Origin of the sequence: Paenibacillus oryzisoli, from assembly GCF_050467285.1 — a bacterium.
Classification (GTDB): Bacteria; Bacillota; Bacilli; order Paenibacillales; family NBRC-103111; genus Paenibacillus_E; species Paenibacillus_E oryzisoli_A.
This window is the reverse complement of record NZ_JBCMUN010000006.1, coordinates 1-57671: the sequence shown is the minus strand read 5'-3', so window position 1 is coordinate 57671 and position 57671 is coordinate 1. Positions and strand designations below refer to the sequence as shown.

Below are 57671 nucleotides of genomic sequence, written 5' to 3'. Positions count from 1 at the left end.
GCAGCCCCACTTTGTACACGTAGGTGCTGATAACCTCCGCTTTCTGCAGAACGGTAGGATTTTGCAAATTGTAAACTTGATCAAATCCAACCTCCATCAGGCGGCCCATGCCAAGAATCAGCAGCAGGATAATCGTAGGACGAATGCCTGGCAGGGTGATATGCCAAATCTGCCTCAGCTTGCCTGCGCCGTCCATCCCCGCAGATTCGTACAGGCTGGGGTCAATGCCAGAGAGCGCGGCGAGATAGATAATCGCGCTGAAGCCCATCTCCTTCCACATGCCGGAGCCAATAAAAATGGCGGTCCATGAGTTTGCACGATACAAGAAAGGCACCGGCTCCATCCCCCACTGCCCCAACAACTTGTTGATCGTACCGCCGTCGATGGCGAACAGGGTCAGGATAATGCCTGCAACGATAACCCAGGACAAAAAATGAGGCAAATAAATAATGGTTTGAATCCAGCGTTTCAGCCAACTCTTCCGGACCTCATTCAAGGCAATCGCGATAATAATCGGCGCAGGGAACCCGAAGATCAGGCTCAGTACGCTCAGGGTAAGCGTATTCCAGATAATTTCCAGCGTGACATGGGAATGGAATAAAACCCCGAAATATTTCCACCCCACCCACGGACTTGACCATATGCCATCATGAAAATTGTAGTTCTTAAAAGCGATCACAAGACCACCCATCGGCATGTAGCGGAATATCAGATAATAGAGCAATCCCGGAATAAGCATGATCAATAGTGGGATATTCTGCCGGAACCGTTTCGTCTGATAAAAAGCTTCTTTGGCTGCCGGTGGTCGATCCTTTCCTGCGGCGGCATGCGTTGTTTTCATGGTTCCCCTTCTTTCTTGCTGAATATTAGTGTCGGATGTGATGCTTATACTGTACCGCGTTTCGTCTACCTTGAGCCTTAAAAATCTTTAGGTCTTTCTGTACGATTTTTGTTTCTCCTTCAAACCAGCAGGAACCTCTCGGAAAAAAGGTCCCCCCTCATTCGGAATCCGGCTTTACGAACCGGCAAAAAACCTGCGGCAGAAGCCGCAGGCCTGAAAAGGGACGTCATCCGTTGTATCCAAATAACGGATCATCTGTCTGGCTGAGCCATGCTGTAAAGCGCGCGAGCATGGTGGCTGCTTCCGCCCGGGAGACAACACTGCCAGGCTCCAATAGGTCCCCTGGTTTGCCAATAAGAATACCTGCGGATACACCCCAAGCGATGGCCTCATTTGCCCAGAGGGACACTTCTCCGCTGTCCGCAAAGCTCTTGACATTGTTTCCTGCAGCAGGCTGATCTGCGTAACGGTGCAGGACAGTAATCAGTTGTTCCCGGGTAACGTCAGCTTCAGGGGCACTGCCATCGCTGATCCCGGAAGCGTTAGCCCAGTCTTTCGCCTTGCTGTACCAATATTCTCCGCCTTCCGTCTCAATGCCATGCACACGGGCCAGCACGGTAAATAGCATGGCACGACTCATGGATACGTCGGGAGCGTAGATCCCCTGTTCCGTTCCGAGCAGCCATTCGCGGCTAGCTATGAAGGCAATCGCCTCCGCAGCCCAATGTCCGCTCGGCACATCCTGGAAAACAACCTTATTGTCGATCAGTTTCACCGTCTTATTGCCTCTGGCTGTAAAGCTCAATCCGGCTTCGGTGACAACCGTGCCGATCACTTCCTTGGTTCCATTTTCCCGAATCGCAAAGGCCACCGTGGAAACAGAAGCATTCTTGAACGGAATTGTGACCCGCGCTTGCGCTACGCCTTCGGGCAGATGGACAGCGGCCGTCACTCCTCCCAGAGAAGTCGTGTCGGTCTCAACCTTGACTCCCTGCGTATCCGTGGTGATTGAGCGGCTGCTTCCATCCGGCTTGCTCACGGTCTCGCGTTTGCTTCCATTGTGCTTGGTGACAACCTCGGTAATGGTACCATTGCGTTCTTTCGTTATCACTTTACGGTCGCCATTCGGCCACACCGTAATCTCCATCACCGTACCGGTTGTCTGGTCGGTTGTGCTGGTGGTGGAGCTGCCATCCCCGTTTTTGACCCCAGTAGAAGGTGTAGCTGGGACGACGGGATGATTATCGTCATCACTTTGAGGCTGCTGCGTATAGGCCGCAATGGTCAACGCCACATGAGGACTGGCTTTATGGGTATCTGTTTCAGAGTAACGAACCCAGTAAGTCCCGGGTGAAAGATTTGCGAGGATATCCCCTTCGACTCGCAACCAGGTATTCCCATGATCGGAGGACCATTCCATGAAGGGAGTGACCCCAGTGATGCGTCCATTCTTCGCCCCAACCGCTGTTTCATTCGTGCTGTTGAGTCCGCTCGGCGCAGCCTTCGGTCCTCCAGTAACCATCACTTTGAAATCGTCAAAGTCGATGGAGGCGTTGGCATAACCGTCGATGCCGAACCGCTGGCCAGTCAGCTTGTCGCCGCCTGTGTGACGGAAGGTGTAGTCCGTGGCCACCTCAACATCGTCGATGTAGACGGTATACGTCTTGGCCTCCCAGTTTGCCACCATTTTAATGTTATACCATGTATTGTATTGATGGTCTTGAACTTTAACCTTTGTGGAAGGTCCATTCTGGACGACAATTTTACCCGTATCAAAAGCCGTGACCATGGAATAATTGCCTGTGCCGCTGTCATTTCGCACCATGGCGCCATTGGCGTATTGGAAGCTGGTGTTGAGTCTGGCGCGGTATTCGATGATGATGCGCTCATCCCCCTCAGCCTTTACCTCACCTGCGTAGGGCAGGAACAGGTTGGCTTTGCCCGAAGCAACAGTAGTGGTTAACCGGAGGAATTGATTCCCGGCCTCTTCCTGCACCGTGGCGGCAGCGCCATTGGTCAGATCTTCGGTGGTAATACCGTAAGGGTACTTGCCAACCGTATCGCCCGAGAAATCCCGATAAGCGTTATAGATGACCCCGTCCTGAACGCTGATCAGTGAACCTAATAAATCTGCTTCCGCTTTAGCAAGGTTATCCACTTCTACATCAAACTGTTCTCTGCTCAGATCGGCGTTTGCTGCCATCTCCTCCGCCTTATTCACTTCGGCCACGAAGACCTCATACTTCGCTTGGCTATAATTGCCCAGCCCGTCGCCTAAGGGGTAGGAGAAGTTAGCCAACTTATTACGGAGTTGGTTCACGATCTCATCTAGTCCCCATCCGGGAATAACATTTACCGTGATGACGGAGGGTAGATCACGGCCGTCCAACTTCAAAGTGACAGGTACCTGAACAGTGCCAAGGGAGCTAAAATCAATTCCCTCCGGCTCCCAGCTAATAACCTCTGCCTTCTGCGCCAGGCTGTTGTAGACAACATCAACAACACTGGGCAGCTTGGGGGCCACTCCAGATGGCGTCTTCACTACGGAAGCAACTTGAACCGCATCAGCAGCTGCAATCACGGTCAAGCTGAGCGATGCTTTCTTCCCGTTGAATTCGGCTGTAATCAGCGTATTTCCAGGTGTAACCGCATATACCGATTGGGCAACAGCATCCGAATCAACCCTAGCCACCCCTGGATCGCTGCTGGTGTACTGGGCCGCCGCTGTCACATTCTGAAATTCATTGGTATTATAGCGTGCCGTTACCTTCAAAGGCCCACTAGCCTGCCCGTCGGTCAGGATGCTGGGCAATCCGCCAATGGCAACGGACTGGACAGCTTTAGGCTCCATTGCAACGGTAACTGTGGCTGTGGCCGTTTTCCCGTTATATGTGGCTGTGATTGTGGCACTGCCCGCACTTACTGCCTTAATCCTAACCCCTCCATCAATAACGGCGATCTTCGGATCGGAAGAACTGAAGATTGCTCCCGTGTCAACAGCGGTATAGGTCGTGCCTGTTACGGTATACAGGGGCAAGCTGCGGGTTTCTCCTAACCCCAGCGTATACCCCGGGGCACCAAATAACATTTCTGATCCATCCAGCTTAAATAAATCCAGGCTGTCGATCTCGGCGAAGTTGTTCCCCTTCGTGAAGCGGAGGGTATTGTCGCCTTCCCTAAGGAAGATTTTCGCCGTAGACAGTCCCCAACGATTCGCGCCGGAATAGACGATGTTCAAGTTGGCGCCGGAGCTCTCGTTAACCGACAAGATATGAGAGGCATCGGCCGCATTGGGCGAACCGTTGGCATTGCGAACGGAGAGCATATAAAATCCCGCTTCCGGCACATTGACGGAAAACTGGGCATAATCTTTCGCGTTCTTGATGTTGGCGATCTTCATCCCGCCGGAAGCGGTGCTTTCCAGCCGGACAGCAGGAGAAGTTTCACCGCTCGGATCCTTCACCAGCAGCGCGTTTTCCGCTTCATAGCGCTTTCGCACCGGCTCGCCCGAAGGCGTGGCAATCGGTATGTTCGGATCGGCAGGCGCTCCTAGGTTCGGCGTATTGTCCGCATTCCAAGTGAATTTCTGTGTGTGAACTTTGCGGGTCCACCCTGATCCCGGCCAGCGGGCGGCATGGTAGATGATCCAGTCCTCTGTGCCGTCTGGGGACGTGACGATACTGTGATGACCCGGCCCGTAAACGCCATTGGCGCTGGAGAAAATCGGTGTGTCTTTTTTCACCCAGGAGTCGGGATTCATCAAATCATCGCCGATCTTGGCCGTGATCAGTCCTAGACAATAGCTATCTGTCCAGCTTCCATTTGCGGAATAGATCAAATTGATCGTGTCGCCCTTTATCGTGACTTCGGGGCCTTCATTGATCCTGCCTGGGGACGACTCCCACTCATGGTCAGGCGTCGAAAGCAATACCCGTTCCGAGCTGATCGTCCATGGATTGCTCATCTCGGCAATATATAAATTCTGGAAGCTTCCGTCTGTTTCTTCCCAGCCGGACCAGATGAAATAATGTTTCTCATTGACAGTCAGCACAGTGCCGTCAATCGCCCAGCGGTCAGTAGCATCGGTAATTTTCCCTTTGAATATCCAGGTGCCGGTCAACGGATTTTCACTGGCGTTCTCCAGCACGTACATGCGGTGGTTTGCGTTGGTTCCGTTATCAGCCGCAAAGTAGATATACCATTTGAATTGGCCGTCGGTATCCTTAAGATAGTGCATTTCCGGCGCCCAAACATTAGAGCTGTACATCGTGCCCTTTACCGGCGCCCAAGCCAGGCTCCTCTCCCCCGCCTCTATGCCCGTGATGGTTTTCGCTCTGCGGATCATGACGCCGCTGGCGTTTGCAAAGGCATTGTAATAATAGCCATCCGTGTGCTTATACACCCAGGGATCGGCTCCAGTTTGCATAATAACATTGTAGAAATCCGACACATTCTTCCCCTCCTGCACGGATGCCGAATCCGGCTTAGTTGGCATCGACTCTGTCGCCCCTGCCACTCCGCTCCATTGCGGCAGCATTAGCAGCACTGCGAGACAAAGCAGCAGATGTCTAAATTTTCTTTTGACCATGTGCAATCCTCCTTGGCATACGATAATCCTTCACTGCTATTGCCTGTTGCGCAGCATGTTCAGTAATACTCTAATCGCCTCGGCTCTCGTTGCTTGATCGCCGGGAGCGAATTGGTTTCCTTCTTTCCCTTCCATAATGCCGCGCATACGCAAGCTCGCCACAGCATCCTTCGCCCAGTCTGGAACAGCTGTATCATCCGCAAACCCTGAGGTAGGAGCCTTGTCATCTGAAAAGCCCAGCGCGCTTGCGATCATCTTGGCCATCTCGCTGCGGGTCATCTCGGCATCCGGGCGGAAGGAACCGTCCTCGTAACCGGAAATGATACCTGCTTGCACCGCTTGGGCCACGGCATTCAGCGCCCAATCCCCGATCTTCTCCTTATCGGTGAACGTTAGCGGCGCGTTGTATAGGTTAGTCTCTTGCGGCTTAAGCGCATGGATGAGCATGGCGGCGAATTCGGCGCGTGTTACGGCTCGATCCGGCTTGAACGTGCCGTCCGGATAACCCCTGACAATGCCTAATTCAATCGCTTGCTTGACATCGGACTCCGCCCAGTGTGCCGCCAGGTCACTCAAGTTGACCTCCGGTTTCGGAGCTGTTGGGCTAGCCGCCTGATCGACGCCGAATACGGCAAACTTGGCAACGCTGTTCACTTTCACGGTAATAGATGTGCCCTCATTCACTTGCCCGCCTAATTCTCTCCAGTTTTTTTGCGCTTCGACATAGGTGAATACCGCCGACTTCTGACCCTTCTTTATTTTGTCAGGATCGAAAGTAAGCGTCAGAATGATCTCCTTGTCAAATTCCCCTTGGAAATCCTTCAGAATCTCGAATACAGGACTGGCTAGAGCAGCTTTGCCCGTAAGTAGTTCTTTTGTGTCTGTTAATTTGCTGATGATAAGTTGGAATTCCTTTTGTGAGGCGCCGGCAGGAATCTGGATCTTAATCTCATTCTCGATGCCAAATTCGCCACTCCTATCTGCTGGAATCGTAAATTGATGGTTATTCTCCGGAATAACTCCATGGCTCGTTGGTGTTGACGGCGAACTTCCATCGGATGAATCCTCCTCATACGAACCTCCTCCGGAAGAACCACCGGAATTTGTAACCGTCCATCGGGCATAAAGGGTTAAATTCGCCCCGCCCATTGTGATGACCTGGCCTTCCGCGTAGCTGGTTCCGCTGCCATCGGCCCGTTCATTCCAGCCGGCAAAGCGATAGCCCGGCTTCTTGAGATTACCGGTATTTCCATAGACCGATACCGTGACGCCCTGCTCATAGCTGCTGTCATCTATCGGCGCGAAACCGCTTGCTGCACCGTTGCCGTTATAGGTCACGCTGTAGGACGGCGTTCCGAATATTGCCGTGATCGCCACCGCCTCATCTGGCATGGTAAAGGTATTCCCAGTCACACTCAGGTTGCTGGGACTATTCACCTTCCAGCCCTTGAAGATCTGACCCGGATCTGGCGTGGCGGATACGGTGACCACCGTATCCTTGACAGCCGACGTTACATTGGCGCTGGCAGTGCCATGTCCCTCGGTTGCCACCGTAATACGATGACTGGTTAAAGCAAAGCTGTCCACCACATTGACGCTGAGCACAGCCGAATTACCCTGATTAAACAGGATAGAGAAATCCGCTGTATCGCCGCTCTGTAGCCCCAGCGCAGCCATCGTCTCGCGCTTGATGGTCAACATATCTCCACTAACGGTATAACCCTCGGTTCCCAATGTGCCATTGTATACGGCACCTGATACTGTAGCTGCGTATACCACACCGGTCACGGACTTGGCTTCATTCCATATGATACTGGCGCTTACATCCCCAGGAACATAGAGATCATAGGTGGCCTTTTCAGGGCTAACATCCGCGTCTTTCTTGGAGACGTTAATGGTAAAGTCCTTGGCGTAGCTCACGCCGAGCTCGCTTCCTTCTTCAATCGTAGCGGTGACAATGACGGTTCCCGCTCTTGTGGCGGACAGCACATTCCCATCTAGGGCAGCTTTTGTTTGCCCGGCATCCTTGATGCTCCAGGTGATGCTTTTGCGCGTGGCCCAATCCGGTGAAACTGTGCCGAAGAGCGTCAGTTCCTGTCCTGCCTGCACTGCCGCTGGGACAGCTGTAACATCTGACACCGCATGGAACGTATTGTCATAAAGGTTGCGTGGCTCAATCTTAAACCGCTGGTTGTCTTTTCCTTCATCATCGGCTAACCGTATAACAGCGTTGTTACTTTTGGACGCCTCATTGACTGTAATCACTTTTCCATTGCTTTTGTTGATGATTTTATAATCGTCGCCCTCCTTCTCTAGTCGCCACTGTTCGGTATCGGAGGGAATGGGAGCATCTTCAATCGTCTGATTTAGAATAAGCTCCTGGATAGCTGAATCAGGCTTGATATCGAGGAAACGTGCACCACGCATAACTAGAATCCGGTAATAGCCTGTTCCCAGATCTATGAATCGCATCAATTGACTATTGGTTTCGCCATTGGAAAATTGGATAACGGCTGCTCCCTGATTGTACTTCTCACCAGCCACACTCAGCGCCTTACCGCTGTGCTTCGGTTGGATCTTCACCATCTTCTCGGGGGTCAGCACCTTGGCCGTCGTGCTCATGAATCCACCGCTGAATTTATCCAGGATCAGGCTGTCTATGTTGAGCTGTCCGGTATCCCCTTCCTCACGGCGGAATTCAATGCTATTCTTCCCAGCCTGCAGATTGACCGTTTCGGTCGCGTCCGTCCAGGTATCCCAATTCGCTGTCGGCGGCAAGGAAACTTGCTTGACCCGACTGCCGTTCACATATAAGGTCATCGTTCGATTCGTCGACTGCACACCGGAATAGCGCAAGGTTGACGTGTAAGCCGCCGTGTAGGGGACATTCACTTCAAAGCGGACAGCATCCCCTTTTTTCTGGAATAAGCCGACATAACCGTTGCCTTCAAACCATAGACGGTCTCTGCCGATCCCCGGTGTGCCTGAGAGGGTAGCCGCTTCCGCCTGATATTTCCAGGGGGTGCGTTTATTCAGATGAATTTGATCGATATGGATGACGCCTGAATCTCCAGCTGCACGCCTAAAAGTGATGCTGTTATTCCCTTTGTTCAGGGGAACGCTTACAATTTGTTCCTTCCACATCTTGGCGCCTCCGGAGAAGGGAAGCACGATATCCTGCACAGGCGCGCCGTTTACCTCCAGCGACAATGCTTTGCTGCCCTGCTCTGTGGCGTATCGTAGCTTGACATCATAGGTGGCCGCATGTTCGATATCCACAGAAAATTCCACGGACGAGTTCACTTGGGTCAGACCGCTCACATAACCGACTCCCGTATTTCCATCCTGGGCCTGAATAATCTCGGAATCCGCCCCACCTGTCGTTTTGGCTGATTCCGCTTCATACGTCCAGGTCGCCGCTTCGGTAACGGTGATATAATCCAGATTGACATTCGCCGTATCGCCGCTATCATACGTATAAGTGATGACATTGCTTCCCTCTTTCAGGAATACATTGTCATATCTGTCGGCCCACTTGTCCCCTTCCTTCAGACCAAAAAAATTCACTTGTTTGACCTTGGTGCCATTCACATTCATGGTCAAGGTTTGATCTTCCTCCGTTCCAGCGCCATAAGCCAGCTTGACCGAGTAGCTGCCTGCGTGAGGAGCGTTTACGGTAAAGCTGATCGCCGCGTTCGGTTCCGTGAATCCACTGACAAAGCCTGAACCGCTATATCCCGCATGATCTTGAGCAATTCCTGCGCCGCCGGACAGCTCCGCGCCCTCCGCTTCATACAGGACGCTTTTCTTGGCAATAACAGCGTCCAGCCCCAAAGCGCTTTTGCCGGAAAGACGTATGATGTTGCTACCGGCATTCAGCTGGATGTTATGCACGGTTCTTAAGTCGAAGTTCAGCTTGTTCTCCGGTCCGGCATTAGACGGGAATACAAGCATGGTCGGAGCCTCCTGGTTCACCCCCAGTGTCATGGTGACCTGATCTGTCGTATTGTTGTTGTAGCGGAAGTCCAGCGAGTACATCCCCCCTGCATTCGTGTTGACTGTAAACTCTACATAGTCGCTGTCATTGCCATTGCTATACCTGACATATTGGCCAGACGAGGCATAGATGCTGTTCATGGTTGCTCTTGCTGCCCCTGATAACTGTGCGTCTTCCGCCTCATAGACTTCGCTCTTCTCCTCTCCGGAGGGACGGCTAAGCACAGTTCCGGGGTTGGACGGGATGCCCAAATTGATGAAGTCATTGTCATCCCAATTGAACCGCTGGGCGCGAACCTCTCTGTTCTTGCCGCCTTGGCTATGAGTCGGTATGCCATGGTAGGTAATCCAGTCCTCTGTGCCGTCTTCAGATTTCAAGAATAAAGGCGATCCTGTCGAATAAGAGCCGTTTTCATCCGAACGTTTCATGATCGGCTCAGGATGTTTATGCCATGCCGCTTCATTCTCCACACTTTGGTCCAGATCGGCCCAGGACAGGCCGACAGCATAGTTATCATGTGTGTAGCTGCTGGCGGAATAGGCAAAATAAACTTTACCGTTACGCTCCACCACGGCTGCGCCTTCATTCACATTATCAACGTACTTCTCCCAGTCGTAGGTCGGCCTGGCTAACGTAATCTCATCGCCTTCCAGCGTCCAAGGGTTTTTCATCTTGACAATCGTGGGGCATTCGTCAAAGGTCTCTTTTCCCGTTACGGGATCAATGGAATAGAAATATTTGGTGTAGGTGAGGTATCTCTGCCCCTTGATGGTGACGAAGCCTGTAGGCAGTCCGTAGCTTTGCGTATTCAGCAATCCTTGTTGGGGGGTAAGTCCGTCCCCATTATCATAGGTTCCCTTCAGTTCCCAGGTCCCTTCGAATGGGTCGGGCGAGCTGTTCTCCAGAACATAGGAGCTGGGATGACCATAAGCGAAACGCCCCGCTTCATCGCTAACCTTCGGGCCGGAAGCGAAATAGATGTACCATTTGCCATCGATCCTGTGCGCATCGGGCCCCCATATAAATTCCAGGTTTTCGGGCAGCTTCCATACTTCTTTGCTCTTCGCGGTGGAAACGCCAAGAATGGTTTCATGCCGTTTCAGTACAACATTGCCATCGCCTGCCGCCGAATAATAGTATCCATCGTCTTGCCGTTCAATAGTCGGGTCGGCTCCTTTCATCAGCGGGTTAAGATAGTGGGATGATACATCCGCATAGGCGATATTGGTCAGCATCATTACGAACAGTACCGCCAGTGACACCGCAAACAAGCCAATTCTCCTCATTACAATAATTTCCTCCTTAGGGATTTGGTGTGGAGCTTTTTGGCAGGCAGGAAATGATCCCTCTCAATAAACCGCTTTCATTTCCACAATAAGTTTTGCTCCACGGATGCTTACACTTTACTGTGATCCCTCCATTCCAAGCCTTAAGAATCTTTAGGTCTTTCTGTACGATTTTTGTTATTTACCTAAATCCGCCTGAAACGGACCGTCAGACTGCGGGGTGATCAAGAGGCGACTCATAGTTGACAATCCAAATAAAAAAAGGACAGCCTAAGCCGTCCTCTCCAGTAGTTATCTCATTTGGTCTCGTTGCTCTTAACACGCATCTCAAACATACTATCTCACCAACGGCTTAAAGGCACTGCTTTCCGTTATCCCTGGTGCCAACGGACTCAACTGCCCGAACCCCGTAACCGGAGCATATATCCCTTCCTTCCCAGGAACGGCATATTGGCTAAACCAGGTTCCCAGACGTATTCGAAGTGCCTCTATCACCGATTGACACGCTATTTCTTCTGCACGGTTGACATGCTCGTCCGGGTCATTCAATAAGTCGTAGAGCTCATGCGGCCCGTATGGATAGTGATGTACGTATTTCCACTCTCGGGTGCGAATCATACGGACCGGTCCATACTCGTCATAAATGACGATATCCTCTCGACCTTTCCCCGTACTGCCTACCAGCAAATCGTAAAAGCTTCGACCTGGCAACCTCTCCTGCTCGGGGTTAGGCAAGCCAACGTAATCTAGCAAGGTAGGGAACACATCATATTGACTAATCAACTCACCCTGTAATTCTCCTGAAGGTATGACGCCGGTATGACTAAAAATAGCAGGTACCTTTACCGAGGTATCATACATATTAAAAGGGAATGTACCATTCCCTTTTCCCCATATTCCGTGATGCCCCATGTTCATTCCATTGTCACCCGTAAACACAATCATTGTATGTTCACGGAGCCCCCGCTCTTCCAACATGTCTATGATCTTGCCGATTCCTTCGTCCATGGCGGTGATGGATGCGTAATACCCGCGCAATAGCTCTTTACGGTATTCTCCTACTCCTGTCGGTGCGGTTCGTGTCTGGTTCGGATGCAATGGCAGCTCCGGCACTGAATTGAACGGGCAGTCCTCATACATGGCGACAAAAGACTCCGGATGCTCTGACCGGTCCCAAGGTGAATGCGGCGCCGTATAGTGAACTCCCAAATAAAATGGGGTGTTTTCACGCGACATTTCATCTAAAAACTGCATGGCTTTATCCGTAATCATATCAGTTACGTACCCGTCGGCGATTGTTACCTCTCCGTTCTCCACGATATCAGGTCTCATATAAGAGCAGCCGCCTCTGGCGATTGAGAACCAGCGATCAAATCCCTTCTTCGGGACCGTGCTGTTGCCCAAATGCCACTTGCCGCTTAATGCACAGGAATATCCGGCTTGAGCCAGCAGCTCTGTATACGTCGGTTGCCCAGCTAAATAATCGATCGCGGCGCGCTCATCAGCAAACCCCCGATCTGTTCGTAGCTGTTCATTGAATTCACTCGTGTTGACATTACCGGAGCGGATCCAGTCATGCACCCCATGTTGGGAAGGAATCCTTCCTGTCAGTAATGACGCACGTGCTGGCGAGCAAACCGGCGATGTACAAAAGAAGTTATCAAAACGCATTCCTTCCGCAGCGAGTCGGTCTAGATGGGGTGTACGTATTTCATGATTAACGGCACAGCCAAGCGCCCAGCTCCCCATATCATCTGCAAGAATGAACACGATGTTTGGTTTTGGATTGGCTTTTTCCACGACATCAACGCCTCCATAATGATGTGATGTTACATATAATTCCTCCTAATAACGTACTATTTACAACGCTTAGATTCCATGTCACAATCAACTGTAGATTTGACATTTCTTACGATGTCTGCGAGCGGGAGGTCATCTCATGTTTATTCTCTATCCGGATTCACAAAGGCTGGAATTTAGCTTTCAACCCGGTTGGATTCGACACATGCTAAAACCATATGATTTCACCTTCGGTCCTGTAAGAAATCCATTTCCAGTCTTTTGGCTCATCCTAGATGGAATTCGTACTATTCAAGTCGCGGAAAAGCACTATGTTGTTCGTAAAGGTGATCTCATCGTGTTTCCACCAGGTGTACCGTACCAGCTTCATGCGGAACAGTCCGGCGACCCTGTAAGTTACTTATCACTCAGTTGCACGATCAAACTTGGACCGTTCAAATTTCATGAGTCTTATCCATTCCCGATAATTACAACCTTAACTGACAGTGACGTCATGACTCAACTTTCTGATCTATGGATGACAGCAGTCGACGTATTTAAGCAATTTGCCACCACACTGCAACGACCCAATGACCCCAATGAAGATAAGCAAAAGCAGCTCGCCACATCACTTGGACTTCTGCGGGTTCAAGGCGCCCTCCATCAATGGTTTGCATGCCTAATCGAACTGCTTCTACCGCAAATGCCGAATCACATTCCTATTATCGATCCCCGGATTGTTAAAGTATGTGCTTATATACAGGAGCACGCTCATGAATCACTCACGCTTGAAAAATTAGCTGCTCATGTTTATTTAAGTTCGAGTCATTTCAGCTATTTATTCCGGAAAGAGATGGGGCAGCCACCTTCTCAGTATTTGCGAAACCATCGAATCCAGATGTCCGAGGAGCTGTTAGTCCAGACCGATTTGCCGATTAACGAAATCTCTCGACGCGTAGGTTACAACGAGCTTAGTGAATTCAGCCGCGCTTTTCGTCATGCTGCTGGGATTAGTCCGCAAGCATATCGCAAACAGATGCGCCTAATGAATTATTGAATACGCACCTCAATGAAACCCTGCTCCACGGCAGGCACTGTTATTCGTGTCGTTATTAAACACTGTCGTAACTCCCGTTGCAAACTCGCCTTATTGCTGCTTCACTGCTAGGTTACAGAATGTGACTCAGGCAAGTTTGCGGCTTTCGCCCAGCCACCAGACGATCACTGTCTACATAGCCTTCCTCCCGACCCTCCAGTTCCTTGATCATCCTTGCGCGCCAGGCATAGAGACGATCCTGCCAGGCCGGTTCATTGACAAGATTATTCAATTCACACGAGTCATTCCGCAGGTCAAACAGTTGCTCTTTACCGGTCTGCGAGAACCAAATATATTTGTCCTGACCATCCGTGCCGTAATGGTGCGACAGCTCCCCATAAGCATGCTCTCCATGTATATATGTGCGCCATTCTACTTCACGCCCTGCACCAAGCGGAATGACACTCTGTCCGTCCATGCTTGACGGCGCCTTCGCACCAGCGACGTCAAGCAAGGTCGGCATAATATCGCGAAGCTCAATAACTTCTGACACTTTGCTCCCTTCGCGAAGACCCAACCTTCCTGTCCCATCGAACAAAATGAATGGCACCTTGGCGCTGCCTTCATACGGCAAGGATTTGCGAAAGAAATGATGATCCCCCAGCAACTCACCATGATCTGACGTAAACAGTATAACGGTATCACGATGGACGCCATACTCCTGAAGAGAATTGATCAATCTCCCAATTTGATCGTCCAAATGCGTGATGAGTGCGTAATAGCCAGCACGCGCCCGATCCAATCTGCGCTTCGGCACCTTGCCGAAAACGGTAGTCGGATTATATCCCTCTAGCTCCGCATTTGCGGCAGCCATCAACTCCTCGACCCAATCACCGACAGGCGGATCCTGCAACGGAATGTCCTTGTACATATCAAAGTACACTGGCGGTGGATCCAAGGGCGAATGCGGGCGAACGAAAGACGTCCACAGAAAGAAGGGTTTCTGGGGATCGCGGCGTCGTAAAAAATCGATGGATTGCGTCACAGCCCAGTTCGTTGGATGGAGCTTCTCATCCAAATGCCAAGGCCTTGTGACTGTTGATGAATTGCAATCCAGCCCTAGATCTGTCAAATCAAGATCCGCCCCGCCTATCGATCTCAACCACGTCAAGTAATCATCGACTTGGTCAAAATGACTGTCTGCCGTATTGGCAGATTTGTTGCGGTTATGATGTAAATATCCATCATGAAGCACGATGTTATGGAAGCCGCATAAATTTCTTGCCGGGAAAACGTGCATTTTACCAACGCATTGCGTATGATAGCCAGCTTTGGACAGCTCACCGGCAATCGTAGACTCATAGTTCCAAGGCACTTTGTCCTGATACCCCACCCTGCCATGGGATCGCTGGCTCATGCCTGTCATAATGGCCGCTCGTGCCGGCACACAGGTAGGCGTCGCCGAGTATGCGTTCTCGTAAAGAACCCCCATTTGTGCCAATTGGTCAAGATTTGGTGTTTCCACAACAGGATGACCCATCAGGCTCAAGCAATCGAATCTCATTTGGTCTACCGTGATCATCAAAATATTCGGTTTCATGTCAGGCATTACTCCTTATATTCCCTCAATTACACAAGGGGTCGCTATTCGATGCCACAGATTCGCGCTAATCGCATGACTATTCTTTGCCTCTGTATTCATCACGTCAAATGGCAGGATGTCCTGTTCCAGTTCCTCCAGCCATTTAATTTCGCCAGATACATAATCACGGATTCTGCGAATGGCTGTCTCCACACGCTGCAGCAGACCGCCTGTGCGCAGATCGAACACATCTAGACCGTAAATTTTATTCTCGCTGCCCCATTGTTTCCGATATGCTTCCATGAATTGCCGGATTCTCTCCAGAAGCTCAGGCAGCACTTCTTGGGAATAGCGCATTAACGCCTCCCGATCCTGGGTACGATATGCATGTCGGATGTTGATGCCAGCGTCACATTTCAACGCTAATACTCGGCAAAGCGCCGTCTGAGCAGCGAAAATGGCTCCCCACGAAGGATTGCGTTCAGTTGCTTCCGCCAACATTTCTGCACTCCGGCGATAATGATGGGCATATGCCTCTGGAATAACATGGCAGTCGAACAAGCCGTACATGATGTCCTGATACAGCAAATATTTGGACGGATTCACCGAGCAGACACCTGGCGCTTGATTATCCGGCACAAGATTAGCCGCATCCAACCCCATAAAATCGGAATAAACACCTCCTGTGCACGTCGCAAAGCGTTCGCGAAGAGCTTCCTCAACGGCCCCCCCTGTATAGCACAGCTCCGCCCAAAATTGCAGCGACGGAAGAATCGAAAACTGGGAAGCTTCCGCACCGTTATCCCCCCAAGCGGTAATCAACACCTCTTTAATCTGATTGGCCTTGCAGCTCTCATGCGCCAACAGGCCGATATGATGGCTGAATTGGTTGTTTGGGGCAAACCCCATCCACTTCCAGGCCCCACCTGCAAACACAATATTTTCGCTGAGTTGTTTATGCTTTCTCATCATGCCGTCGTACTTTTCCCGAGTTTCTGAATAGTAGTCCCAATAGACCAGCTTGATGTCATCCGGCATCATGTCTATGACATCCTGCCTGATCGGGCTGTCCGCATTATAGTATTCGCCCCCGCTTGCCAGCCGGAAGAACATGTCGCTCCACATCATAGGCCGATATCCATACTTTCTGGCAATCTCCATCACCCTATTGAAATGCTTCAACATCAGTGTAGATCTATCTGTATAACCATGCTTATCCAAATATTTACCTAATCCCATCATATGGGCCTCGTCCATCCCAATGTTTATTTTCCGACTCGACAAGTTCCTGGCCATCGCTTCAAACATCCGATCGATAAGCTCGTAAGTGGCTGGATCATCGATAAGCAGAATATCCTGACAGTCTATAAGATGGGAATTTGCCTTCCATCTTAATGCAGCACTTAGATGGGCTAGTGTCTGAATGCAGGGAACAAGCTCGATTCCGAACAAAGCAGCATATCTGTCCATCTCTGACAGCTCTTCTCCGGTATATCGACCTCTCAAATACCCAAAATAAGGATGACCCGGGATCTCATAGGTATCCTCCGTGTATAACTGAACCGTAGAATAACCCATCAACGCGAGCATTTTGATTAGTTTTTGGTAGGCATCACCATGCAGCACGCCATTTCTGGAACAATCGACCATCACACCCAAACTGTCGTAATTTGGGGTCTCACACAATTGGAATTTACCTCCGCTTTTCAATTTTTCGATAAATAACCCAAAGGCCCGAATAAAATGATGAGGCTCTCCGTATGCAATGATGCCAAGCTGACCATCGAAGCTGATACTGATTCCTTCGCCGCTTCTACGAAAATGAACGGCTAAGCCCCCCTCATCCAATTGACATCCAAGCAAACCTGAAACCTGCACAACGGCCAATTGTTGGGCTTCGCTTAATCCTGTCGCATTAATGTTTATACTCATTTTAATTCCTCCATAAGAAAAATAGATAGCCAAACCGCCTCCAACTGAGAGGCCATTTGGCTGAAATCGACTCGTTTTGTATCCGCTTTCACGTTAGTTTCGCCAACAGCTTCCCGAATGATGTCAGGAAGCTGTTGCGATAACTGACTTACTTGATGCCTTGTTTCTGAGCCTCGGTATTTACTTCTTCAATGGCCTTATCAAGTCCCTTCGCTTTATAATTAGCAACAATGTCTCCCCATACCTTGTCAACCGGATCCCTGGACAGCATCACCTTTAACATGTCGTCGTGATCGAACACGGTTAATTTATCCTTGGCTGGTGTGGACATATAGGTCAGATTGATGTTGTAGTCCGGCACTTTGGAATTTTTAATTACCCAATCGATATAATCGACCGCCGCCTTACGAACTTCTATATTACCTAGCGTCGGATTCTCCATTGTGTATTTGTCCCCGTTATCATAGGAGACAAGCGTTTTCAAGAACTGCATAGTTCCCGGATATTTATCTGCCAATGACTCGGAAGGGTTAATCATGACTTTCTTTCCGTTCTCTACCTTGTAATCCACGTCTTTGACCCCGAAATTCATCAGGTCTTTCCCTTCCGGAGAAAGAATGTAGTCATAGAGGCGCATAATGCGATCCATCTTTTTATCATCGATCTTAGCGTTGAAATAGCTTTCCGACCAATACGTCTTAAAGACCGAGTGATAACTCTGACCATCCGGGCCTTTAAGTGGCTTCAGCACTTTGATACTCTTCATGATGTCGTCATTTGGGTTCGTGTTTTTCCAACGCTTGTTATACAGCTGACCGTCAATATTGACAAAACCGCCGGCCATCAACAGCGCTGCCGATTTGCCTGACATGAATTTATCATAAGCCAGATCCGGCTTCGTTTGCGCAATGTCAGGATCAATCAGCTTGTTGTCATACATGTTTCTCATATTCGTCAAGGCAGGAAGTGCCTTGTTGGAGAATACAGCAGGAACGAATTTATTACCTTCCTTGATCCACTTATAGTCGCTACCGCTGCCATCGCTGGTGGCTGCAGGGTTGCCGTACAACCAGAACAAGCCGCCAATCAATTTCGTTTGAGAAGCCGTAAGCCCCGTCGTATGCTTGCCTTCCGGATCTTTATCCACAATGGCCTTGAGCATAGCCTGGAATTCATCCCATGTCTCCGGTTCCTTGGTAATCCCAGCCTTTTGAGCTAAATCCCATCTATACACAACTACGCGATCCAATGCGCTCCAGTCTACGGAAGGATACAATTTCCGCGGAACATTATAATACTTTCCATCAAGACTCAGAGCCTTCATATCAGGCGCTTCAAAATATTTTGCCAGATTAGGGTATTGATCCAGCGCCGGCAATGCTTTGACAACTCCTTGTTGAATCCAGGATCGTTGATACTGAGTGCCTACAGCGTCAACGGCGAACACATCAGGCAGTTGACCCGAAGCTGCCCAAGTCTGCAGTTTCTGCTGATAGTCGTCCCAAGTGATGTTAATCGGTTTAATTGTAATGTTGAACTTCTTCATGAGATCCTGATAGATCGGATCGCTTTCAAACTTTGGAGCAAAATTGTCAATATCCCAAAAAGCTACCGAAATATCCATATGCTCCTTGAATGGATTCTCCTGAGCATTCGCTGCCTCTGCCGGTGTTTGCGAAACGCTCGAACTGCCCTTGTCATCTGCTTGTCCGCACCCTGCAAGCAAGCTTGCAGAAAGTGCTGTGCATGTAGCCAGCATTGCGATTTTCTTTCGTTTGGTCATTTGCTAATCCTCCCTTTTTATTCTGAAAAATTCACGGAATTCGTATACATCCCTAACACAACTGCTCCATGTAAGTTGAAAAGCATCCCTCCTTACCATAATCAATTTTGAACATGCCTTTAGCTCCAGATTCCTTATCCCTTAATAGAACCGACTAACAATCCTTTTGAAAAATGCTTCTGAAGGAACGGATAGATCATGACAATCGGAAGGCAGCTGACGATGACCGAAGCCATCTGCAAGCTAGGTGTATAAATTTTCGCTGTTTTTTGCTGCTCGGCCAAGGTCATGGCCATACTGTTCAGGGACGAGTTGGATGTAATCAAGGTCTCACGCAAATATATTTGCAGCGGCGCTTTGTCAGCATCGCTAATAAATAGCAGTGCATACCACCATTCGTTCCATCTTTCAACGGCGTAGAACAGTGCGAATGTCGCAATGAACGGCATCGAAATCGGCACGATGATTTTCAGCAAAATTCGCAAATCGTTCGCTCCGTCGATCTTTGCCGACTCTTCCAGGCTTTCCGGCAACGTGCCGAAATAGTTTTTCATGATGAGGAGATACATGGTATTCATACCAGCGGGAATAATCATAACCCAGACACTGTTTACGAGTCCCAGCGCTTTAACGATCAGATAGAACGGAATAAGGCCACCGTTGAAAAACATCGTGATCAGGATCGCAGTCAACATGACATTTCTGCCCGGCATTCCTTTCTTGGACAAGCCATAGGCCCCGGCAACCGAGATGAACATACTGAAGGCTACACCTGCGACCGTCACGATCACCGTGATCAGAATGGAATTCCAAAATTTCGTATCCGCCAATAGCAACTTGTAGGCCGATAAATCAAAAGATTTCGGTAAAATGTACAGCGTCGACTTGCTAATCACCTCAAACTTGGCGAATGAGATAATAAGCACATTATAGAAAGGAAAAAAGGTGATAACCGACAGAATTCCCAAGATGACAACCGCGATTTTATCGAAAAGACTCCACTTCCCCCGTCTTTTCACAAGTGTACTTGCCAAAGTTGCACTTCCTTTCAAATGCTGGAATTTAATACAAACCTTCTTCTCCGAGTCTCTTTACGAGCCAGTTTGCGGCGACCAGCAAAATCAGGTTAATGACCGATTTAACGAGCCCTACAGCCGTCATTAAGCCGAAATCTGCGCCAGTTGTAAAGGAAGCGCGATAGACATAGGTATCAATCGTATCTGATACAGAGTAAACCGGGGAACTATAGAGATTGAAAATCTGATCAAAACTTGAGCCCAGGGCCATGAGATGCCCGACACTTAGAACAAGCATAATGGCCACAGTCCCCTTGATGCCCGGCCAAGCGATATAAATAAGTCTTTGGAAACGGTTAGCCCCATCCATCTCCGCGGCTTCATATAACTCCGGATTAATGCCCGCAAGCGCCGCCAGATAAATGATGGAGTCCCAGCCGATTTCTTTCCAGACGTGCGTAATATACAGCATGGGCCGAAAAGCATTCTCATCCACAAGCGGAGACATCGGATCCACACCGAAAAGTGCGGTTATTTGATTGAAGATGCCGTCCTTGCTCAAAATATTCGAGATAATTCCGGCGAGGACAACCCAAGAGATAAAGTGCGGGAACGTAAAGATTGTTTGAAAAAATCGTCTAGCCACGGTTCGCGAAAATTCATTCATCAGAATCGCGAGAATAATCGGCAACGGGAACGTGATAAGAAGTTTCATCACACTAATAATGATCGTGTTCGTGAAGGCGTTGCGAAAATCCGGGTCGTGAAGCAGTTCTTTGAAATGAGCGAAACCGATCCAAGGACTTCCCAAGATTCCTTTATTAAAATGAAACGTCTTGAAGGCTAATGTTACCCCATACATGGGACCATAGCTAAAAAACAAATACCAGAGTAAAATTGGCAGCACCATCAAATAAAAGTATTTGTATTGAAGCGCCGTATTCCAAGCCTTTCTCATTGGTGTTCGGTTCTTTGTAACTGCAACAGACGCAGTACTATTCAACTCCATCGACCTCCTGTTGTATACGCTGTCATCAGCTTGTTCTTTGATGCCCAATCTTTGATGCCCTCTATACTCCCTATTATATAATCTGCAATTATGCACGAGTATCGACAATACTACCGCTAGGTATGGAATTGTTTATGGTCAGTTGTGACAAGTATCCACAATCTAAGTTTTAGCCATATCGATCTGAGAATTCTCTATACTTGAGGAGTAGGTTTATGGTATAAGCTACAATATATAACCTAAGGAGGGGGTACTTTGTTTCGTGTCATCCTGGTAGATGATGAAAAATGGATCGTCGAGGGTCTTAAAACAGGTGTGGATTGGAATAAATATAAGTTTCAGCTCGTGGGAGACGCAGCCAATGGAAAGGAAGCACTTGAGCTCGTCCGGGAACATCATCCGGACGTCGTCATAACTGACATCAGGATGCCGGAAATGAATGGATTAGAGCTGATCAAGCATGGAAAAATCATATCTCCCGGCACATTGTTCGTCGTTTTGAGCGGGCACGCTGACTTTGCTTATGCCCAGAAGGCGCTGAACTATGGAACCTTCGGCTATTGCCTGAAGCCGTTTGAAATTGAAGAAATCCACTTGATGCTCAAGCGATTAGCGGAAACCTTGTCCGTTAAACAGAGATCCTCGAAATTTCTGCACACCAATGATATTTATGAAGCCCTAAGCACAGGCAGTCAAGAGAAACTGCAGTCTCTCTTGACGACACAAGGGATCCGTATTAGCGCACATTCGCCTATCATCCCTATTGTCATACAAGGTCTTGAAAGCTTGCATGTGCGTCAAGAAATCCGCCATCTCCACTTTCAAATGAGTATGCGAAGATGCGGCGTGTTTGTCTATGCCTCCCAATTGAAAGATTTTATTACCGATTTGAACGATACTAATGGTTCGCTGCCCATCGGCATCAGCATCGGAATCGGCCCTGCCGCGACCTGCGTCAGTGAACTGGAAGCGTCCCTAGATGCGGCATCGCTGGCTTCCTTAGGCAGTTTTGCCACAGGAAAGCCTGGTGTCTATTCGCTTGCTGCTTCTGCCGATAATGGATTGAACCAGCTGCTGAACGCCATTACAGATGCGATAAAACGAAGAGACCGCATAGAGTTTGTTACCTGCATGGATAAAGCCCGGGATTATTTTCGTGAAAGTAAATTTCAAATAAAAGAGGCCTATGTACTCTTTACCTCTGTCATGTACCTTTCAAATCGGAATGACGTTCAGTCTTCCGGAAAATATTTCGAAGGATATGAGCAGTTGTGCAAACATTTTGGAACGGCCAACGTCATGATCGATTACCTTCTCGAACAGTCACAGGAATATTTCTCGACTTCCGGTACTGATTCTATATCTGGCATTTCCCATAAAAAAATAAAGGATATGCTTTCCTATATCCACCAAAATTTCACTGAAGAATTGACCATCCAGGGTATGTCGGAGCAATTTTCCCTGAGTTCCAATTATTTATGTCATCTCTTTAAAAAGGAAGTGGGCGAGAACTTCGTGGAGTATGTTTCCCGGCTGAGAATGCAATATGCTTGCAAGCTTCTTGCCGAGACCGATTCCCCCATTCATCTTATTAGCGAAAAATGCGGATTTCACGATTATTTTTACTTTACGAGGATTTTCAAAAGAATGAACGGCATGACGCCTACACAGTATAGAGAGAAAGCAACGACGCTATGAAAACCTTTAAAAAGCTCTCCATTCGCATACAGGCACTGCTCATCGGGGTCATTATCATCACCATGATCCCCGTTATCATCGGAATGGTGTATTGGCAATCAAGCGCTATGATTGTCGAACAGCATAACCAATATAATACGGAGCTCGTCTCCTTGATCAAGCAGCGCATCTCCAAAAACTATACAGATATATCCAGCTTGATGACGAATATCGGTTACGAGCAAACCGTACAAAGCTTTTTAACGGAAAGCGACAGCCTGAGCATCTATGAACTCTCCAAAAAGATCGAAAGCTTGATGGGCGTATTGAAAAATACCAACAGAGATATCCTCGATATCGTACTTATCAGCGAGGCAGGCAAATATACCTCTCTGGCCGGCAACATTCAATATGCCATCGAAACGAAGGAAGATATCGGGAGCGACGGCGAGGTCCATTACTCTGGTTTCCGCAAAGCAACTCCCGCCAATAATCGGGATATGGTTCTATTTGGCATGAACGTTTTCTATACAGGCAATAAACAGATCTACGGAACTAAGATCGGTTATATCATGGTCGCTTTAGATGCAAGTTCGATACAAACCGAATTGCAAAATTACCCTCAGCTGAAGGGAACTAGTATTTACATGCTGGATCCCGATGGCATCGTATATACCAATGCCGATCCTTATACTCAGTTGGATGATAGTCAGCTTGAAAGGTTACGCGGTATTGGTAACCACTCCTCAATTGAAACGTTAGCAGGTAAACGAAGCTCTATTCAGTCCTTCAACCTGCCAGAGATTGACGGTGCCATTATCATCGCCGTTCCGATCAGCAGCCTTACTCAAAAACTGGAACAGTTGAAGAAGGCAAGCTATATATTGCTCGTCGTCACATTCCTTGTGATTGCCATTCCGTATATTACGGTTATGATGAACATTTTAAAGCCTTTAGCCAAATTAATATCTTTCATGAAGAGGGTAAAGGGCGGCGATCTCAATGTCTTGCATGCCAAGGTTTCGCTGGAAGGGTATGCGGAAATTGAAGTCATCTCCCATGAATTCAATACGATGCTGGAACGCATCAACCATTTGACGGATAACCTTGTGCAGACGAAGACGCAACTTTATCAAGCAGAACTTGAGAAACAGCGCGCCGAATTTTCCTATTTGCAAAGTCAGATTAATCCACATTTCCTAAGCAATACACTGGACGCCATCAAGGGCATCTCCCTTGTTAGAGGCGTTAAAGAGATTTATGAAATGACAAATTCACTCAGCCGGATCATGCGATACAGCATGCAAGGCGCGATCGAAGTCCGCTTGGAAGAAGAATTGAATGTCGTCAAAGCGTTTGTCAACATTCATCAAGGCAGATTTCCAGGGAAAATCTCATTCGAGCAATATTGCCCGCCTGACATCCTTTCAGCGACGATTCCCAAGATGAGCATACAACCCCTCGTTGAAAATGCCCTGAGCCACGGCTTGGAGGCAAGTTCCAAGAAAGGGCGAATTATCTTAAATGCGTATGTCAACAGCGAAGAAAACCTGGAGATTGTCGTGACGGACAACGGGGTGGGCATCGAACCCGATCGGTTGTCACAATTGACCCAGATGTTAAATACGAACGAGGTTTCCCTCAACAAGCACATCGGCATTCGAAATGTCCATAATCGGCTCTGGCTGAAACATGGAAAGCCTTACGGCGTCAAAATCCACAGCGTTGCTGGGCTCGGTACGGAAGTTATTCTTACTTTACCGCTGCCGTCTTCCAGTAATCCTCGCCATAATGAATAAGAGCAGGACGCCGCGGCGTCCTGCTCTTATTCGTTTTCATTTATTTTGCCATTCCAAATATTCTCTTGCATGCAAGGGACCGCCTTCTTTCATGACCGTCCATAAAGGATCGTTATCATGCTCCATGGTCGACATCATTTCATCATGCCATTCATTAAGCAAGTAGACGGCTTGCATACAAATCTCGCGCTTTTCGTTCGCTAAATTCTTCTGTTCGTACGGATCGTTCTCCAGATCGAAGAGCATCTCCTTCGGAAATCCGTGATGCCCGTCATGATAGCTGCGAATATAAAGCCAATTCTCGAACCTTACGCTGCGCTGGCACACATGCGCGCATTGCGACAGGACAAGATAATCTCTGCCCGTCGAAGCGCCTTCTGTGATCGTTGCCGCATAACTTGTCCCATCCCAGTAATCCGATGCCGGAGCTCCAAGAAGCTGAGCCAGCGTTGGAGCGAGATCAATCTGATAGTGCAATCCATCGTCGGCGATTCCCTGAACGCCGCCGTTAGGCCAACGAATAATCATTGGTATGTGGCAAGTGCCTTGATCGGCCGTTCCATGCTCCGAATAAATGCCCAGTTCACCCATATTTTCCGCATGATCGGCGCTAATCAAAATTGCGGTGTCTTCCATAAGACCGAGTTCTTCCAGCTTCCCGATCACTTGTCCAATGTGCGCGTCCATATAACGAATCGCCGTATCGTAATTATCGAGGATGACCCGCAAATCGTTGTACTGTTCAATCTGCTTGCTGTGGCGCTGATGCTTGTAATAATGGGACAGAGCCAGCTTATTCATATCCTCGATGCTGTGTTGGCCCTGCTTCTGTTTATGCTGTGCAAATACTTCCTCGGTAATCCAAGCTGGCATCGGTTCATGTTCAAAAGGGTTGCCAAACTCATCCGGTGTCCGATAAGGCGTATGCGGATCCCAGAAATTCAAATGCAGAAACCAGTTCTCTTTTCCAGCATTGTCCTCCAGCCACTTCAGCGCGATCGGAAGCACGTCCTCAGCCGCTTCATGTCCCTTATGCCCGTTATTGAACACTTCGTTAAATCCCGCATTAAAAGTCCATAAAGAATGGCGCTCGGAGAACGTGCTGATTGACGCCGTTTTATATCCTAGCTTACGCAGCATGCCCGGCAGACTTTCCTTGCCCAAGCGGTCGCTGAAGCCTCGGCTGACGCCTTCGTGCCGCATATCCGCCGCCGTCCCCCCATGTCCAACGACGCCATTGTGAATGCCGAACCTTCCGGACATCAGCGCCGTCCGGGAGGGCGCACAGGGGGCGTCCGAACAATAATAATTGGTGAAGCGAACACCATCTTTCGCAATCGAGTCAATATGTGGAGAAGTGTTGCGATGGTAACCGTAACAGCCGAGATGATCGGGACGCAGCGAGTCCAAGTCTAGATATAGGATATTCATTCATCATCACTCCTGCTTCTTTTTGATACTTATCATAATTGAATCTTAAGTATCCTGCCATGTAAAGACGACGCTTGTTTTTGTATGAATGATACTTTTCCTATACTGATTCGGGGATACGTCAAAGACCTTGCGAAATGCTCGATTAAAATGCGCAGCATCGTAATAACCGCATTTTTGTGCGATATGCTCCATTGTATTTCCTGGATTTTCAAGCATTTTTTTGGCTTGCAGCAAGCGCAGCTTCTGATGCATCTGTATGGGGGTAATTCCGTAAATCTTTTGAAAAGCACGGCCAAAGTAAACGGGGTTCATGTGGTACAGATGAGCCAATTCCTCCCGGGTTATCGGGACATCCAATCGCTGCTCCATGTAATGAAGCGCTTTATTAAAACGGTCTATTTCGTAAGGATCCTGAGCAAGACGCCTTTCTCCGATCTTCGAACTCTCGATAATCTCATGTAGTAAAAAAAAGACCAGGAAGCTGGCTTGAATAACTCGCGCCTCACCGTCTTCCTGCAGCCAAATGCTTCTTAACTCATCGAACTTGCTCTCGTATAGCAAGGGGTCCCGCAGCTTAATCACTTTATCGAGCAGGCAAACCCGAAAAAAATCATCATCCTCAAGCACATGTAAGTCAATATTGAAGAAATAGTGGATCCCTTCCGTCCGTGCAATCACACTAAACGGAGCGTTAGGCCCGTGGATCATGACATCCCCCGATCGGGCCGCATACTCCTTGCCATCACGCGTTGTCATGATTTCCCCCTTTTTGATGAAGGATACGGTATAGCAGGATTGCATATAATCACAAATCACCCGGGATTGATACTGCACTCTTTTGACATCGAACACCTTCAAGCCAATTAGATTGTTTATCATTAGGCCAAGTCCTCTCCCGAACTATCGAGCTTTCGGTACGCCAGTCTTCCTGTACAGATCGGGCGTCATGCCTGTCGTCTTGCGAAACATCCGGATGAAATAGTTCGTTTCCATTCCAATACGTGCAGCAATATCCTTGACGGTAATGCCCTCATGCGAGCTCATCAGACCTATTGCTTTATCCAGCCGAATTTTTTGAACATATTGCAGCATGCTGATCCCGTAGGCTTTGTGAAAAAGGCGGTTCAAATATTGATGCGTGTATCCGAGCGAAGAGGCAACGTTGGAGAGCGTCACATTTTCATTATAGTGCTCATTCAAGTACAGCACCGCCTGGTTGACAACGTCAGCCCCCGCGGGAGACGTGTTCAGGGATGCATCCAGCGCATGTTCGGTTTTCCTTTCGACTGCCTGCATCCGATTCAGGTCTACGAACAAGCTGTATAATGACCGGGCCGCTTCCCACTCCGCGCCTGCTTCATTCACATCGCCGATCATCCAGATGCGATCCAAATGCTCCCAGACCAGGTCCGCCTCGGTCAGACTCTTTAGCTGGCAAGCTTCCATTTCAAAATGCTCCAGTAGCTGCCCCATTTTTTCGCCTGCGAACGAGACGTATCCAACCTCCCAAGGCTCTTCCGATATCGGATAGTATTCATGAGGCAGATTGGCAGGCATGAGCATGTATTGATACGGCCCGAAGAGGAAAATTTCCTTGCCAAAAAGATGAACCCGTCCCTGTCCACCTCGAACGAAGAGGAGCTGAACCGTTGAAAATCCGTCAGGCCTAATCATATGGCTTTGTTTATTATAGCCGACCGTATGCACATACAAGGGCATTCGGTCGGTTGGGGGCGGCAAGAAACGAATTGTTCGAACAGGCAAATCCCCATCCCTCCCTCGATTATATTCAATTTGTTATATATATTTTCAAAACATACGATTCCAAATAATCCTTTATTATTATAACATTTTACCAGAACCCAAACAACAGAAGGAAGGATACATTCAAAATGTTATATGGAACATGTTATTACCCTGAGCAACGTGAAGCCACCCGCTGGGCAGAAGATTTGCGCTTAATGGCGAAAGCTGGAATGAACGCAATGCGGGTAGGCGAATTTGCATGGAAGCGATTTGAGCCTGTCCCGGGCAGTTATGATTTCCGATGGTTGGACGCTTTTCTCGAATTGGCCAGCGTTTATTCAATTGGCCTCGTACTCTGCCCGCCTCTGCGTACGATACCGGCGTGGCTCGCGGAACAGGACCCTGCACTGATGATTGAGACGAAGGAGGGACATCGGCTGGCATATGCCAGCCGGTATACCTTTTGCATCAATCACCCGCTTCTCAGGGAGAAGTCCCATCAGCTCGCGTCCGCATTAGCTGCGCGTTACGGCAGTGATCCCCGCGTCATCGGCTGGCATCTCGATAACGAAATCGGTGATGAACCCGACTGTCACTGTGCCATTTGCACAAGCAAATGGCAGCAATGGCTGGAACATCGATATGGTGAAGTGGATCAGCTAAATCGCGCATGGGGGACCGTTTTCTGGGGGATGGAAGTTGACCATTTCGGTCAAATACCTACGCCCCGCATAACCAAAGCCGACTACAATCCGTCCTTTGTACAATCCTGGCGTCAATTTCGCAGTGATTGCAATGTGGACATTACCCGCTTGCTGTCCGAAGCCATCCGTCCCTTCCTAAGCAGCGGCAGCCAATATGTAACGACAAACAATCAGATGCTTTGGAACAACCGTACCGACTACTTTGAAATGGCGAGACATCTGGACATAACTGGAACGAACTATTACCCGCCTTACGGAGATAACTCCCGTGCGCTTGCGTTTGGTTTGGCAGTCAACCGCGGTTGCAAGAAGGCGCCGTTTCATGTCTACGAGCTGCGAAACGGAGGGCATGCGATCCCAGGGGCAAGCAACAATACACCTGCGCCCGGCGAACTGGAACGATTAACGATGCACACCATCGCGAATGGTGCAGACGGTGTTTTTTATTTCCCCTGGAAACAGTTCCCATTCGGTTGTGAGCAAAATCACGGCGCCTTAACCGACTATGACGGTAAGCCGACCCGACTGTACGATGAGTGCTCCAGCATCGGGGAACGTCTTCAACAACTATCGCCAGTCATAGGGGGTTCTCAGGTTGTCAGCGATATCGCCATCCTCTATGATTACCCGTGCCGCTGGCATGTGGAGGAGCCATCCGGTTGGATGGGCGATAACCAGTTATATGTGCAGACCTGCAACACCCTCTACCAAACGGTGCGCAAGCTAGGTTTCAACTGCGATGCCGTCGGACGAAGCGGCGATTTTTCGGCATACAAGCTGCTCCTTGTTCCGATGCTGGCCATTGTCGACGATGAACTCGTAGCGAAACTGCAGCAGTATGCCTCCGCCGGAGGCGTCATCGTGTTTCATCCGATGAGTGGCATCAAAAATGCCGATGCCGTGTATTACCCGGAACGCCTGCACCTCGGGATGATCCAATTGATTGGCTCCACAACAGCGGAGACCGCTACTTCAGGGTCAGAGAACAGCGTGAAATTTCGCTGGCGGGAGCGTACATATGCCTGCGGAATGTTTCACGAGTTAATTGTACCGACAAGCGCCCAAACGGCAGGCGAGTTCGTCGATCAATGGTTCGAAGGCTCGGCTGCTGTGACGAGCCATACTGTTGACGAAGGCCGCGTCTGGTTTATTGCCACATTTGCCGAGGAGAAATTTTACAAGGATTTGATCAGTTTCCTTTGTCAGGAGATCGGTATATCCCCTCTCCTTGGCGCAGTGCCTCCTGATGCCGTAGAAGTCTCGATGCGGCAAAGTGCTGACGGGACGAAATACATATTTATTCTGAATGGCTCCGGTGCAGAAACAGCGATCACACTCCCGCACGCAATGACAGATATTTGGAATAAGGAGCCGGTCGAAGGAACCCTTTGCCTGAAACCTTATCAAGTTCGAATCATAACTGACCTCAGAACCATCTAACGAAAAGGAGGCCGCCCGTTTCGTCATTTCCATGACGTACAGGCGGCCTCTACCTTTTTGAACCTACAATCGCTTTATGGATTCATCATAGCCAACACCCTGCTTACGATGACCGCAGCTTGCGCTCGAGTGCTGACGGCCGTTGGAGCAAACGTGCCTTCTTTTACACCGTTTAAGACGCCATTTTGCTGCAAAAGGGCCACGGCTTCGATGGCATAGTCAGCAATCTGCGCACGGTCCGCGAACAAAGCCGCATCCGTTGACGACTTGAGGGTAAGATTCAAGAATTTGGCCATTCTGTAGACGAGTACAGCCATATCCTGCCGGCTGATTGCTTCATTCACGCCAAAGCTGCCATCTGCTTTGCCTTGTACAATGCCGAGCTGTAATGCCCTTCCAATGGAAGCCGAGTACCACGAATCCGCCTGTACATCGTTGAAGGCAGCGTTCGTATTCGTATGCTCATTCGATAAACTGAAGCCATTCATCAGCATATGGATGAATTGCGCCCGTGTGACAATATCGTCCGGTCGGAATTCCCCTTCGGACACGCCGCTTATTACTTCCCTTGCTGCTAGTCCTTCTATGGCTGCTTTCGCCCAAGGTACACTGTCCAAATCATTGAAGGAAGCGGCAACTGGCATCACCACATATTTACTGAAATGGCTGGGACTAAAAGCAACCTGTCCGGTAGCAGCATGATATACCCCGTTCTTAACGACCTCAAGCTTTCCTTCGTCGTTCACATAGTACGCGACGATTCGTTCGGGAACTTCCCCCTTCGTCAACGTATACGGGACAGAGACCGCTACTGAGCGCGAGTCATTAAATGTGCTGATGCGCTTATCATCTAAGCTCAATTGAAAATCAAGTATCGTATTTCCTCCTATTTTCCGCTGCAAATCCTCCGACAGCACGCCAACATCGATCTTGGATACGACAAGCTGGATAGACGACGACATACTTCCCATATGCGTATTAAGCAACTCAGATGAAAGAGATACGGTAGCCAGACCTGTATGGATTCGGACGGTGCTGACGCCATGTTCGACAATAGCGCGAAGCTGCTGCGCCGGAAGGGCAACGAGCACCTCCTTAGCGATTCCCGTCGTCTTCACGACGATTTCGAGCGTTTGGTTATGCATATTCTGAAGTGCTTGCTGCAACACGTCTTCCCCAATTTTCACACTCGCCGTTCCGTTAGCATCGACAGGCACGTTATTCGCATCGACCGATACCTGAGCGGGTACAGTCGTCGGCGTTGACGGACTTGGCGGTGTTTCCGGTGTAGAAGTCTCTGCCGTATTCACCGCATGCTCCTGCAAATAGGCAGTTGCAAACAGATTTACTTCATTCACCAACTGACTGTTGACGGTTCCATCCTTCAATGCCGGCAGTAACCTTGGCTTAATCGCCGCCTGCCATACCCCTGATGCTGTTGCAGTATCCGCAACGCCTTCCTTCAGCCCGATTCGCTGCAGTGTATTCAGATCGGCTGTACGCTGATTTAAATACGTCTTTAGAAACCGGTTGTACGCTACGCCTGTAAACTCCGCATTCAGTTCATTCCATACATAAGCTGCATCTGAAGGGTCTTGCGCCGAAGCCAGCATAACCGGATACGAAGGCTGGTCGATGATCGATGTGTAACCCGTCGCTTTTGGCCCCATAGGAAACATTAAATCGACCCAACTTTCTTTGCTCATGGTGTAATCTCCTGCTGGAATCGCGATATCCCGCACATCCGTAATGACCGGCACTTTAGCAGGCTGTCCGAGGAACGTACCGTCCTGCATCGTCACCGTTGCTTCTTGCGTCTTGTCCGCTATCTGTAAACGCTCGACTGTCTGGTTATACGGCATGACCATAAATAACAGATTGCCTTTACGGAATTGCTCGAGATACCAATCGTCTGTCGCCCCTTCCGGCTTCTCGGCAATAAGCCCGTCTTGGTACAAATAATGATACAGCTCCACCGCATCCATAAAGTTGGCGTTGTTGATCTGCACGTCACCATTCACGGCCTTGTTCAGATTAACCAGATCAGCCTCGTTCGACGCTAACATTTGCCTAAACAATCCATCCGTATCCGCAAGCAAGTATTTTCCGCTCTGTCCTGCGTTTTTAAGTTTCTCGCCGATCTCTTTCAGCTTACTCCAGTTCCATCCGTTGTTTTGCTGAAGCGCTGCGAGATCATCGGCTGCGCCAACCGCCGCTAAGGCTGTTTTATTAGCAAACATCCCCGTGCTGGATAAGGTTGGCCCGGCATACATCCCGTAAATGTTATTACTTAGAGAGCTCATTGCCATATAAGCTTTGTTCCATTTTCTTTCGGTAAAGTCGAATTCCTCGAAGGAACTGGCGGGTACGATCATATTCGCCTTTACCAGCCCCGACCACGTCCATTCATCAGGCACGACTAGAATATCGGGCATATCAGCGACAGTTTCTCCTGACTTCACTTTCGCAATGTTCGTCATCAACTGCTCTTTTGTCCAGTTCAGATCAGGTACGAACTTTAACGTGACATGATTGTCCTTCTGTATTCTTGCCACACGCCGGTTCCATAACTCAAGCTCATAATCCCGGGAGAAATAAGCGCCGATATCTCCCGCTTTCATCGGATTCAAATTGCCCGAAGCATCCTTCGTGTAGGCAAAGCCGATATTGTTGTATGGCTGCGGAACCGGACTCGTCGTTCCTTGGATCCAGCCGATCGTAACCGTTTTTCCGTTCAAATCACGCGCTGGCTTCTTGGCATATTGGGGATCGCCTGTCAGTCTGACATCCTGCGCATCTTCAACACCCGCTTGATAACTGTTCGCTGCGTTCATCGTCCCCAATTCCCAGAAGTACAGATCCGCCATGCCGCCGCCAATCTCCAGCGTCATCTCATATTTGCCGTTTCCACGGTCTGTTAGGGGTACTTTAACAATCTCGCCGTTTAATCGACTCACCTTACGCAATTTGCCTGGATCGATGCCGCTGCTCAAATCGAAGGTTACCTTGATTTGCTGTCTCGTTTCATTACTGGAGCCCTTCTGTTCCTCTGCCGGGAGCCCTTCGCCGCTGGTCAAACCATTCAATATCATGAAATATTTAGGTGCCGTCGAAGTAAAAAATTGTGTGGTATCGATGCCCGGAAGCGGATCGAAATATCCGATAAACACATCGCCGTTCAGTCCGTTGTTCGCGACTCCGATGTTCTTAACATCGATGCTGTCGATAAAAGCTTGATCGCCCGCTTTGCTCCACGCGGGATTGCCGGCGGGACGAGCGTTCGACACTGCTGTACCATTGGACAAATGCTGTCCAGGCACGATTCTGACATCGGTACTATTAATTCGAATCAAATGCTCACCCAAGTTTTTACTTTGTCTCACCATTTCTTTATACAAATCAAACGTATAGTACTTATTGATGTTTCCGTTCTCATCCATCCGGTAATCATTGAAGATATAGGCCGGATTCTGGTCAAGCCAGGCAAACATGCTCAGCCATTTCGCACCGAACGTCCAGTTGGAGAATGCCTCCAGATTAATTTGGGATTCCGTCATTTCATACCAGCCGTCTCCCCGCTTCTCCGGCGTGGCCGCCCCCGGCCCCGTTCTCCATGCCTGCATATATTTACCGAACGGAATCGGAGATTTCCCAGAACCGTCATAGCCCTCCGCAGCGATCTTCCGATAACGATTCAAATCGTCATAGAAGGGGATAACGGTACCTCCAACCTCCTGCGATTGCCGTGATTCCCGCCAGTAATACATGTCATACGTAATGAAATCGGGCTTAGCCGTCCTTACGTATTTGCGCAGCATGTCTTCGTTAAACGTCGAAATCATGCTCATTTCGGGTGTTGGTGTATTGCCGACTTCGTTATGATGCACGAGCACATCGGGATACTGCTTTTTAGACACATCAAACCAATCCTTAATGATCTGCGTCAACGTATCTGAATAATTTTCCTCGTCGCCAAAGCCCACGTTAACTAAATTATCCTTATTCGCCAATTGTTCAGCGGTTAGAAAGCCATTGTCCTGCTCATCTTGCGTCGGGGACCCTACCTTGCCGGAATCGAACTTCTTGATCGCATCGCTTTCGAAATACGAGGACGATAAATGACTTGCATACGGCCCAAATGCAATTCCCCATTTCAAATCAGGCACTTCTTTGTGAATTTCAGAGTTGTATTCGGGAGCATCATGATACTGCACGGCTGTAAGCCCCAAATCCTTTATCGCCGCTCCGGACGGATACTTCTGCCACGACTTAAGTGCATACGCCTCATCTGTAGCGGTCCACGATTGAATTTGCAGCCCTTGTTTGATAAAAAGCTCGCTGCCCCTCGAAAGCTTTGAAGCCGTCAATGGCACGTCCCCGGTTCCTCTTATCTCCATGCTCACATCATCGATAAAAGCTGTGCTGCCTGCGGCCGTATTGAACTCGATATACGCCCGATCTATGCCTGCTCCCGTTTCAAAATCGTAATGAAACGTCGACCAGTCCGAATTCTGGATCTGCGTGTGCTCGATGTAGTTCATGATGTCTTGCCTATCGTTCGGATTATTATTGCGGTAACCAGAAATGCGAAAGCTTAATTTATTACTTGTATTCGCAACCTTAGCCGAAAACACAATACGGTATGCCGTGGAAGGCTGCAGCCCTGTCTTGACGTAACGGACCGTGGCGGGCAATGAACTGCTTTTCCCAAGCTTAAGTGAGTAAACACCTGATTTTTTATCCGCATTCGTTATTTCCGCGTTTCCATCGGTGCTAATGAAGCCATCTGTCTTCGCTGGATCCGTATATACGGCTTCAGTTACATTTTCAAAGTCGACGCTCATGACCGCATTAGGATTGGCCTCTTGGCCAGGAGTAGGCGTAGGAGTTGGCGCAGGTGGCTCTGTATCCAGCACTTTTTCCAGACGAATATGATCCACATAAACGAGTGGTTTTGTCGTACTTCCTGCATTCGCCCAAAAAGCGATTTTGACGTGCGGATCAATCGCTTGCGTCGGCGTAAATTCTAGTGAGATTTCTTTCCACTCGGCCGTAGACAAGCCCATATCGGCAGATTTTAGCATTTGACTGCTTCCTGTGGTATAGTTCAGGGCATCGAAACTCTTGACGCCGAACTGAAAAGCCCCTCCACCGCCTGATCGCATGACAGCGCTGAGTCGGTACGTAGCATTCTTGTCGAGTCCATCGACCTTATAGATGACGTTAATCGGACCTCCGCCAGTGGCATTTACTTTGCCGAACTGCAAGTAGCCGGTCCCATCATACGATTGACCCGACTCGTAGACTGCTTGCGCCACATCGATTACGCCGCTTGCATCGGAGATGCCGCCGGAAGTGACGATAAGCTTGTTGACCGGCGCAGATGTATCGTCCGCTCCAAAATTAAGCAGCGGATCGCTCTTTATATGTATATTATCATCGCTCGGTGATAACTCATTGAAATCCGCACCCGGCAGCGGAACGCTCTCCAAATATTTGCCTGTATTCGGGTCGTATCGATACGAAGCCGCCTGCGTATGCGGAATCTCTAGCAGCAAACTGCTCAGTAATTGTAAAAACATGACCATTACAACAACGATAGATAGCTTTTGCATGAATCTAGTCGTCATTCCCTTACCTCCCAAAATGAAAATCAATCTCACCTTACTAAGCGCCAATAAAGTAAGCGCTTTCTTTTCAATGAAAAACAGAATAGAAGCACGCTTGTGATGCAACTTCTATTCCGTTCTCAGTTATGCCAATCTATTTTGCAGCACCGATACTCCGATCATACGCCGTCTGCATGCTCTTCATAAAATCGTCAATCTTCAGCTGCTTCAGTTTCGCGATATAATCGTCCCAGCCTTCTTCCACACCACCATTCAATAACCAAGCGGTTTGCTTGTCTTTTACGAAATTTCCAATATCCATCCCGATGCTCGCATTGGTTTTGATTTCATCGGCTGTGAAGTTCATAAGCGGCAGTGTGTCATTCTGCTTGGCCTTGGCGTAATACTTGCTGATATTGTCTGATTTCTCTTGATCCGCAGGATTCACAGGGATCACCTTACCGAAAAATTCCTTCGGAATGAACTTAGGCGCATTATCCTGAGGACCGTATTTTTTCCACATATCAACATACTGCGTACCGTCAGGCGCTTCCGTAACATAATCGTAAGTATTGTTTCCTTTATCTTTCAAACCGACGCCGACCGGGCCGAATTGTGACTCCACACTGGTGAGCTGGTTATAGAATTCGTCAACCCATCTCATCGTAATTTCCGGATATTTGTTTTTGCTGCTGATTGCAAACCCGGAGCCCATCACGTTAATGTTATTGTTCCGCTTCTTCACAACCGCTTCTTTGCCATCAGGCCCTTTAAGCGGTGCAATCGCGATATAATCTTGTTGTGTCTTGGGTGAAGCTGCTGTGGACGACCAGGCATAAAACGAGCCTACAACGCCGGTCGGATCCTGCAATTTGGCCGTATACTGGTTCTGATCTTGTGTAAAGCCTTCTTTGTCAAACAAACCGTCCTTGAAAAATCTGGACAGATTTTTGAGGGCTTCCTTGTACTCCGGCTTATCCGCTGTCAATACAAGCTTATTGTTCTCAACCACGATATGATCATATGGCGTTACATCTGAACCGTTAAAGACGTCAACCCGCCCGAAAGCACCGAAGAAGGAACCGTATCCATTGATGTGATTCCACTTGGTGAACGTGAATGGAATTTCATCATTTTTTCCATTCCCATTCGGATCGCCTTCTTTGAACGCTTTCAAAACCGCATAATACTCATCAATCGTCGTTGGAACTTTCAACCCTAACTTATCCAACCATTTCTTGTTGATATACAAATTGTCCGGATAATTCCGCACTTCCTGCTCAATGACCGTGCCCATCGTATATTTCTTGCCGTCGAATGCAGTGCTCAAGCCTCCAAGAAGCGGCATTTTCTTCAAGGCCGCCTGGTAGTTAGGCGCATACTTGCTGATCAAATCATCCAATGGGATAACGGTTCCCTTGGAGCCATATTTATTGGCGTCGTCCATCGTGAAAGCGCTTGAGCCGAAGAACGCGTCAGGCACCTCGTTAGCTGCAAGCAGCAGATTTTTTTTATCGACATAGCTTTGAGCGGGATAGTTCTCCCATTCGATATGCACATTCGTTTTCTCTTCCAATTGCTTGAAGAAGGGCATGTCAGCAAACTCAGCAGAGCCAGCTGCTTGAATACCGATCATTTTCAACGTGACCTTATCCTTTACGATCGGCAGTCCAGTTGTATACATATTTCCAACCATTTCTTTGCCGTCGGCGGATTTCGTATCCTTGACGCTCCCTGTTTCTCCGTTATCCTTCGTCGCGGAGCAACCCGCAAGTAAAGAAGCCGTCATTGTCCCTACTACAGCTCCTCGAACCCATTTGTTTAATTTCATAGAAAGCACACCCCTCATCATTTATTTTGTATGTAGAATAGGTTTCCCTATTAACACCGAGCTAAGTCACCCTTTGACAGCGCCAATCATGACGCCCTTGACAAAATACCGCTGCAGAAACGGATAGAGAACCAGAAGTGGAAGCGCCGCGATAATGATGACGCCATACCGGATTAGGCCGGCAATTTCTTGCTGCTTGGCTGCTTGATCAACATCCCCCATCATATCCATCGATACTTGGTTGACAATCAGAATGTTTCGCAGAACCAATTGAAGCGGATACATATCTTTATCCTTGATATAGATCAGAGCGTTAAAGAAAGCATTCCAGTAACCGACCCCGTAGAACAGCACCATGATGGAAATTATCGCAGCAGACAGCGGCACAACCATTCGCACAAAGAAGGTAAGATTGCTGCAGCCATCGATTTCCGCCGCTTCCCGCAATTCATCCGGTATCGTATTCTGAAAGAAACTCCTAGCAATAATGAGGTTATAAGGACCTACTGCTCCCGGCAGCACGAGGGACCATATCGTATTGTACATGCCCAATTGCTTGATGAGCAGAAATGTCGGGACTAATCCGCCGCTGAAAAACATCGTAAAGGTAACCAGATACATGATGATATTCTTGCCATCAAGATCTTTCCTCGATAGCGCATAGGCGGCCGGAAGGGTGAAGAGCAGACTGATTGCGGTGCCCACTACCGTATATATAATTGAATTCCGGTAACCTGTCAGGATACTATGATCCTGAAAAATCCGGACATAGCCATTGAAATTCAAGCCTTTAGGCCACAGTGTCATTTGACCGGAATTGACATAGGTCGGATCGCTGATTGAAGCGATGATCACAAAGTAAAGCGGGTATATCACTACGACAAGCACAATCGCAAGAATACAGTAGATGCTAAAATCCAGCACGCGATCGGACTTGCTTCTAGACATTGCATTCATCCTTTAACCCCTACTCTCTGAATTACCATAATGATGTGTTGGAAACTTTCTTGGCAAATTGATTAACGCTCATTAAAATAATAAAACTTACCACAGCCTCGAACAATCCGACAGCGGTTGCATAACTGAAATCTGCCTGTGTAATGCCCACTTTATATACATAAGTAGAGATAACTTCCGACGCACCTCTGTTCAGATTGTTTTGCATTAAATACACTTTTTCGAAACCGAGACTCATCATTCTTCCCGATTCGAGAATTAACAAAATGATTGCCGTCGGCATAATGCCCGGGATATCAATATAACGGATTCGTTGAAACTTCGATGCGCCGTCTACCAGTGCAGACTCATGCAGCTCAGGGCTAGTCGATGCAAGGGCCGCGATGTAAACGATCGTCCCCCATCCAGCATTTTGCCAAATTTCCGAGAACACGTAGAGACCTTTAAACAGCTCCGGCATCGCCATGAAAAAGATCGGTTCGAATCCTAATGCTTTCACAACCGTGTTGACAACACCCGATCTCGGTGAAAGAAAGACTTGCAGCATGCCGACAATGACAACCGTCGAAATAAAGTGAGGCGCGTAAATCACCGTCTGCACAAATTTCTTGAATCGGACATTGATGAGCTGATTGAGCATTAGCGCAAGCATGATCGGCACTGGAAAACCGATAACCAGATTAAAGACGTTAATTAGAATCGTGTTTTTCAAAATAAGACCAATTTCCGAAGATCGGAAAAATCTTGTGAAATGTTCGAACCCGATCCACTCGCTGCCCCATATACCACTTATCGGATTGAAGTCTTTAAAGGCAATCTGCACACCGTACATCGGTATGTATTTGAAAATAATGAGGTAAACAAGCATCGGTAACACAAACAGGTATAACTGATAGTTCCGCTTCATTCTAGTGAAGCGCTTACCGAATACCTTTGTTTTTCCCTGCTTCATTTTGACTGCTTCGTATGGAATCTCCAATATGAACCAACTCCTCTCAGTTGTACAACAGCAAGTTGTCTTTACCTATCCAAATCTAACTCATGCTTGCCCGGCCAGTAAATGAGCATAATTTCTGTGCTTGTGCAGAATTTACGAAATACGATTCGGAGAGCCGTCTAGCCCTCGAAACACGCCGTTTCTGCTGATCCATTTGCAATATTTGAGCAGTGTGCAGATCTTGTTCTGGGCAAAAAAGCAGCTGGCTAACGGTTGCTGCATGTGAGTGAGCTGCTTTATGCCAGCTCTATGCGAAAAACATCCGCGTAAGGGGCCTTTCCAGTTGATCGCGGAGGAACATGCAAGATGATGGAGTCGCTCGCTCGTCGATCCACACGAATCGGATCATCGCTGCCTAGCAGATGTACCGCTTGCACATCACTGGCCAAGGGGATCTCCAGGTGGTTGAGTGGCTCCGCTTCGTCATTCGGATACAGATAAAAGACATAGATGTGATTGCCTTTTTTCGTGTAGGCCACACTGTCTGTCAAATAAGGCGAGCATGCGCGAGTTCCATAAACGGCTTCACCGTTTACCTCCAGGAAAGCACCGAGTTCTTTTAAAACCTGAATCCCCTTGGCAGGAAGTCTGCCGTCCGGCTGGGGTGCAATGTTGAGCGCCAAATTCCCGCCTTTGGCAATTACCTGGATCAGCAGGTGGACGATGTCTCTTGGCTTTTTGAACTCTTCTTCGTAAGAGAAGGAAAACCGAGATCCCAAGGTCACACAGCTTTCCCAAGGCACTGAGAGCGGTTCCTCCGGTATCGTTTGTTCCGGTGTAATGATATTTTCATAAGCACCGCCAACCGTTCGATCAACTGCGAGCAGATGCGGTTGTGTCGTTGAACGTATGCGTTCAACGATTTCACCAATCCGGATGTCTTGTCCCTTGTTATCCGGTCTAACCCAGCCCCCATCGAGCCATAAAGCATCGATTTTGCCATAGTCCGTCATTAATTCTGTGATTTGATCATGAGACGCCTTAACGAACTTCTCCCACAGCGCAGGATGCTCGGCAACATCGTAATTTACGTTCCGCTGTGTACGCCCATCCGCTTTGCTGAAATCCGGCGACCAATAATAGGGACTGGCCCAGTCCGGCTTGGAGAAGTAAGCGTGAATCGCAAGTCCTTTGCTTCTAAAAGCGTCGAACAACCCTCTGCAAATATCTGCATGAGCTTGTGAACGATAAGGGCAGCTTTCATTCGTTATTTTGTAGTCTGTTGTTTGCGTGTCCCACATGCAGAAGCCGTCGTGATGCTTGGTCGTAAACAATAGATACTTAAACCCGTTGCTGGCAGCCACATCAGCCCACACGTCCGGCTGGAACCGAATCGGATTAAATGATTTGTACATGTTTTTGTACTGCTCTCTGAACACGTTCATATCGTCGGTCCAATCGACGTCTTTTTTCGACCAGTGAGCGCTGTCATCACTCATGCACCACGATTCGTAGATGCCAAGCTGGCTGCCCGGAGCCCAATGAATCATAAGTCCGAGCTTATGGTCGCGAAACTTTTCCAACTGCTGCAGGATAACAGGGTCTGTTGGCTCTACATAGTGATCACTGGAGGTAAAGTGATGAACACCATTTTTTACAATATTGTCGTTGTTATCGTTTGCTTCAGTCATACCAAATTCTCTCCTCTGCTTGTATAGTAGATTTCCCGTTATAACCAGGGGAGGCCCGCAGTGGCATGTTCCCCGTAATCGTTCTTACCTTATTAAATACAGTCGGCTTTGTAAATTCACAACATTTGTGCCGATATGCACAATTTACGATCATCCGCTATACGAGCGCCGGAACGATACTTGGTTCAAATAATCCGATTTATCAACTTGCCCGGGAGAGTTATACTAAGAGATGAGAATTAAAACAATTTTAATGTAAACGCTTTCTTTTTTTGATGAACGCTGCTAGAAAGGACGGAATAACAAGATGTTTAAACCCAAGCTATTTACCAAATACATGATCTCTTACACAGCTCTGTTTTTTATTCCCGTGCTCATCCTGGCTTTTCTAGCCTTTAGCATGTTCAATAGCATACTGAATAAAGAAATTACCTCCAACACATCAGTGCTTCTGGAACAAGCCAAGAATTCGATCGACAATCGCGTGGAGGAACTCAACAAGTTATCTATCCAAATCTCGAACAATCCTTATTTATCGAGCTCATCTATTGCTAATAAGTTTACCGATGTCGTTTTTGCCATTAATCTGCTCAAAAATTTCAGCATACCAAACAATTTTTTTGATAACTTCTTCATTTATTACTTTGGCCATGAATTGCTATATTCACCTAAAGGGACTTTCAACCCGCAATACTTCTCAAGTGTCTTATACCCCTACGAAGACTGGAAACTGGAAGACTTGCAAAAACAGCTCAATGCGAGCTCCAACATTTATGTTAAACCTATCCGACAGATGAGCGGTGATCAAACCGTTCAAAAGAGCGTTTTGTACGCTGTCCCAATTCCATATATGAGTGAGAAGCCCTCAGGAGCTGTATTTTTCCTCATTCAAGAGAAAACCATTTATGATATTTTGAAAGAAACATTAAACGCGAACAAAAGCAGCGTGCTCATCCTGGACAGCGCATCCAAGCCGATTACGATGATGGGAGCGCTAACTTTGGACAGCATCGATCCAGATCAGTTTGAACATCGTAAATCGATGATTTCGGAAAAAATCGTTTTAGGCGGATCCTCCTATTTTGTATCCAGCACCACTTCTACACGAAGCGGTTGGACTTACATCAGCTTTCTTCCTACGGACACGGTCACCAACAAATTATCGGGCCTCAAAACGACTACGCTCATCTTATTCCTTACACTGTTTATCATCGGTGTCCTGCTCATTTATGCCTTTATGAAAATGAATTATAAACCGCTCGGGGAACTGTCCCGATTGGCGGCCAGCTTACTTGGGAAAGATCAATCGAATCCCGGGGGCATCGAATCGGTTAAAACCGCCGTCGATCAGATGAGTAAACAAATTACCGTGCTAGAGGGCAAATATCAGTCCACCTCGCCCATTATGCGCCAAAGACTGCTCCATCAGTTGTTGAAAGGCCATTTTACCGATACCGAGGAGTTTACAATTGCCGGAGCTGAATATGGACTTTCCATCTCTGGTCAATTCTTTTCCGTAGTCATCGTCATGTTGGACGCTCCTTCCACGTTGAGTCCCCAATTGGTTGGCTCTCGTGTGCAAAGTCTCTTCGCGGATTGGTATAGCGGCTTCGTGCTTGATGATGTGGTCGACGATCAGATAATTTTGGTTCTTTCCGACGAGAACAATCACGTCCGGCAATACGAAGACATCTGCGCTACTATGATCGACAAACTGCAATCGGAATTGCAGCTCTCTTGTACAGTAGGCGTTGGAAACTGGTTCCCGTCTTTATCGAGCCTTTCAGAATCGTATTTGCAAGCGTGCTCCGCGCTCGACTACAGGCTCATTAAAGGAAAAAACACCGTCATTTCGTACCGCGAAATCGAATCGAATCAAAAAAATGCAGGCTACTATCCAAAGCAGCAGCTCGAACTGCTGGAAACCTATTTTACCGATCACAATGCAGATCGATTCACTCAAGTTCTGGATGCCATTTTCAAAAATATGAAAGAAAAGCGAATCCCACTCATGTCAGCCAAGCTGTTATGCTATGATGTCATTCAGACGATTGAGCAAGCCATCTACAAAAACAATTACTACCTCAAAAACGACGAGGACAGCGCATTCGATATCATCTCGCTCTCCCGCTACGAGACCCTTGAGGATTTATCGGATCGTATCAAAGCGCTGTGTTCGGATATCTTTAACGCAGCGCGCGAAGAACAGCCGATGAACAAACAGATGGAAAAAATTAAAGAGTATACACTGCAAAATTACCACGAATGTCATTTCTCGCTTCAAGGCTTGTCCGATCATATGAATATGTCTGTCTCCTATCTAAGTCATTATTTCAAAGCGCAGGAAGGTCGTAATATTTCCGATTATGTCAATGATCTGCGTATGCATAAAGCAAAGACATTGCTTACGGATACTCCTATGAATTTGCAGCAGGTTGCCTATAACGTCGGCTATATGAACTTGTCCAGCTTCATTCGAAAATTCAAGCAGACGACTGGCGTAACGCCTGGGGTGTTTAGAGATACGATTAAAGAGAAAGATGGTTAACTAATTTGTCGCAAAATAAAGCGGCCATGGCAAATTTGCCGGCCGCCGCTTTACGGATTCAGAGAGACAGTTTTCTACTCTCCAGCAATTGCTTTAGCATCCCGAAGCAGGTACTCCGCAGCAGCAATTACTTGTTAATTTATTTAGAATTCCTATCTTTGTTTTTATAGTCAACCGGACTTATTCCATTATATTTCTTAAATACTTTAGAAAAATATGTACGATCGGAGTAGCCCAACTTGGCAGCGATCAATTCCACAGACATTTCTTTGTTTCGTAACATCTGAAGTGCCAAATTCATCTTAAACTGATTGACATAATCAGTGAAATTGACACCCGTCATTTTCTTGAAGAATCTGGAGAAATAACTGGGGTTCAAGTATATGTGGTTGGCGATCGAGACTAAGGAGATCGTTACTGACAAATGTTCCATGATGTAACGATCAATCAACTGAAGCTTTTGCTGATCCATTCCCGATGATCCTAAGTCACTGCCGTCCGAAATCATTCTTTGAATTCGCTCATTAATGCTCTGAAGCAGTTCTTGCAAACGTATTGTACTTTCTAATCCCTGATAAAACAAGGTACGGTCAATCTCATACCCGGCTTCATATTCAATCAGTCTAACCCACTGAGAAAGATGGATCATAATCGATGAAGGCGTTGGTTGATCGGCTAACAGCCGTTTTGCCAGGTGCTTCATTTCTGCGACAAAGCCTTCAAAATCATGATCGCGGAACTTCTGCAGCAGTGTTTCCTTAAAGATTTCCCCTTTCGGATTAAAGGTGTTCGTGAACGTTCTTACTTCTCGAGGTAACATGACCTGAAACGAAGATGAATCATAATACAATCCTCTGTTATATACTTTCAGTTCCTCAAATACTCGGGGGAAAACAGATAAACGATTAAATTCATAACTTAATACAAAATAACTGGAAAGCTTCAAGTAGTGCTCCACCTTGCTCTTCAAATCACTTGCAAACCTTCGGAAATCCTCTTGCGCATTGACCGCCAAATTTCGCTGATAGTTCATAACCACGTATAACTCCAACTCATCATTTGCAAATACCGATAAGCCATTGACATCAGAGGCTAACTCTCGGGTAATATTGTACACAGCATAATAAATAAGCTGCTTATCCTGCAAACCGTAACGGCGAATCAGTGAAGCAAAGTCAAGATGGAACATGCCCAGCAAAAAGTAGGGATCCTTCCAATCAATACCAAGTCTCCTGCCCGAATTCAAAACGATTTCCGAATGATCTCCGGAAAGAATTTGCTTCCAAAATGCCTTCTTTAAAATATCGCTGTTTCTGTCAAACTCCTCCCGATATACGGTATTTTCGCTATGCAACAATCCCATTAGCTTGACTGATTTCTCAATACTTTGCTTCAGCATGTCTGACGTCAGTTCATCTTTGATTAAGTAATCATCTGCACTCACTTGAACCGCTTTTTTAGCAAAATGAAAGTCTGCATGGCAGGTAAGAAAAATGATTCTCACATCAGATTTAATCTGCCTTAGCTGGTTTGCAAGCTCAATGCCATCCATTTTGGGCATCCCAATATCCGTAATTACCAGTTGAGGCATCAATTCTTTAAATAATTGCAAAGCCTTAATGCCAGATTGGGCTGTAGCAACGATCTGCAATCCCATTTCTTCCCAAGGGATTAAGGAGCGCAAAAACCGAAACATCGGAGCATCATCATCAACAAGCATCACTTTTATCATTCCGTCTCACCTCTCCTGCACATCTTGGGTGCTAAAGATGAAAATCACCGAAGTACCGCCAAATTCATTGGACTGGATATCCATACGAAGATCGTTTCCGAAGGTTAACCTTAGCCTCTTATACACGTTCGCCAAGCCAATCCGTTGATTGGGATCCTGAGAATCAAGCGTGGACAACAGAACTCTATCCAATAGCTCTTTCCTTTCCGTTTCAATCATGCCTTCACCATTGTCTTTCACTTCGATGAGACAACGACCTCCGTCGATTTGCGCTGTAATCCAGATGGCAGCTTCTTCAGCCTCGTTTGCAAATCCGTGTACGATGGCATTTTCAACTAACGGTTGCAGGCATAGTCGCGGCACCTCCATATCCGCGAGTTCCTCATCGAGCTGAATATGAAGAGTAACCTGCATGTCGTTTCGCATTTGCATAATTTCGGCATAATCGCCTAACAGTTTGCATTCCTGCTGCAGAGTGCATTTTTCATTGACATGCATGTAAGCTCGCAGCAGGCTCATTAATGCATCGATTTGCTTACTATTGACAGAATCCCCCTCTGTCACTAGATTGCATTTGATCGAGTTCAAGGTATTGAGTAAAAAATGCGGCCGAATTTGCGAAAAGAGCGCATCTAGTTCAATCATTCGCTTCTCTTCCTGCTCCTGCTCCACTTCCTCAATAAGCAGGTTAATCTGATCAAGCATATGATTAAAAGCATTCCCTAGCACGGCTACTTCATCTTTGCCGCTGACCTGAAATCGAATTTGCCGATTGCCGTTTCCGAATCGCTCAGCTGTTTTACGGAGCTTGTTAAGCGGAGTATGGAGTGTTTTGGCGATAAATATTGAAATAATTAAAAAGGAGAGAATACACAACGATAAAATTATCGTGTAAATGCCAAAAACTTTAGAAATCTCCGCTGTAATCTCTTCAGAGGAGATCTGATAGGTGAGTTTCCATCCAGCTCGTGGTATTGTGGTTTGTACCTCCAACTCATTGCGACGGTCAAATTGGATCTGTTCCTTAGGGTACCGTTCAATCAATTCCCCACCAGAAGTAAACAATTGAATTTGGCCTGAACCACTTCTCGCAAACAGTTTCTCAAAATATTCCGTTGGAATACCCACGAATAACGTTCCGATCTTTTCTCCATTATCAACATCACGGATGACTTTCACGGCAAAATAAAAGGATTCAAAAGACCTTGCATACATTTGCTTCAAATTTTCAGCCATTACCCAAAGAAGTGGATTTGAGTCAGAATTGTCTAATTCATCACTTTTAATTTGGGATAGCCACTGCCTTAAATTTTCGTAATCCAGGGAATTGTTTCCGGCGTAAGTAATAAAATTATTATTATTCACAAAAAACACTTGTGTGCTGAGTCCTGATGTTTTCGAGAACGCCATGTCCAGATATTCCGCTATCCGTTTTTGAGTAAAGTACTCGTTCGAAGAGTTCAATTTCTTTACATCCTTGAAGGTAAATAACTCGTTATAAAAGCTGCTTTCCTTGTTGCTAAACAAATACGAAGCATAAATAATATCCTCTATATTTTTGGATAGATCTGATGAAATGACGTTGACGACACTCTGATTAGACGTGCGAACTTTATCAATGACAACACTTTTCAGCAAACCATATGAGAAAATACTCACTAGCGCGAGTGGAACCAATATAAAAATCGCGAATGACAATTGGGTTTTCCTGTGAAATGAAAATCTCATCAGCCAGTTCATACTTCCGTTGACTCCCTACCTTCCTGTTTCATTTAATCCAATATACCATACCTTTTCGAAATGTTGAGAACAGAGAAAGGCAGCCTTCTGGCCGCCTATAAACGTTATTTCTTATTTTGTTGAATAATTTTGTTAGCTTCATCAATCATCTTCTTTTGCGCATCCTCAGGCGTCAAATTATCGAGCAAGAATGCACTCAGTCCGTTTTCTAATACCGGCTTCAATTGACTAGAGTAGGCTGTAGAGTAAGAGGGATCATAAATGGATTTTATTCGTTTGTCAAACAATGTTGCTGACAGGGAATCCACATCAATCAAATCTGTTCTATCGCCAACAATCGCTTTCATTACTTTATCCTTGTCCACATTTTTCAAGCCGGGGAGATCCCGAATAACATCCATTTGCTCTGTCAAATACTTTGCAAATTCATAGGATTCTTGCTTGTATTTCGAGCTTTTGCCTATACTGACAAAGCCTCCACCGAGATTAGATGTGCCGACCTCGACATTTTTGGAAGAAACCGGCATCGGCGCGAATACGGTCTTGAATGTGTGAGGGAATTTCGTCGTATCCTTAATCAAATTGACAACAAAGTTCGCTGTTGGAATCATAGCCGCCTTACCATTAAGGAATTCTGAATCATATCTCAGCTTGCCGCCAATAACGTCTGAGTACAGTTTAACGGACTGATCATCTTTTTCCATTGCACGGCGAAGGTTAAAGAAGTTTTTGAACGACTCGTCGCCGAAAACAGGCGTCTGATCCTTCTTCAAGTACGGATGCGGCAGTTCCATATAGGCAGACATATTCGCATACTCACCCCAAGTGAAGAAGAATGCGCCATATTGTTTGGCATCCCCGGTTCCTTTGGTCATCTTTTTTGCGTAATCACGGAAATCATCCCAGGTCCAGCCCCATGTTGGAACCGGCAGCTTCGCAGCGTCAAGTGCATCCTTATTAATCGCAACTAGCCATAGTTGACTGCTGCTCTCTAATCCATACACTTTGCCGTCTAATTTCGGTGTCATATAGTAAGTTTGGTCGACATTAATGCTGTCTTTCTTCAAATAATCATCAAGCGGTTCGAGCACCCCTCGGGCAGCTCTTTCAGTGACAAAGTCGACATTGGAAAAATCCGTCACGTCGATTGGCTCACCGGAAGCCGCCATAAGGTCAAGCTTCTTGTAAAACTCTACCGAGTTTCCGTTGTTCACCAATTGCACATTTTCAACGTGAATATTTGGATTTTTCTTCTCGAAGTTCGAGATAATTTGATTGATCTGGTCGATGGAAGGACCTGTAGCCCAGTTATAGTACTTGATTGTTACTGGACCATTGGAGGTTGCTGGTGCTTTCGTTGCAGCAGCATTAGTTGCTTCCGATGCAGTTTGAGAAGCTTCTTGCTTTCCGCAAGCAGCCAACATGGAAACTGCAAGACCGGATACTAATAACACTTTTAAAACTTTCATGCTTATTCCCCCTATTATTTAACGATGTATTGTGTTGCTATGGCTATTGTAACGGTTTAGTTCTCTTCATGTGTGCACTTTATCGATAAGCTTGTGCACTTTATTGTGCTATCCTTTTACACCACCACCGGCAATTCCGTTGATGACTTGTTTCTGCAAAACGATAAAAATAATGACCAGTGGGATAATAGCTGAGACCGAAGCCATCATCGTTATTGCGTAGCTGGTTGCGTATTCGTCCATAAACGCACCCATGCCAAGAGGGATTGTAAATAACTTAGGGTTCATCAGAAAGATAAGCGGATTCTGATAATCATTCCAAGTCCACAAAAATTTCAAAATACCTACGGTTGCAATAATAGGCTTGGCCATCGGAATGACAATCTGCCAGTATATGCGTAAGTAGCCGGCGCCATCAATCTGGGCAGCCTCCAGATATTCATGGTGAATGCTTAACATGAACTGTCTCATTAAGAAGGTTAACGCAATTGTAAAAGATCCCATTAGAATGAGCGCTGCGTGCGTATCATAGAGTCCCAGCCATCTAATCATGATAAAACGAGGAACGAGTGTCGACTCGGAAGGAATCAAATAGAAGGATAATAATAAAATAAAAATCTGGTTCTTAAAAGGAAAATTCAGCTTTGAAAAAGAAAAACCCGCCATGGAAGCAAAAAGCAAAGTGAACAGCGTCATAATGAGCGAAAGCTTCAACGAGTTGAAGTAATTAAGCCCAAATGGCACATGACCCAACCATACCGTTTTAAAATTAGCAATGAAATTCCATTGTTCCGGTATCCATTGAATCGGATAGGCCATGACATCCTTCTCCACCTTCGACGCTGCTGAAAGCATCCAAAGCAAGGGAGATAGGAATAAGAGAGATAGGAATCCCATGCATATCGTAATGATTATTTTTGAAAATGCTTTTGTCCTCACGGTACGTCCTCCGCTCTAAAATTGTTTTTTCTGAAGTCGCCAGGTTATGGAAGTCACGACAGCGATTATGAGGAACAATACCCATGACAGCGCAGAGGCGTATCCCATTCTGAAGTTTTTAAAACCTTCTTCATAAATATAATACACAAGAACATTTGTAGCGTTATTGGGACCGCCTTCTGTTAAAAATGCAATCAAATCAAATACCTTGAACGATGCAACGATTGAGGTGATACTTAAAAAGAACGTTGTTGGACCAAGCATGGGCAACGTAATTTTCAACAACCTCTGCATCCACGAAGCCCCGTCAATTTGTGCTGATTCGTACAGATCCTCTGGTATATTCGTTAATCCCGCCATATAGATGATAATGTTATACCCAATTTGCATCCAGATTGCTACGAGAATAATAGCCCAAAGCGCGTAATCTGTGCTTCCAAGCCATTTGGGCGGATTCGAGATACCAAACTCCATCAAAACATGGTTAATAGGCCCTTTCGAAGGATGGAACAGTGCAGTAAACACCGTTGCGACAGCAACGCCTGTCGCGATATAAGGTATGAAGAAAACGACTTTAAAGTACTCTTTCAGATAAACAACGGAATTGATGATCACAGCTAGAATAAATCCAAGCGCCATTCCGATCGGCACCGTAACAAGCGTATAGATCGCATTGTTTTTAAGAGAAAAGAACAACTTGTCATCATGCAGCAGCGCCTTATAATTGTCAAATCCGACAAAATGGATGGCGCTTAATCCACCCACCAAATTCCATTCCGTAAAACTCAGATAAAGCGAAAACAACAGTGGGAAAACTCCTAGCAAGAGTATGCCAAGGAATTCCGGCGCGACGAAAAACAACCCTACAGCTGCTTCTCTTCGTCGATTCGTCCAGAACGATTTTTCACTTATTGCCGGCTTTTCATTCGTTACCTTTACTTCACTCATTATATTTCCCATCGTCCCTCACCTCATCTTCCATCACTCTCTTGAATGTAATGTAATCATAATTCAAATCCCCTCCTGCAACGAGGGACTCACTTTACAAGAGCGTGCAGTTTCTTTACCTTTTACCAGAGACTCATCTTAGAGGTACTACCATGTTCCATGTGTTTTCAGCCTTGGTAAATTCACCGGGCCCATCGGCTGTCGCAAAAAACATATGCGTCGGCTTCTGATCCTGAAACAAGATGAATGGCCTTTCTAGACTCCCCATTCTTCGTTCCGTACCATCTTCCCATTTGATTACGCGGGTATAGGATTTCTGCCCTTGCAAGGTTTCCCATTTCACGCCATCCTTCGATCTCGCAATCATACCGCCATGGTATTCGCCGCTGATGTTGCCAGTCATGTCCTTGGCGATCATTTCATAGCCTCCAGGCACTTGATAAATAAAGGGATCCTCCAAATTGAAGGTGTCCGTCGGGAAAATCGATTCATCAGAAAGCGCCGTGTAGGATCCCAGATAATGATCAGCACGTGCCACCCCGAAAGACATTTCAAAGCTGTGTAAAAAAGCGGGATAAGGACGCGGCTTATACGTTCTCGATTTATATACAAGAAGAACGGAACCATCATCATGGATACATGGAGCTGGATTGGATGTGAAGAAGTTATCAAACTTACTTGGCCGCGGCTGTAAAATTGGATCATCCAAACGCTTCCAAGGCCCCTCCAACCTATCCGTGGTAGCGATGCCTATGCGCTTATTGGAACGCGCTACAATCGTTCTTGGATCGTTCAGGTCCAACTGTTCATCTGCCGTTACATCTTGAAAAGGATGAGTAGACCCCATGTAGTACAAAATATAAGTGTCCTGATGCCTGAGGATTTGCGGATTGTGCGTACTCCTTCCATCCCAGTATTCAGCCCCCCTGGCAGGTAAAACAACTTCTACAAACTGATAGGGACCCTCTGGTGTGTCGGAAACAGCTCGCACAATCTCAGATGCGACCAACCAGCCCGGGTGCATCGGCAGTTCTTTGGGCCATCTGGATGCAAACATATGAAAGCGATTATCTTCGCCTTTTATGACCGAACCGCACCATACCCAATACCCTTCCATGCGAAAGCCGCCGTTGCCAGGGGCAGGCAGCATTTTTTCAAATAGCATCATGAATATTCACACCTTCTATCCTTAATGTAATCATCAAGTTATTAGTATAAAGAGCCATTGACTCTTGATGGTGGATATATTCGACCTAGATGTGCACTTTCTTAACCATCTGCAGCTTCATAAAAAAACAGGCCGGAGCCTGTGATCCATTCTCACAAGCTCCAATGCCCGTTAATAAAATTTATTTATCGACTATTGTATCCTTTGAAAAATGAATCTGAAAACCACTGTTGCTGCTTGCGCGCGCGTTGTATAGGCAGTCGGCATGAATGTATTTTCACTAATGCCATCCATCAGCCCTGCCGCTTTCAATTCGTGGACGGATACCTTGGCATAAGCTGCAATGTCCGAATCGTCTACAAAGCTTTGATCTTGCTTTGCAGATGGGATCATCATATTCAGCTTAGTTGCAGCTCTATACAGGATGACCGCCATGTCTTGCCTGCTAATGGGCCGATCAGCACCGAAACTGCCATCTTCCATTCCTTCGATAATCCCTAGCTTCTGTGCCGACGCTATTGCCTTAAAGCTCCATGAATCTGCAGCAATATCCGAAAAGGCAGTTGTTGCGTTCGCATCTTCCATATCTAGTGCCCTCATAAGCATAGCCGTGAATTCAGCTCGTGTAACTTCACCATTAGGATGAAAGAGATGACTGCCGATCCCGTCAATCACATCCCTAACAGCCAACCCTTCTATGGCGTTTGTCGCCCAGGCTGCTTCAGCAAGATCTTTGAAGGAAATGTCTCGGTAGACAACAGCATACTTGCTAAAATGCTTGGGATAGAATGTAATCTTATTGGTTTCGGTATTATATTTGCCAGTTCTGATCATTTCCAGATTGCCCTCATCTGAGAGAAAATAAATGACAACTTTATTCGGGTTCTCGCCAGCTTTTAGATGATAGGGAACTTCCACTTGTACATCGCGTCCGTTAAACTGACTTACCGGTTTACCGTCCATGTAGAGTCGGAAATCATAAACAACATCTAATCCCAGTTGAGGTGCAGCTGTTTTCTCGATAATTAATTCAAGTTCATCTTGAGATAATTGATCATTTTTTATCAAATCCGATGCCAATGTAACCGTTCCTAGTCCCATTTCCAAGACAAGATGATGAATAGCATCTTCCTTCCCCTTAAATGGATCTAGTGGAATACGAATTTGAGCAGATTGCACGTCATCTGGACTGTCTAACTTAATGGTTACCGTGTGTTTATCTGCATGCTCAATAGCCGTCCGCAGATCATGAGCACTGAGCGTTCCGGTAACGCTCCCGTCTTGATGTATCTGGCCTGCAATAGTAACCCTGGAGCCTGAAACATCTGCGGCGGGAAGAGTAACAGATGAACCTGTCCCTGCGCCTGGTGTTTCTGTGCTTGGCGTTCCAGAGTCTGTTTCATCCAGCGGCTCGCTGTATGAAGCAAATTTAGGCAGAAGAGCTGACACATAAGCCTTTCCGGGGATCGAGAACTTCGGAAAAAACATGGTTTCCACACCTTGATCCGTTACGCGGAAGGGATTAAAATTCTCTACGCCGATCACGGTAGCGTCATTAAGTTCGGTGATATTTTTAACTTTAAGTCCATATCCCGAGCCATCTGCAAAGTTCGTTTGGATTCGCTGCCCGATCAGTGCATTTGGATATGGGAATTTTCCTTTCACGGTAATCGTGTTTGGTCTTACGGGAGGATCGAGGCTCGTGTTGAGAGAAGCTGTTGTCGCTCCGATGATCTCGAATTGTTGCGTATCATAACCGAGTAAAACATGATCTTGAACGGCTACTTTTCCAGCCCCATATACGTAACTGAATAGGAGCTTGCCAGTCGTAACATCGATTCTAGCCAAAGCGATGTTGCCGGCAAAAGTGATGCCATTAAAGCTTCGTTCTTTCATATCGCCGCTCGTATAGATGATATCCTTGTATTTCTCGCTTCTTACGACGGCAATATTAGTCATTGGATCCGCATCATCCGATTGAAACCACGCTACATCGGCTATCTCGCCAGTTTGACCCTGCCTGAATATTTCGTGTACAGCACCATATTGCGTAATTTGATTGCTGTCAGAAACAATGTGCCTTCTAGTAAGATGAGGTGTCACATCGTTGGATTCGTCTCCTTTCGTTGCAATTCTTCTAGCTGTCGGGATACTCGATAGAAACACGTTCGAGCCATCTACCGCATTCATGAAAGTTCGGATCGAAGCTCCTGTCTGTTGTCCTGTCCATGTGAAGGAAAAGTTGGTATCCCCGTTAGCTGCTTTCGGATTCATCAGCAAATTTCTATCCGTTGATAAACCTTCCGTGCTATTTATGCTTGTCAGATACTCCTGCAAATTGACCTTTCCTGTATCTGTGAGCTGAATGCCTTGGACCTGAACATCCATATTCTCCAACTCGGCGCCCCGCTGGTAAATTTCATGTGCCTGACCACCCTGCATCCGCGTCAAATCAAACGTATAGTTGCGATTCCCATCGAGATTCACCATCATGAGCAATCTGCGATTCATGGCAGCGCCTTTGCCTTCCGGCCCCGGGTCGGAACCTTCCACAAGCTGAACCCTCTTCCCGTTTGCCTCTCCGGAGTCATAGGCTAGCAGCGCAGGTTTTCCCCAAGCATCTGTTGACACCGTATTCGCTCCATCTTGCCTCCATACCCACGGCATATTTCTCCAAAGCGGCCGCATCGACGGGTATCGCAAGGTAGCACCACTTCCATCACCATAGGTGGTTCTATTCAGATAGCCTGTATATGGCAGTATTTCGACTCCTGCTCCCCACAGATCAAGCGATAAAAAGTTCGCATGGGTATGACCGCCTGAAAAACCAAGGTCCGTTGGCTGATACAAGAGCCCGGCTTGGGTAGCCTCATTTACATCGCCCTGAATCAAGCCATAGTAACCCAATCCTGGCAACTCAATGTTCTGCAAACTCTTCTTTATAATAGGCAAAGGTTGTGGATCTTCCGTTTTTCCATACGTATCATTGACCGGTATTGCTGTGCCATCCGGATAAATCATCTTCTCGGTGCCATAGCCTAGGGACATCTGCAGCAAAGGCCACCTTGAACTTAGATCCGTCTTGTTCAAATGCAGTCCAAATCTGTTATCCACATAACCCTCAGGATCCGTCCAGTCTTTTAATACGTCTACGGTCGTTTTCACATTGTTAGCAGCCTGGTCGCCATAGCTCGTCGTTTCTTCATACCACATGCCGTCAAATAAATAATTGTCTCCGTTCATTAACCGATCATAGATGTCAATAACTTCACGAATCATGTTAGGGTCATTTAACAGCATACCCGTTACCACAGAAGAGCGACCGCCATAAGGTGTAATATTGTTCAACCTCATGCTGTTTACAAGTCTGATATTCTCGTAAGCTCCCGGCTTAAGCCAGAGTTCCTCGATGGTCATCTTTACCTCTGAAGCTGTAACAGCAGGGTCAAGCTCTCCCCAAATATCCGTGTCAAGCAGCGTGCCGTAAGCGTATACCGCATCCTGTGGAAATTGATAATTTCCTCCCCAGAAATCTGTATAATTAGTATTCACAACAATTCGCGGATAATCAAGCGCCTGATAATAAAGGATAAGTGCTGCCTTTTTTGCGTATTTGGCGTCATTTGTCAGCTTGTACAGCTGAGCAAACAGCCTGGCATACTTCTCAAACTTGGTGTGGAGATCAGGAATTAAAATTTTGGCAGATTCGGATTGAACCTCTTGAATAAAATCGCTGTCATTCATATCCACATAAGTTTGAAGCTCCGATGTCATGATCTGTTCGAAACTATAATTAAGCTCAGGCCTGTAGGATGATGTTAGAACCGCTGCCAGGTTTCCAGGACTTACGGCGTGAGAGTTCCATACATGTGCCGGTTCTTGGACTGTCACTTGAAACGTTGTGTGTATCCCGGTCGACGATTCAGTCGCGGTAATCATGGCCGATCCTGTGCTCAGGGCTAATAGTCCGTTCCCAGATAATTTGGCAACACTAGGGTTCGAGGACGACCATGTGACCTTATCGACAAACGCCTTATCGGGCACAGTCTGATACTTTAAAATCGCTCCCTTCCCTTTGTCAACAGTCATATCAGGTATGACAAGTTCCTGCACCGGTGGAACAATATCGCCAACCTTCATGTAAGCAATAGAAGTCCGACTTGCTGTCTTGCTTGCATTTGTATTCTGAATCATTTTGTTTTGGAGGACGCCGACATAATTGCCCAGATCTAAGTTATTTACTTTTAAAATGCCGTCAATCCATACACTGTAGCGATGGTTCGGTGAATCCATATCGATCACGATGTCATACCATTGATTCGCAGCATAAGTGCCAAGCACATTTCCTGTGTAATCTTTGATATTGCCAGATTGATCGAATACGAGCAAAGTAGGCCATGCAGGCGTACCCGTCGGCGGATTCATGCTCTTCATCTCAAAGAGAGACCTGCTGGAATTCGTGTTGTTAAATTTAACTCGGGTTTGAATGCCAAATCTGCCCGTTTTATTCATTGCGGATTTATACGAGTTTAAACTGCTGCTAACTGCCTCCATAAATAATACATTATTATCACCGTCGCTTGTCAGCCCGGCACTGTTTGAACCCGCTGTAGTCGTAATGTAGCCGACAAAATTAGAATCCACCGTTACGACGTTGTTGCTTATCTGAAGACTAGCAGTGCTGTAATCGGCGTTCAAATGTGTTGGATTGATTAGGATCGGTGTCGGTATTGCTTTAACCGTTATATCCATCGAAGCCGTTATGGATGGATTCAAAATAGATGAGACTGTAATTTGCGCCGTTCCAGCGCTTATCCCCGTGATTATGCCTTGATTATCTACCTTAACAATTCCTTCGTTACTTGATTCCCAGCTATAGTTCAAATCATTCGTATTTGGCGGATTTTTGACCAGTGTTAATTGCGTGGATTGACTAACAAAAAAGTCTCCGCTTAATGATTGAATAGAAAGCCCGGTTAGTGGAACGGGGTCGCTAATTGTACCTGCTTTCACATAAGCAATTGAAGTCCGGCTAGGTACGTTGGATGCGTTTTTATTTTGAATAATTTTATTTTGGAGGACTCCGACATAATTGCCCAAATCAACGTTTTCGATAACCAAAACACCATTGATCCATGCACTGTATCGATGGTTAGGCGAATCCATGTCGATGATGATGTCTAACCACTGATCCGCAGCATACGTGGAAATAACATTGTTTTTCGAATCTTTGACTCTTCCGAGCTCATCGAACGTCAACAGTGTCGGCCACGCAGCCGTTCCCGTCGGTGGCGTCGTACTCTTCACCTCAAAGAAACTTCGGCTAGAAGTCGTATTGTTAAACTTCACTCGGCTTTGGATACCGAATCGATCTGTTTTATTAATAGCACTTTTAAAGGAGTTAATGGCTCCCGTATTCGCCTCCATAAAGAACACATTGGAACCATCGCTGTCATTGTTTCTTCCTGCTGAATTGCTTCCAGTTGATGTTGTAACCGTTCCCAAAAATTTGGTATCCAACGTATAAACACCATTTGTAACCGTCGGAGCCGTTGCATTAAAATCAATATTCGTAAAATCACCAACAACCGAAACAGCCTGTCTTTGAATTGTATCTGCCCTTACCCCAAAAGGGAAAGACGAAGTCATTAATATAAAAGAAAGTAGCAAACAGATTAACCTTACGCTTCTCAATGTAATCCCCCCATAGCTTAGAAGACTTTTTTAAGTAACTTGTGCATACAAATTATTAAATAGACTCCATTAACGCCAAAATTCCACCTCCACGCTAGATCTAAGCCTAGTATAAACAATTGCAGGCGCATCTACGGGGAAATTCTTTACCTTCTATGTGCAGTTTCAGTACTTTTTACTCTGGCTGACTCAGAAGTGTCTTTCAACTCTAGATAAACATCGCGTCAACTTATTAATTCACTTTTTTGAAATGCAAAAAACCTGAAATCCCTTATGTATCAAGGGATTTCAGGTTTTTCTTAGGATGCGGTCGGAGGGATTTGAACCCTCACGCCTTGTGAGCGCCACCCCCTCAAGATGGTGTGTCTGCCGTTCCACCACGACCGCAAGGAAGTAAATAAACTGGGGATCTAGGATTCGAACCTAGGCATGACGGAGTCAAAGTCCGTTGCCTTACCGCTTGGCTAATCCCCATCGTTAAATGGGACAAGGGCGACCGATGGGACTTGAACCCACGAATGCCGGATCCACAAACCGGTGCGTTAACCCCTTCGCCACGATCGCCTCAGCCGGGAAGTATTCCCTATAGTTTGTAAAACAGTACTGCTTCATTCAAGGCTTGCACCTTGAAAACTAGATACGAAACGGTAATTACTTTAGGTTTACGTTGTGTTATTGGGCCCCGAGAAAGTAATCGGCATCAGCTACAAAGCTTAGCTTCACTTTCTTGGGTACTTATGGGATAAGCCCTCGACCGAT

Annotated in this window: 29 protein-coding genes and 3 tRNA genes (1 of these 32 running past the window's edge); 5 read left to right on the top strand and 27 right to left on the bottom strand. The window is 47.1% G+C overall.

Going from position 1 to position 57671, the window contains the following annotated elements; all coding sequences use genetic code 11:
- The 4 genes from ABE504_RS09340 to ABE504_RS09325 form a co-directional block, all read right to left on the bottom strand.
- Nucleotides 1–841: the 5' portion of an ABC transporter permease gene (locus tag ABE504_RS09340; RefSeq protein ID WP_430087491.1), read on the bottom strand. It extends 116 nt beyond the left edge of the window; 841 of the gene's 957 nt are visible here — the first part of the coding sequence; the start codon lies at nt 839–841; its stop codon lies beyond the left edge, outside the window.
- Nucleotides 842–1067: 226 nt separating this feature from the next.
- Nucleotides 1068–5429: a family 43 glycosylhydrolase gene (locus ABE504_RS09335; RefSeq protein WP_430087489.1), complete on the bottom strand. Its 4362-nt coding sequence runs from the start codon at nt 5427–5429 to the stop codon at nt 1068–1070.
- A 36-nt stretch (nt 5430–5465) separates the two neighbouring features.
- Complete coding sequence (locus ABE504_RS09330) at nt 5466–10712, bottom strand: CBM35 domain-containing protein (protein WP_430087487.1); 5247 nt, start codon at nt 10710–10712, stop codon at nt 5466–5468.
- Nucleotides 10713–11048: 336 nt separating this feature from the next.
- Nucleotides 11049–12512, bottom strand: a complete 1464-nt coding sequence (locus ABE504_RS09325; protein ID WP_430087485.1) for a sulfatase-like hydrolase/transferase — start codon at nt 12510–12512, stop codon at nt 11049–11051.
- Nucleotides 12513–12651: 139 nt separating this feature from the next.
- Between ABE504_RS09325 and ABE504_RS09320 the strand changes: the two genes are divergently transcribed.
- Entirely contained in the window at nt 12652–13548 is an 897-nt protein-coding gene (locus ABE504_RS09320; protein ID WP_430087483.1) for a helix-turn-helix domain-containing protein, read from the top strand.
- Between the two features lie 112 nt (nt 13549–13660).
- Here ABE504_RS09320 and ABE504_RS09315 read toward each other — a convergent pair whose 3' ends face one another.
- From ABE504_RS09315 to ABE504_RS09295, 5 genes are all read right to left on the bottom strand, one after another.
- A complete protein-coding gene (locus ABE504_RS09315) occupies nt 13661–15127 on the bottom strand; it encodes an arylsulfatase (protein ID WP_430087481.1) in 1467 nt (488 codons plus the stop codon).
- A gap of 15 nt (nt 15128–15142) precedes the next feature.
- A complete protein-coding gene (locus ABE504_RS09310; RefSeq protein WP_430087479.1) occupies nt 15143–17041 on the bottom strand; it encodes a beta-N-acetylhexosaminidase in 1899 nt (632 codons plus the stop codon).
- Between the two features lie 148 nt (nt 17042–17189).
- On the bottom strand, nt 17190–18824 hold the full coding sequence (locus tag ABE504_RS09305) for an extracellular solute-binding protein (protein WP_430087478.1): 1635 nt from the start codon (nt 18822–18824) through the stop codon (nt 17190–17192).
- A gap of 134 nt (nt 18825–18958) precedes the next feature.
- A complete protein-coding gene (locus ABE504_RS09300) occupies nt 18959–19858 on the bottom strand; it encodes a carbohydrate ABC transporter permease (protein ID WP_430087476.1) in 900 nt (299 codons plus the stop codon).
- Nucleotides 19859–19886: 28 nt separating this feature from the next.
- Entirely contained in the window at nt 19887–20843 is a 957-nt protein-coding gene (locus ABE504_RS09295) for an ABC transporter permease (RefSeq protein ID WP_430087474.1), read from the bottom strand.
- A 261-nt stretch (nt 20844–21104) separates the two neighbouring features.
- On the opposite strand from ABE504_RS09295, the gene ABE504_RS09290 reads away from it, so the two are divergent.
- Entirely contained in the window at nt 21105–22547 is a 1443-nt protein-coding gene (locus ABE504_RS09290; protein ID WP_430087472.1) for a response regulator, read from the top strand.
- A gap of 152 nt (nt 22548–22699) precedes the next feature.
- A complete protein-coding gene (locus ABE504_RS09285; protein WP_430087470.1) occupies nt 22700–24325 on the top strand; it encodes a sensor histidine kinase in 1626 nt (541 codons plus the stop codon).
- A 36-nt stretch (nt 24326–24361) separates the two neighbouring features.
- Here the strand turns inward: ABE504_RS09285 and ABE504_RS09280 are convergent, their stop codons facing one another.
- From ABE504_RS09280 to ABE504_RS09270, 3 genes are all read right to left on the bottom strand, one after another.
- Complete coding sequence (locus tag ABE504_RS09280) at nt 24362–25756, bottom strand: sulfatase family protein (protein WP_430087468.1); 1395 nt, start codon at nt 25754–25756, stop codon at nt 24362–24364.
- A gap of 45 nt (nt 25757–25801) precedes the next feature.
- Nucleotides 25802–26515: a helix-turn-helix domain-containing protein gene (locus ABE504_RS09275; protein WP_430087466.1), complete on the bottom strand. Its 714-nt coding sequence runs from the start codon at nt 26513–26515 to the stop codon at nt 25802–25804.
- 144 nt (nt 26516–26659) lie between these two features.
- Nucleotides 26660–27523, bottom strand: a complete 864-nt coding sequence (locus ABE504_RS09270; protein ID WP_430087464.1) for an AraC family transcriptional regulator — start codon at nt 27521–27523, stop codon at nt 26660–26662.
- 128 nt (nt 27524–27651) lie between these two features.
- On the opposite strand from ABE504_RS09270, the gene ABE504_RS09265 reads away from it, so the two are divergent.
- A complete protein-coding gene (locus ABE504_RS09265) occupies nt 27652–29649 on the top strand; it encodes a beta-galactosidase (RefSeq protein ID WP_430087463.1) in 1998 nt (665 codons plus the stop codon).
- A 74-nt stretch (nt 29650–29723) separates the two neighbouring features.
- Here the strand turns inward: ABE504_RS09265 and ABE504_RS09260 are convergent, their stop codons facing one another.
- From ABE504_RS09260 to ABE504_RS09240, 5 genes are all read right to left on the bottom strand, one after another.
- Complete coding sequence (locus ABE504_RS09260) at nt 29724–35279, bottom strand: S-layer homology domain-containing protein (protein ID WP_430087461.1); 5556 nt, start codon at nt 35277–35279, stop codon at nt 29724–29726.
- Nucleotides 35280–35412: 133 nt separating this feature from the next.
- Nucleotides 35413–37089, bottom strand: a complete 1677-nt coding sequence (locus tag ABE504_RS09255; RefSeq protein ID WP_430087459.1) for a hypothetical protein — start codon at nt 37087–37089, stop codon at nt 35413–35415.
- Between the two features lie 66 nt (nt 37090–37155).
- Nucleotides 37156–38046 (bottom strand): carbohydrate ABC transporter permease, encoded by an 891-nt coding sequence (locus ABE504_RS09250; RefSeq protein WP_430087457.1) that lies wholly within the window; start codon nt 38044–38046, stop codon nt 37156–37158.
- A 22-nt stretch (nt 38047–38068) separates the two neighbouring features.
- The gene (locus ABE504_RS09245) at nt 38069–38998 is read right to left on the bottom strand and encodes an ABC transporter permease (protein ID WP_430088666.1); all 930 of its coding nucleotides are present in this window, start codon (nt 38996–38998) and stop codon (nt 38069–38071) included.
- A gap of 281 nt (nt 38999–39279) precedes the next feature.
- Nucleotides 39280–40674, bottom strand: coding sequence for an alpha-L-fucosidase (locus ABE504_RS09240; protein ID WP_430087455.1), 1395 nt, complete (start codon nt 40672–40674; stop codon nt 39280–39282).
- A 307-nt stretch (nt 40675–40981) separates the two neighbouring features.
- Between ABE504_RS09240 and ABE504_RS09235 the strand changes: the two genes are divergently transcribed.
- On the top strand, nt 40982–43222 hold the full coding sequence (locus ABE504_RS09235; RefSeq protein WP_430087454.1) for a helix-turn-helix domain-containing protein: 2241 nt from the start codon (nt 40982–40984) through the stop codon (nt 43220–43222).
- A 139-nt stretch (nt 43223–43361) separates the two neighbouring features.
- Here the strand turns inward: ABE504_RS09235 and ABE504_RS09230 are convergent, their stop codons facing one another.
- From ABE504_RS09230 to ABE504_RS09185, 10 genes are all read right to left on the bottom strand, one after another.
- Complete coding sequence (locus ABE504_RS09230) at nt 43362–44954, bottom strand: response regulator transcription factor (protein WP_430087452.1); 1593 nt, start codon at nt 44952–44954, stop codon at nt 43362–43364.
- A 6-nt stretch (nt 44955–44960) separates the two neighbouring features.
- A complete protein-coding gene (locus tag ABE504_RS09225; protein WP_430087451.1) occupies nt 44961–46694 on the bottom strand; it encodes a sensor histidine kinase in 1734 nt (577 codons plus the stop codon).
- A 104-nt stretch (nt 46695–46798) separates the two neighbouring features.
- Nucleotides 46799–48163 (bottom strand): ABC transporter substrate-binding protein, encoded by a 1365-nt coding sequence (locus ABE504_RS09220; RefSeq protein WP_430087449.1) that lies wholly within the window; start codon nt 48161–48163, stop codon nt 46799–46801.
- Nucleotides 48164–48271: 108 nt separating this feature from the next.
- Nucleotides 48272–49060 carry a carbohydrate ABC transporter permease gene (locus ABE504_RS09215; RefSeq protein ID WP_430088664.1) on the bottom strand — a complete coding sequence of 263 codons (789 nt, stop codon included), beginning with the start codon at nt 49058–49060 and terminating at the stop codon, nt 48272–48274.
- A 57-nt stretch (nt 49061–49117) separates the two neighbouring features.
- Nucleotides 49118–50062 (bottom strand): carbohydrate ABC transporter permease, encoded by a 945-nt coding sequence (locus ABE504_RS09210; protein ID WP_430087447.1) that lies wholly within the window; start codon nt 50060–50062, stop codon nt 49118–49120.
- Nucleotides 50063–50183: 121 nt separating this feature from the next.
- Nucleotides 50184–51218: a glycoside hydrolase family protein gene (locus tag ABE504_RS09205; RefSeq protein ID WP_430087445.1), complete on the bottom strand. Its 1035-nt coding sequence runs from the start codon at nt 51216–51218 to the stop codon at nt 50184–50186.
- Between the two features lie 192 nt (nt 51219–51410).
- Nucleotides 51411–56912 (bottom strand): S-layer homology domain-containing protein, encoded by a 5502-nt coding sequence (locus ABE504_RS09200; protein WP_430087443.1) that lies wholly within the window; start codon nt 56910–56912, stop codon nt 51411–51413.
- Between the two features lie 305 nt (nt 56913–57217).
- Nucleotides 57218–57299 (bottom strand) — tRNA-Leu (locus ABE504_RS09195).
- A gap of 15 nt (nt 57300–57314) precedes the next feature.
- A tRNA-Gln gene (locus ABE504_RS09190) sits at nt 57315–57386 on the bottom strand.
- 17 nt (nt 57387–57403) lie between these two features.
- A tRNA-His gene (locus tag ABE504_RS09185) sits at nt 57404–57476 on the bottom strand.
- Nucleotides 57477–57671 lie beyond the last annotated feature (195 nt).

Bases quoted from the DNA above. Each gene is read 5' to 3' on its own strand.
- ABE504_RS09335 (WP_430087489.1), bottom strand. From the start codon at position 5,429: ATGGTCAAAAGAAAATTTAGACATCTGCTGCTTTGTCTCGCAGTGCTG.
- ABE504_RS09330 (WP_430087487.1), bottom strand. From the start codon at position 10,712: ATGAGGAGAATTGGCTTGTTTGCGGTGTCACTGGCGGTACTGTTCGTA.
- ABE504_RS09320 (WP_430087483.1), top strand. From the start codon at position 12,652: ATGTTTATTCTCTATCCGGATTCACAAAGGCTGGAATTTAGCTTTCAA.
- ABE504_RS09315 (WP_430087481.1), bottom strand. From the start codon at position 15,127: ATGAAACCGAATATTTTGATGATCACGGTAGACCAAATGAGATTCGAT.
- ABE504_RS09310 (WP_430087479.1), bottom strand. From the start codon at position 17,041: ATGAGTATAAACATTAATGCGACAGGATTAAGCGAAGCCCAACAATTG.
- ABE504_RS09305 (WP_430087478.1), bottom strand. From the start codon at position 18,824: ATGACCAAACGAAAGAAAATCGCAATGCTGGCTACATGCACAGCACTT.
- ABE504_RS09280 (WP_430087468.1), bottom strand. From the start codon at position 25,756: ATGAATATCCTATATCTAGACTTGGACTCGCTGCGTCCCGATCATCTC.
- ABE504_RS09275 (WP_430087466.1), bottom strand. From the start codon at position 26,515: ATGACAACGCGTGATGGCAAGGAGTATGCGGCCCGATCGGGGGATGTC.
- ABE504_RS09265 (WP_430087463.1), top strand. From the start codon at position 27,652: ATGTTATATGGAACATGTTATTACCCTGAGCAACGTGAAGCCACCCGC.
- ABE504_RS09260 (WP_430087461.1), bottom strand. From the start codon at position 35,279: ATGACGACTAGATTCATGCAAAAGCTATCTATCGTTGTTGTAATGGTC.
- ABE504_RS09255 (WP_430087459.1), bottom strand. From the start codon at position 37,089: ATGAAATTAAACAAATGGGTTCGAGGAGCTGTAGTAGGGACAATGACG.
- ABE504_RS09250 (WP_430087457.1), bottom strand. From the start codon at position 38,046: ATGAATGCAATGTCTAGAAGCAAGTCCGATCGCGTGCTGGATTTTAGC.
- ABE504_RS09245 (WP_430088666.1), bottom strand. From the start codon at position 38,998: ATGAAGCAGGGAAAAACAAAGGTATTCGGTAAGCGCTTCACTAGAATG.
- ABE504_RS09240 (WP_430087455.1), bottom strand. From the start codon at position 40,674: ATGACTGAAGCAAACGATAACAACGACAATATTGTAAAAAATGGTGTT.
- ABE504_RS09235 (WP_430087454.1), top strand. From the start codon at position 40,982: ATGTTTAAACCCAAGCTATTTACCAAATACATGATCTCTTACACAGCT.
- ABE504_RS09230 (WP_430087452.1), bottom strand. From the start codon at position 44,954: ATGATAAAAGTGATGCTTGTTGATGATGATGCTCCGATGTTTCGGTTT.
- ABE504_RS09225 (WP_430087451.1), bottom strand. From the start codon at position 46,694: ATGAACTGGCTGATGAGATTTTCATTTCACAGGAAAACCCAATTGTCA.
- ABE504_RS09220 (WP_430087449.1), bottom strand. From the start codon at position 48,163: ATGAAAGTTTTAAAAGTGTTATTAGTATCCGGTCTTGCAGTTTCCATG.
- ABE504_RS09215 (WP_430088664.1), bottom strand. From the start codon at position 49,060: ATGGGATTCCTATCTCTCTTATTCCTATCTCCCTTGCTTTGGATGCTT.
- ABE504_RS09210 (WP_430087447.1), bottom strand. From the start codon at position 50,062: ATGGGAAATATAATGAGTGAAGTAAAGGTAACGAATGAAAAGCCGGCA.
- ABE504_RS09205 (WP_430087445.1), bottom strand. From the start codon at position 51,218: ATGATGCTATTTGAAAAAATGCTGCCTGCCCCTGGCAACGGCGGCTTT.